The sequence below is a fragment of the Geotalea toluenoxydans JCM 15764 genome, assembly GCF_001311985.1.
Lineage (GTDB): Bacteria > Desulfobacterota > Desulfuromonadia > Geobacterales > Geobacteraceae > Geotalea > Geotalea toluenoxydans.
Genome location: NZ_BBCJ01000003.1, coordinates 1 through 57,671 on the forward strand (window position 1 = coordinate 1; position 57,671 = coordinate 57,671).

At 53.0% G+C, this 57,671-nt stretch carries 49 protein-coding genes, 1 tRNA gene and 10 pseudogenes (1 of these 60 running past the window's edge); 32 read left to right on the forward strand and 28 right to left on the reverse strand.

The features are described from left to right. Positions 1-108: 108 nt before the first annotated feature. Positions 109-1,374 (reverse strand): acetate kinase, encoded by a 1,266-nt coding sequence (locus JCM15764_RS02220; protein WP_054692529.1) that lies wholly within the window; start codon positions 1,372-1,374, stop codon positions 109-111. 257 nt (positions 1,375-1,631) lie between these two features. Between JCM15764_RS02220 and fdxA the strand changes: the two genes are divergently transcribed. Next, a complete protein-coding gene (gene fdxA, locus JCM15764_RS02225; protein ID WP_054692138.1) occupies positions 1,632-1,799 on the forward strand; it encodes a 4Fe-4S ferredoxin in 168 nt (55 codons plus the stop codon). A 156-nt stretch (positions 1,800-1,955) separates the two neighbouring features. On the opposite strand, the gene JCM15764_RS02230 is transcribed toward fdxA, so the two are convergent. The 3 genes and pseudogenes from JCM15764_RS02230 to hpt form a co-directional block, all read right to left on the reverse strand. Continuing rightward, entirely contained in the window at positions 1,956-3,626 is a 1,671-nt protein-coding gene (locus JCM15764_RS02230; RefSeq protein WP_243688183.1) for a DUF3426 domain-containing protein, read from the reverse strand. Positions 3,627-3,800: 174 nt separating this feature from the next. Beyond that, positions 3,801-3,896 (reverse strand): annotated as a pseudogene (locus JCM15764_RS27690) (zinc-ribbon domain-containing protein); the annotation flags it as partial. Between the two features lie 22 nt (positions 3,897-3,918). Then, a complete protein-coding gene (hpt, locus tag JCM15764_RS02235; protein WP_243688184.1) occupies positions 3,919-4,419 on the reverse strand; it encodes a hypoxanthine phosphoribosyltransferase in 501 nt (166 codons plus the stop codon). Positions 4,420-4,579: 160 nt separating this feature from the next. On the opposite strand from hpt, the gene JCM15764_RS02240 reads away from it, so the two are divergent. After that, positions 4,580-5,263 (forward strand): DUF1573 domain-containing protein, encoded by a 684-nt coding sequence (locus tag JCM15764_RS02240; RefSeq protein ID WP_054692144.1) that lies wholly within the window; start codon positions 4,580-4,582, stop codon positions 5,261-5,263. A gap of 9 nt (positions 5,264-5,272) precedes the next feature. On the opposite strand, the gene JCM15764_RS02245 is transcribed toward JCM15764_RS02240, so the two are convergent. Then, positions 5,273-5,923 carry an MBL fold metallo-hydrolase gene (locus JCM15764_RS02245; protein WP_054692146.1) on the reverse strand — a complete coding sequence of 217 codons (651 nt, stop codon included), beginning with the start codon at positions 5,921-5,923 and terminating at the stop codon, positions 5,273-5,275. Positions 5,924-5,947: 24 nt separating this feature from the next. On the opposite strand from JCM15764_RS02245, the gene JCM15764_RS02250 reads away from it, so the two are divergent. Both JCM15764_RS02250 and JCM15764_RS02255 read left to right on the forward strand, forming a co-directional pair. After that, entirely contained in the window at positions 5,948-6,178 is a 231-nt protein-coding gene (locus JCM15764_RS02250) for a hypothetical protein (RefSeq protein WP_243688185.1), read from the forward strand. 99 nt (positions 6,179-6,277) lie between these two features. Beyond that, positions 6,278-6,354 (forward strand) — tRNA-Arg (locus JCM15764_RS02255). Between the two features lie 236 nt (positions 6,355-6,590). Here JCM15764_RS02255 and JCM15764_RS02260 read toward each other — a convergent pair. The 4 genes from JCM15764_RS02260 to JCM15764_RS02275 are packed head-to-tail and all read right to left on the reverse strand — an operon-like array spanning position 6,591 to position 13,768. After that, positions 6,591-10,358 carry a chitobiase/beta-hexosaminidase C-terminal domain-containing protein gene (locus JCM15764_RS02260; RefSeq protein ID WP_243688186.1) on the reverse strand — a complete coding sequence of 1,256 codons (3,768 nt, stop codon included), beginning with the start codon at positions 10,356-10,358 and terminating at the stop codon, positions 6,591-6,593. Then, entirely contained in the window at positions 10,256-11,773 is a 1,518-nt protein-coding gene (locus tag JCM15764_RS02265; protein WP_054692153.1) for a chitobiase/beta-hexosaminidase C-terminal domain-containing protein, read from the reverse strand. The genes JCM15764_RS02260 and JCM15764_RS02265 overlap by 103 nt, the downstream gene beginning before the upstream one ends. Next, complete coding sequence (locus tag JCM15764_RS02270; protein ID WP_243688187.1) at positions 11,766-12,902, reverse strand: kelch repeat-containing protein; 1,137 nt, start codon at positions 12,900-12,902, stop codon at positions 11,766-11,768. Before JCM15764_RS02270 ends, JCM15764_RS02265 begins: the two co-directional genes overlap by 8 nt. Beyond that, positions 12,842-13,768 carry a Kelch repeat-containing protein gene (locus JCM15764_RS02275; RefSeq protein WP_243688188.1) on the reverse strand — a complete coding sequence of 309 codons (927 nt, stop codon included), beginning with the start codon at positions 13,766-13,768 and terminating at the stop codon, positions 12,842-12,844. Before JCM15764_RS02275 ends, JCM15764_RS02270 begins: the two co-directional genes overlap by 61 nt. Before the next feature lie 483 nt (positions 13,769-14,251). On the opposite strand from JCM15764_RS02275, the pseudogene hcp reads away from it, so the two are divergent. Further along, positions 14,252-15,858, forward strand: a pseudogene (hcp, locus tag JCM15764_RS02280) (hydroxylamine reductase). Positions 15,859-15,949: 91 nt separating this feature from the next. Here the strand turns inward: hcp and JCM15764_RS02285 are convergent. Beyond that, positions 15,950-16,138 (reverse strand): tautomerase family protein, encoded by a 189-nt coding sequence (locus JCM15764_RS02285; protein ID WP_012646703.1) that lies wholly within the window; start codon positions 16,136-16,138, stop codon positions 15,950-15,952. Between the two features lie 48 nt (positions 16,139-16,186). Continuing rightward, positions 16,187-16,756, reverse strand: coding sequence for a flavin reductase family protein (locus JCM15764_RS02290; protein ID WP_054692162.1), 570 nt, complete (start codon positions 16,754-16,756; stop codon positions 16,187-16,189). 384 nt (positions 16,757-17,140) lie between these two features. Here JCM15764_RS02290 and JCM15764_RS02295 point away from each other — a divergent pair, with 384 nt between their 5' ends. From JCM15764_RS02295 to JCM15764_RS02305, 3 genes are all read left to right on the forward strand, one after another. Next, positions 17,141-19,321: a GAF domain-containing protein gene (locus JCM15764_RS02295; protein ID WP_054692165.1), complete on the forward strand. Its 2,181-nt coding sequence runs from the start codon at positions 17,141-17,143 to the stop codon at positions 19,319-19,321. A gap of 2 nt (positions 19,322-19,323) precedes the next feature. Further along, the gene (locus tag JCM15764_RS02300; RefSeq protein ID WP_243688189.1) at positions 19,324-20,241 is read left to right on the forward strand and encodes a response regulator; all 918 of its coding nucleotides are present in this window, start codon (positions 19,324-19,326) and stop codon (positions 20,239-20,241) included. A 142-nt stretch (positions 20,242-20,383) separates the two neighbouring features. Next, positions 20,384-20,785, forward strand: coding sequence for a sensor histidine kinase (locus tag JCM15764_RS02305; RefSeq protein WP_243688190.1), 402 nt, complete (start codon positions 20,384-20,386; stop codon positions 20,783-20,785). Between the two features lie 108 nt (positions 20,786-20,893). Here the strand turns inward: JCM15764_RS02305 and JCM15764_RS02310 are convergent, their stop codons facing one another. Then, positions 20,894-22,318, reverse strand: coding sequence for an OmpA family protein (locus tag JCM15764_RS02310; RefSeq protein WP_054692174.1), 1,425 nt, complete (start codon positions 22,316-22,318; stop codon positions 20,894-20,896). A 380-nt stretch (positions 22,319-22,698) separates the two neighbouring features. On the opposite strand from JCM15764_RS02310, the gene JCM15764_RS02315 reads away from it, so the two are divergent. Then, entirely contained in the window at positions 22,699-23,622 is a 924-nt protein-coding gene (locus JCM15764_RS02315) for a sensor histidine kinase (protein WP_054692177.1), read from the forward strand. Here the strand turns inward: JCM15764_RS02315 and JCM15764_RS02320 are convergent. The 5 genes and pseudogenes from JCM15764_RS02320 to JCM15764_RS27695 all read right to left on the reverse strand — a co-directional run bounded on the left by JCM15764_RS02320 (position 23,570) and on the right by JCM15764_RS27695 (position 30,164). Next, a pseudogene (locus JCM15764_RS02320) lies at positions 23,570-24,746 on the reverse strand (aminotransferase). The gene JCM15764_RS02315 and the pseudogene JCM15764_RS02320 overlap by 53 nt on opposite strands. After that, positions 24,727-25,374 (reverse strand): tRNA-uridine aminocarboxypropyltransferase, encoded by a 648-nt coding sequence (locus JCM15764_RS02325; RefSeq protein WP_054692179.1) that lies wholly within the window; start codon positions 25,372-25,374, stop codon positions 24,727-24,729. The pseudogene JCM15764_RS02320 and the gene JCM15764_RS02325 overlap by 20 nt, the downstream one beginning before the upstream one ends. 77 nt (positions 25,375-25,451) lie before the next feature. Continuing rightward, on the reverse strand, positions 25,452-26,459 hold the full coding sequence (locus tag JCM15764_RS25900) for a molybdopterin oxidoreductase family protein (RefSeq protein ID WP_279384220.1): 1,008 nt from the start codon (positions 26,457-26,459) through the stop codon (positions 25,452-25,454). A gap of 110 nt (positions 26,460-26,569) precedes the next feature. Beyond that, positions 26,570-27,979, reverse strand: a pseudogene (locus JCM15764_RS02330) (2Fe-2S iron-sulfur cluster-binding protein); the annotation flags it as partial. A 170-nt stretch (positions 27,980-28,149) separates the two neighbouring features. Next, positions 28,150-30,164 (reverse strand): annotated as a pseudogene (locus JCM15764_RS27695) (FAD-dependent oxidoreductase). A 248-nt stretch (positions 30,165-30,412) separates the two neighbouring features. On the opposite strand from JCM15764_RS27695, the gene JCM15764_RS02340 reads away from it, so the two are divergent. The 3 genes from JCM15764_RS02340 to coaE all read left to right on the forward strand — a co-directional run bounded on the left by JCM15764_RS02340 (position 30,413) and on the right by coaE (position 33,718). Beyond that, complete coding sequence (locus JCM15764_RS02340; RefSeq protein ID WP_054692181.1) at positions 30,413-31,537, forward strand: aminopeptidase; 1,125 nt, start codon at positions 30,413-30,415, stop codon at positions 31,535-31,537. Positions 31,538-31,625: 88 nt separating this feature from the next. After that, positions 31,626-33,062 (forward strand): flagellar assembly protein A, encoded by a 1,437-nt coding sequence (locus JCM15764_RS02345; RefSeq protein ID WP_243688193.1) that lies wholly within the window; start codon positions 31,626-31,628, stop codon positions 33,060-33,062. 50 nt (positions 33,063-33,112) lie between these two features. Next, positions 33,113-33,718 (forward strand): dephospho-CoA kinase, encoded by a 606-nt coding sequence (coaE, locus tag JCM15764_RS02350; RefSeq protein ID WP_054692184.1) that lies wholly within the window; start codon positions 33,113-33,115, stop codon positions 33,716-33,718. A 92-nt stretch (positions 33,719-33,810) separates the two neighbouring features. Here the strand turns inward: coaE and JCM15764_RS02355 are convergent, their stop codons facing one another. Beyond that, on the reverse strand, positions 33,811-34,590 hold the full coding sequence (locus tag JCM15764_RS02355) for an IclR family transcriptional regulator (protein ID WP_054692187.1): 780 nt from the start codon (positions 34,588-34,590) through the stop codon (positions 33,811-33,813). Positions 34,591-34,974: 384 nt separating this feature from the next. Here JCM15764_RS02355 and JCM15764_RS02360 point away from each other — a divergent pair, with 384 nt between their 5' ends. Genes JCM15764_RS02360 through JCM15764_RS21290 form a run of 3 tightly spaced genes read left to right on the forward strand, consistent with a single transcriptional unit; the run spans position 34,975 to position 37,058 of the window. Further along, positions 34,975-35,403 (forward strand): universal stress protein, encoded by a 429-nt coding sequence (locus JCM15764_RS02360; protein WP_243688194.1) that lies wholly within the window; start codon positions 34,975-34,977, stop codon positions 35,401-35,403. A 27-nt stretch (positions 35,404-35,430) separates the two neighbouring features. Further along, a complete protein-coding gene (locus JCM15764_RS21285) occupies positions 35,431-36,201 on the forward strand; it encodes a hypothetical protein (protein WP_243688195.1) in 771 nt (256 codons plus the stop codon). Beyond that, positions 36,198-37,058 (forward strand): sensor histidine kinase, encoded by an 861-nt coding sequence (locus tag JCM15764_RS21290; RefSeq protein ID WP_243688196.1) that lies wholly within the window; start codon positions 36,198-36,200, stop codon positions 37,056-37,058. The genes JCM15764_RS21285 and JCM15764_RS21290 overlap by 4 nt, the downstream gene beginning before the upstream one ends. A 17-nt stretch (positions 37,059-37,075) precedes the next feature. Here the strand turns inward: JCM15764_RS21290 and JCM15764_RS02370 are convergent, their stop codons facing one another. Further along, positions 37,076-38,491: a sigma-54-dependent transcriptional regulator gene (locus JCM15764_RS02370; protein WP_054692192.1), complete on the reverse strand. Its 1,416-nt coding sequence runs from the start codon at positions 38,489-38,491 to the stop codon at positions 37,076-37,078. 448 nt (positions 38,492-38,939) lie between these two features. Between JCM15764_RS02370 and JCM15764_RS02375 the strand changes: the two genes are divergently transcribed. The 17 genes and pseudogenes from JCM15764_RS02375 (at position 38,940) to JCM15764_RS02440 (ending at position 49,018) form a co-directional block, all read left to right on the forward strand. Beyond that, positions 38,940-39,119, forward strand: a complete 180-nt coding sequence (locus JCM15764_RS02375) for a hypothetical protein (RefSeq protein ID WP_369412224.1) — start codon at positions 38,940-38,942, stop codon at positions 39,117-39,119. A 98-nt stretch (positions 39,120-39,217) separates the two neighbouring features. Then, complete coding sequence (locus tag JCM15764_RS02380; protein WP_054692197.1) at positions 39,218-39,619, forward strand: response regulator; 402 nt, start codon at positions 39,218-39,220, stop codon at positions 39,617-39,619. Between the two features lie 105 nt (positions 39,620-39,724). Beyond that, the gene (locus JCM15764_RS02385; RefSeq protein WP_243688197.1) at positions 39,725-39,886 is read left to right on the forward strand and encodes a hypothetical protein; all 162 of its coding nucleotides are present in this window, start codon (positions 39,725-39,727) and stop codon (positions 39,884-39,886) included. Positions 39,887-39,920: 34 nt separating this feature from the next. Beyond that, entirely contained in the window at positions 39,921-40,088 is a 168-nt protein-coding gene (locus tag JCM15764_RS21295) for a hypothetical protein (RefSeq protein ID WP_012646682.1), read from the forward strand. Positions 40,089-40,138: 50 nt separating this feature from the next. Then, positions 40,139-40,453 (forward strand): cytochrome c3 family protein, encoded by a 315-nt coding sequence (locus JCM15764_RS21300; protein WP_243688198.1) that lies wholly within the window; start codon positions 40,139-40,141, stop codon positions 40,451-40,453. A 364-nt stretch (positions 40,454-40,817) separates the two neighbouring features. After that, positions 40,818-41,636 (forward strand): 4Fe-4S dicluster domain-containing protein, encoded by an 819-nt coding sequence (locus JCM15764_RS02395; RefSeq protein WP_243688199.1) that lies wholly within the window; start codon positions 40,818-40,820, stop codon positions 41,634-41,636. After that, the gene (locus JCM15764_RS29165) at positions 41,623-41,976 is read left to right on the forward strand and encodes a hypothetical protein (RefSeq protein ID WP_243688200.1); all 354 of its coding nucleotides are present in this window, start codon (positions 41,623-41,625) and stop codon (positions 41,974-41,976) included. The genes JCM15764_RS02395 and JCM15764_RS29165 overlap by 14 nt, the downstream gene beginning before the upstream one ends. Before the next feature lie 26 nt (positions 41,977-42,002). Next, positions 42,003-42,992 carry a polysulfide reductase NrfD family protein gene (locus JCM15764_RS02400; RefSeq protein ID WP_243688201.1) on the forward strand — a complete coding sequence of 330 codons (990 nt, stop codon included), beginning with the start codon at positions 42,003-42,005 and terminating at the stop codon, positions 42,990-42,992. Positions 42,993-43,038: 46 nt separating this feature from the next. After that, positions 43,039-43,791 carry a c(7)-type cytochrome triheme domain-containing protein gene (locus JCM15764_RS02405; RefSeq protein WP_243688202.1) on the forward strand — a complete coding sequence of 251 codons (753 nt, stop codon included), beginning with the start codon at positions 43,039-43,041 and terminating at the stop codon, positions 43,789-43,791. A gap of 101 nt (positions 43,792-43,892) precedes the next feature. Then, positions 43,893-44,327 carry a hypothetical protein gene (locus JCM15764_RS02410; RefSeq protein WP_054692199.1) on the forward strand — a complete coding sequence of 145 codons (435 nt, stop codon included), beginning with the start codon at positions 43,893-43,895 and terminating at the stop codon, positions 44,325-44,327. Between the two features lie 71 nt (positions 44,328-44,398). Continuing rightward, positions 44,399-44,758, forward strand: coding sequence for a hypothetical protein (locus JCM15764_RS02415; RefSeq protein WP_054692204.1), 360 nt, complete (start codon positions 44,399-44,401; stop codon positions 44,756-44,758). A gap of 41 nt (positions 44,759-44,799) precedes the next feature. Further along, entirely contained in the window at positions 44,800-45,333 is a 534-nt protein-coding gene (locus JCM15764_RS02420) for a Yip1 family protein (protein ID WP_054692207.1), read from the forward strand. A gap of 264 nt (positions 45,334-45,597) precedes the next feature. Continuing rightward, entirely contained in the window at positions 45,598-45,696 is a 99-nt protein-coding gene (thiS, locus tag JCM15764_RS29170; protein ID WP_439645248.1) for a sulfur carrier protein ThiS, read from the forward strand. Positions 45,697-45,877: 181 nt separating this feature from the next. Further along, a complete protein-coding gene (locus JCM15764_RS02425) occupies positions 45,878-46,657 on the forward strand; it encodes a thiazole synthase (protein ID WP_054692210.1) in 780 nt (259 codons plus the stop codon). Continuing rightward, a pseudogene (gene thiE, locus JCM15764_RS02430) lies at positions 46,654-47,312 on the forward strand (thiamine phosphate synthase). Before JCM15764_RS02425 ends, thiE begins: the two are co-directional and overlap by 4 nt. Next, positions 47,309-48,270: pseudogene (mnmL, locus tag JCM15764_RS02435) on the forward strand (tRNA modification radical SAM protein MnmL/YtqA). The pseudogenes thiE and mnmL overlap by 4 nt, the downstream one beginning before the upstream one ends. 93 nt (positions 48,271-48,363) lie before the next feature. Beyond that, positions 48,364-49,018 (forward strand): annotated as a pseudogene (locus JCM15764_RS02440) (fumarylacetoacetate hydrolase family protein). 301 nt (positions 49,019-49,319) lie between these two features. Here the strand turns inward: JCM15764_RS02440 and JCM15764_RS02450 are convergent. From JCM15764_RS02450 to glyS, 9 genes and pseudogenes are all read right to left on the reverse strand, one after another. Continuing rightward, the gene (locus tag JCM15764_RS02450; protein ID WP_054692215.1) at positions 49,320-50,066 is read right to left on the reverse strand and encodes a hypothetical protein; all 747 of its coding nucleotides are present in this window, start codon (positions 50,064-50,066) and stop codon (positions 49,320-49,322) included. Continuing rightward, positions 50,063-51,481 carry a WD40/YVTN/BNR-like repeat-containing protein gene (locus JCM15764_RS02455; protein WP_243688203.1) on the reverse strand — a complete coding sequence of 473 codons (1,419 nt, stop codon included), beginning with the start codon at positions 51,479-51,481 and terminating at the stop codon, positions 50,063-50,065. Before JCM15764_RS02455 ends, JCM15764_RS02450 begins: the two co-directional genes overlap by 4 nt. 140 nt (positions 51,482-51,621) lie before the next feature. Then, positions 51,622-51,996, reverse strand: coding sequence for a WD40/YVTN/BNR-like repeat-containing protein (locus tag JCM15764_RS02460; protein ID WP_054692221.1), 375 nt, complete (start codon positions 51,994-51,996; stop codon positions 51,622-51,624). A gap of 141 nt (positions 51,997-52,137) precedes the next feature. After that, positions 52,138-52,473 carry a YaaR family protein gene (locus JCM15764_RS21315; protein ID WP_369412226.1) on the reverse strand — a complete coding sequence of 112 codons (336 nt, stop codon included), beginning with the start codon at positions 52,471-52,473 and terminating at the stop codon, positions 52,138-52,140. A 140-nt stretch (positions 52,474-52,613) separates the two neighbouring features. Further along, positions 52,614-53,495 carry a radical SAM protein gene (locus tag JCM15764_RS02470; RefSeq protein ID WP_054692226.1) on the reverse strand — a complete coding sequence of 294 codons (882 nt, stop codon included), beginning with the start codon at positions 53,493-53,495 and terminating at the stop codon, positions 52,614-52,616. Positions 53,496-53,507: 12 nt separating this feature from the next. Then, positions 53,508-53,723 carry a tetratricopeptide repeat protein gene (locus JCM15764_RS02475; RefSeq protein ID WP_054692230.1) on the reverse strand — a complete coding sequence of 72 codons (216 nt, stop codon included), beginning with the start codon at positions 53,721-53,723 and terminating at the stop codon, positions 53,508-53,510. A gap of 77 nt (positions 53,724-53,800) precedes the next feature. Then, positions 53,801-54,001 (reverse strand): cold-shock protein, encoded by a 201-nt coding sequence (locus JCM15764_RS02480; protein ID WP_012646666.1) that lies wholly within the window; start codon positions 53,999-54,001, stop codon positions 53,801-53,803. 154 nt (positions 54,002-54,155) lie between these two features. Then, positions 54,156-56,812: pseudogene (gene ppdK, locus JCM15764_RS02485) on the reverse strand (pyruvate, phosphate dikinase). A gap of 184 nt (positions 56,813-56,996) precedes the next feature. Beyond that, a pseudogene (glyS, locus tag JCM15764_RS02490) lies at positions 56,997-57,671 on the reverse strand (glycine--tRNA ligase subunit beta) (it continues 1,400 nt past the right edge of the window).

The window sequence follows — 57,671 nt, forward strand, 5'->3', positions numbered from 1 at the left end:
CTTGCTACCCCCCTGAATCCCCCCTATTCCATAGGGGGGAAGCGAACGACAGTGACAGGGGTATATTTTATTTCCGCCTGCGACTACCGTCCGCCGACAGTTTATAAGTTATTTTCTGACGAAATCCGGCCGAGAGAAAGAGTACTCAAACTGCATATGATCGGTGTAGGTTCCTTCCAGAATGGCCGCCACGTCTTCGGTGAAGACCAGTTCCTCGTCGGTAGGGATGACGTAGACTTTCACCGGTGAATCGTCGGTGGTGATGAGAGTCTCCCGTTTCCTGGTCATGGCCGACTTGTTTCGCTCCTTGTCAAGCTTGATGCCCAGATGCTCCAGCCCTTCAATAGTTTTTTCCCTTATCGGCCAGCCCATCTCGCCGACACCGGCGGTGAAGACAACCGCGTCAAGCTTGCCGATGGCGGCCATGTATGAGCCGATGTACTTTCGCAAGCGGTAGGCCTCAATATCCAATGCCAGTTTGCAGAGCTTGTCCCCATTTCCGGCATGCTCAATGACCTCGCGGCGATCGGTAAAGCGCCCGGTAATGCCCAAGACACCACTCTTTTTATTGAGGATGCTGTCGATCTCCTTTGCCGACAAATTCTCTTTCTGCATCATGAAAGCAGGAATAGCCGGGTCGATATCGCCACAGCGTGTTCCCATTACCGCCCCTTCCAGAGGAGTCAGCCCCATGCTCGTATCAACGGAAACTCCATTGGCTATGGCACAATGGGAAACCCCATTGCCGATGTGCATGGTGATGATATTGGTATCTTTGGGTGCTTTGCCCAAGAGTACAGCAGCCCGCTTGGAGACATAGAGATGGGAGGTGCCGTGGAACCCATAACGCCGGACGCCGTATTTCTCATACCATTCATAGGGCAGTGGGTAGAGATAGGAATGCTCCGGCATAGTCTGATGAAAAGCGGTGTCGAAAATCGCCACCTGGGGAACGTCCGGCAGGATGGCCTGGGCTGCTTCAATGCCGGCAATGTTCGGCGGGTTATGCAGGGGAGCCAGATGCTGCACTTCCTTTACCGCATCAAGCACCTTGTCATCGATCAACACTGAACAGGTGAACTTTTCGCCACCGTGGACCACCCTGTGGCCAATGGCGGAGATGTTTTTTATATCTTTCAGAACGCCGTGCACCGGATCGGTCAGTGTTTTGATGATCAGATCGATGGCGACCTGGTGATCGGGACATTCCGATTCCTCCCGATAGGTTTCCCTCCCCGGCACTTCATGCATTATGAAAGAATCACCTATGATAACCCGTTCAACCATCCCCTTGGCGATCACTTCCTTCTTTGCCCAATCGAATAGTTGATACTTTACCGAGGAGCTACCACAGTTAAGGGCAAGTATATCCATGTTTTTCATATCCCCCTGAACACAGAAAATATAATGAAAGCAACCGATTATTTCGGTGGTGGTAAAAATGGCGGGAAAAAGTTTAACGTAAATAAAACCGCTTTTTATAATACCGCAGACTCCTCGTCAGTTCAAGGATTTTTCTGCATTAGTCACTATTTCCGAAACGACCTTTGTGGTGGACATTTTTCAAAGTGTATGTTACTTTTCAAAAAATCAAACAACTAATCCAAACTACGACGAAGGAGGTGAATACATTGGCTCACAAAATTTCTGACGAGTGCATCAACTGCGGTGCCTGTGACGAATCCTGTCCTGTAAACGCCATCAGCGAAGACGGCAGCAAGAGAACCATCTCTGCTGATACCTGCATTGATTGCGGTGCATGCGTGGATACCTGTCCCGTAAGTGCTATCAGCGCTTAATCCTTCATTGAGAGGATTGATGCGGCCGGTGCTCCATGAGCATCGGCCGTTCCTTTTTCTGGCCCAGACAACATCACCTGTCGTTGCTCCCTGGCCCGATAAAAAAAGGCCGGGGTAACCCGGCCTTTTCCCATCACTTAGTTTGTCGTAGCCCCTTTATTGCCCGGCAACCGTCGAGCCAACCACTTCAACCCCGAATTCCGTAGTATCCTGTGGTACCTTACTGAAAATCACCACAAACGGTATTTCTTTACCCGGTTGAATCCCCAGGTTCGAAAGGGAATCACCGAACTGATTGTTCATTGCCGCTTCCAGTTTTTCCATCGGCATGGACTCAAGCTGTTCCTTAGATAGATTGTTGCCGCAATATGCGACTTTCTGCATAGCTATTGCACCGTTTTTGCCGAAAAGAGACGCCTTGACCTGAATTGATGCACGCGGCTTCCGGTATTCGTTGACGGCTACGCCAGTAATGACAAAAAGCTCCCCGGCCTCCTTGTTGACAACGAACGCCCCCACTGGGTTTCTTACCCCGATATGTCCTTCCTCGGCAGACTTGATGCCCAGTCGCTGGACTATGGACCCCAAACCCACCTTATTAAATGCCTCCGGCCAGTTTTTGAGGAAGAAGATACCTGTTCCGGCCAGCCCCAGCAGAACCAGTAAAAAGATTCCAAGACCGGCAAAGGTAAAGAAAGAATTGTTCTTTCGACGGGAAGAAATTGACAGCGGAGGATATTCATCCGAAAATTCCGGTTGGGATCCCGACAGCGGCGTTTCTTTCTTATCGCCGCCGACAAGATCGTGTAACAACGGCTGATGTTGCGTCTCCTCCGGGGCAGCGGCAGAAGGAGCAACTTGGCCGAAATCGATGGCGGCAAAATCTTGATCTCTTCCTTCTTCGACGATTTCTCCCACCGCTGATGACTTGCCTGCAGCCTGTTCAGCCGGGCTTGTTGCTAAAAAGGGTTGATTCTGAAGGTCGCCAAAGCTGAACTCGGGGATATCCGGCACCTCGGCATTATCTGCAGCAGAAGCGGCAGCCGGCGATGCTGCAGGCGGCAAGTTTTCATCACCGCTCCCATCGCCGAAATCAAAGGCAAATTCTCCATTGCCATCGCTGTCAGGCAGTGCCGGTGGCTGAGCTTGGTGAAGCTGTTCGTCCGGACCTTTTTCTGTCAGGTCGAGTTCCATCTCACTGATGAACGGTTCACTGGTTGCAGCCTCGAAATCAGTCGCAGCGGCGAGACCTGCCGGTGCTTCAGGGGAGTCTTCGGCCGCCTCGAAATCAAATGAATCAAAATCAACTCCGGCTCCTGGCCCCGGTGCAGTGTTACCTGTATCAGCAACAGGGGCATGTTCGGCTTGCTTATCTTCTGCATCGAATGTGAAATCATTGAAATCGAATTCGCCACTCTGCTTCGAATCGCTTGCTGCCTCAGTATCGGACGATAGTGATTCTTCAGTGAAGGAAAAGTCTTTGTAACCGAAGGCATCTTCCGGAGGCTGACTATCGATCTTGGCAGCAGGCTCAGGTTCAGTCCCACCTTCAAAATCGAATTCAAAACGGTTTTCCTCCTGCGGGGCGGCTTCGCTAGAAGCGATTTCAGGGTTGTCAGCAATACTTGTGTCAGTAAAGGTAGTTTCAGAGGTGTCATCTTCATCCGGGTTGAAGCCACTCAAATCATAGCTTTTTACTACTTCTTCCCGCTCAGCCTGTGGCGCCGGCTTCTGCTCCTCATTGAAATTAAAATCACTGAAATCAAACCCCTCTTCGTCCATGGATTCTTCTTGTTTTTTTTCATCACTGTCTGGCTCTGCAAGCATCTGTTTCAGCTGCGAAAAACTGTTCTGCGGGCCAGCGGCACCTGCGTTTTCAGCCTCTACCCGATCACCTGCCTGAGCAGGTGCTGCCGGGGGAGGAGGTGTTGCGTCCAGTCCGCCAAGGATGGCATCGAAATCTGTCTCTTCCTGCGGTTCTTTGGTAACGAGAAAGACGTGCCTGCACTTGGAACAGCGAACCTTGACCCCGCCTTCCTTTATTTTTGCATCATCCAGTTTGAACTTGGTGTTACATTGATCGCACTGTAGTATCATTCATGCCTCCGCCGGAAGATTCCTATTCATTCAATTCATAAATAGCCGGCAACTCTCTTAATTTTTCGTTCAGATCCAAACCGTATCCTACGAGGAAGCCCCCCGGACACTCAAGACCAGTAAAATCGGTTTTAACCTCGATCTTTCGACGCTCCTTCTTATCAATCAGGGCACATATCTTCAGACTTTTCGGCCCCCTTGCCAACAACCGCTCCCTGAGGAATGCAAGGGATAAGCCAGTGTCTACAATATCTTCCACAATAAGCACATTCCTGCCGGTTAGCGATGTCTCCACATCCTTTGTCATTGTCACGTCTCCGGTAGAGTTCATGTCCCTATAGCTGGAGAGCTTGACGAATTCCAGGATGAGTGGCAATTGTATCTGGCGGGCAAGGTCTGCTGCAAAGAAAAAAGCTCCTTTCAACACCACCACCAGAATCAACTCTTCCCCTGCATAGGCAATGGTGATTTCCCGTGCCAGTCTCCGGATTTCCCCGGCGATCTGTTTTCTTGAATATAACAAGTCTCCATTAGAGGGCCCGTTCATCATAACCCCGCTTCACCCTTACATTTTTTACGCTCCTCTATAGCAGAATAGAGAGAACAGGTCAAATCATTATGGACCCTTATCCTTTTTTGTGATATAAAATGGAGCCTGGAAACCACATCAAATGGGGAATAACATGAAAAAGCTTTCTCTTCTCACAATCTGCCTCGTGCTATTATTTTTCACAACAGCCCATACCTCATCACAACTTGTTGTTCCTGAATCAAATTTCAATTTCGGCACCCTTGTCCAGGGAGAAAAGCTGCATCATACGTTTTCCATCAAAAACAACGGCGACTCGCCTTTGTCAATTCTGCGAGTGGTTCCTTCATGCGGTTGCACAGCTGCAAATGTCTCATCACCGGTCATCCAACCGGGCAAAAGCGGCGAGATCAAGATTGTGTTCGATTCGACAAACTTCACGGGCAAAGTGACAAAAAACATTGCCATTGAAACAAACGATCCGAAAGCTTCTACCTATACATTGAGCCTCAACGGAACCATCACTGAGGAAGTCCAGATCACCCCCAGGCAGTTGAATCTGGGGCAGATAAAAGCAGGGAATTCCACCAGATCGAATGTAACCCTGATCAACAGAGGAAGCAGATCTCTAAAAATAATATCGGTAAAAGCCCAGATACCTCAAATAACAGCCGAAATAAAAAAACAGCAGCTCAAACCGGGTGAGTCCGCTACCATTGAAATTACCGTCACGCCTAAAGCTACCGATAGGATCCTGAGCGGATATCTGACCATCACCACCGACAGCCCGAAAAAGGGCGAGATTGTCATTCCTGTTTACGGTTCGCCGACACGATAAGCAGCAGAGCTACTGTTCCTTCAACTGCCTGTAGGCACGCTCAAGGTTCTGGTTGAAAAATTCCCTGTAACCGGGTAGAGATTCATACTTTGGCAGACGGAAATTCTTCTTCGTCTGCTCCAGAGTCTTCTTCTTTTCCAGATAGCGCAACACTTCCGTGGTAAAGTCCGTAAAAAAAACCCAAAATTTTCCGATTGACTCGGTGTCCGTCACCTTTCCCAGTCCGGGGACCACATGCCTGGCATCCAGCCCCTCCAGCATCTCCAGGTTGAGCACCCATTCCCGCAGATAACCATCCCCCATGTAGCCGATCACGTCATTGAAAAAGAGGTCTGATGTGAACAGCACCTTTTCCTCCGGCAGATAGACAATCACATCTCCGTCCCCATGGCCGCGCCCCAGATTGCTGGCAACGATGACGCTTTTGCCGTGCCGCAGGGTAAGGCTCTTGTCAAAAAACATGATCGAATTCTTCAGCTCCCGATAACCCTCCTTCAGGGTCTGCCATGTCTGCCATGAAGTGATGATCTCGATGTCGGGAGGGAAATCATAGTCAACATAATTGTAACCCTGATGGTGGTGGGTAAGGATAACAGTGGTCAGTGGTGCAGAGGTTATTTTGCCGACCTCTTCCATCAGTTCAGTGATGCCATCCGGCACGAAATGGGACCCGATGAGGACAACATGTGTGCCGGTAACAACAATAACGGCGTTACTTGCGGCCTTTCCCCTGGGTTGAGCAATGGCAGCAAAAACATTTTCAGCCAGCTTTTCGATAGCATAGCTTCTGGAGTACCCGGCAGGCTGCCGTCTATGGCAGCGGACGACGGCGTGGCACTGAAACAGACGGTTACCGTCAAAAGAAGAAAAAGAGCTATTTTGCTGATCACGGCAGCCTCCTTTTTACCCGATTGATACTAGCAAATTCTGAACAAAAAGGACAGGCCGCAGGCTTGACATCCGGACAATAAACCTTGAGTTATGGATAAAAATAGTGTAAATGTAAAAATTCACGGGCGGTTAGCTCAGTTGGATAGAGTACAGGCCTCCGAAGCCTGGGGTCGTGGGTTCGAATCCCATGCCGCCCGCCATTTAAAACCTACTATTGTCACTTGAACCATAAATAGGGCGAAAAGTGACAGCTTATCCTGCCAAGTGCGGTCTAACCCTTATTCTCCCAAAATTTGGCAAAGAAATTGAACCAACAAATAAGGCCATCCTCTAAATGGATGGCCTTATCTTTTTGTATTTTATGTTCAAAAGAAGAATTCATAAAGCTTGCGATTTACGTTTCCCCTCCTCGCTCGCAAAGCCCGCCGGTTGACCCTCAAATTATGCTTAACGGCTCAGCGATGATAACTGTCCCATTCTGAATCGTGATACTCCCTTGGATTGTTGTTACACCAGAATACGTTCCCCCAATCGGATCATATCCCCCCAGAATAATCAGCTCATGATTTTTGTCGAACACAAGGATTTCGGTCAGCGTGGTTATCGGCAACCGGATTGAAGTGCCGATGCCGCTTGTTATGCCGTTGTAGGCAGCTGAGAATGTGGTGAAAAATGAGTCGATTCCATTGTCAATCAGCTTGATGCCCTGCTCCACAGGAAGCACGGTAAAAGATTGGGTAACCGCATTCGCCGCATTGTAGTTGCTGTCCCCCCACTGACTGGCAATGATGGTGACGGTGCCGGGACCAGCGATTGTCACTGTGTTGCCGCTTACCTGGGCAACTGCCGGGTCGCTGCTGATGAAGCTGACCGGCAGTGCGCTGGTTGCTGTTGCGTTGAGGGTGAACTCCGGGCCACCGGCAATTTTGTTTGCTATGGCCGCAAAGCTGATGGTCTGGTTAGCTTTGTTGACGATCTGAGTCACTCCGGTGGAAACCGGACTCTGGAGATGATTGTTGTCACCCGTGTACTGGGCAGTTATGGTATTGACTCCCGCCGGCATCATCGTGGCGGATAGTGATGCACTGCCGCTGGCAGGATTGACATTGACCTCCTCTGCCCATCCGATACCGTTGCTGAACCGCACCTTGCCGCTCGCCCCCACCGGGGAAACCGTTGCCGATATGGTAACCGGCTGGCCATAGGTGGAAGGGTTGGGACTTGATTGACTAATGCTGATGCTTGTTGCCGCCGGGGCAATAATCATGGTCCCGGTGGCACTCCCTTGATAGTTGGCGCTGCTGATGGTGCCGACGACGGCATAGGTGCCGGCTGCAACGGGAACGGTACCGGCACCGTTATAGGTAAAGGTCACTGACAGCCCGGAGGGGCTTGTTGTCGCCGAAACTGTTTTTGCAGCGCCGTCATAGGTGGCGCTGAGATTGCCGAGGGCTACAGTTGCCGGTGACTTGTGGACAGTCAAGGTTTGTATTACAGGCGAAGCGGAGTTGTAATAGTAATCCCCCCACTGTGTTGCCGTGATGTTTACGGTACCGGCACCGACAATAGTTATGGTATTGCCACTGACCGTGGCCACGGCCAGATTGTCGCTGGTGTAGCTGATAGCCAGCCCGCTGCTGGCCGTGGCGCCAAGGGTGAATGGCGCATCGCCGTAAGTCCTGGCATCGATTACGGGAAAGCTGATGTACTGGTCTTGCTTGATGGTGAAGTATTCGCTCTTTACCGGCTCCTGGTTTCCGGCTGCATCCCTGGCAAAATATTGCAGGGTCATCGAGCTTCCAACGTAAATCGGCCCGCCATAGACCGCTGAGGCGGGGGTCGGTAACGTGCCGTCAACTGTGTAATAAATGGTTGCCGGTTCGTTGGCGCTCAGGGTAACCCATTGGGGTGCCTGGTATGTGCCACCGGGCGGCGTGGCTGTGGTGTCCGGGGGGTTGGTGTCGCTTGTTCCGCCTGATATTGCGCGCACACGGCTGGATGAGTCGGCAAAAAAGATGGTGCCGTTTGAGTCAATGGAAAGACCTCGCGGATTGACAATCATGGCAGCAGTGGCAGGCCCTCCGTCTCCCGAATAACCGGCTGTCCCTGTTCCGGCCAGGGTTGATATAAGTCCCGTTGCACTGTTCACCTTTCGGATACGATGGTTGAATGTATCGCTTATATAGATATTTCCACTGCCATCCAGGACGATGCGGTGGGGAGCATAAAGGCTCGCCTGGGTAGCTGGGCCTCCATCACCCGAATAACCGCCCATACCATTACCCGCCACGATGCTTTTTGCCGATGTTGCCTTGTCTATTCTGACAATTACGTGGCCCCACGTTTCCGCATAATACAGGTTACCGGTCCTGTCCAGGGTGACACCTTCCGGATGATAGCCGGTAGCTATGGTGGTAATGATGCCGGTTGTCTTCTCTACTTTCCTGATGCCGTTGCTGCCGCTGTCGGCAATGTAGATACTCCCTGCCGCGTCAACGGCCAGACCGCGTATATCCCCCAGGGATGCAGCAGTAGCGAGCCCCCCGTCGCCGGTAGCACCGCTGGTCCCGTTACCGGCAACCGTGGTTATGATGAAGGAAGCCATGTCTATTTTCCTGACCCGGTAATTCTGGTTGTCGCTTATGTAGATGTTTCCGCTGGTGTCCAATGCTACGGCAAATGGCCGGTTAAGTCCGGCCATGTAAGCGGGTCCTCCGTCGCCGCTGAATTCTGCAAGGCCGTTTCCTGCTATGGTGGCGATGCTCCCGCTGGCCTTATCCACTCTTCTGATGCGATTATTTGCAGAGTCCGCGATATAGATATTGCCATCGAGATCGACAGCAGCATCTTCCGGGTAGTTCAGGGATGATCCGACAGCGGTGCCCCCGTCTCCAGTAAATCCCGCCACGCCGTTCCCCGCCACCGTGTTGATGATACCCTGCTCTGCCACAGTAATTGAATAAACTTGCGTCTGGACCGGTTCGCTATTCACAGCGTCGCGGGCGAAAAATTTGAGCGTGGTGGATGCGGCAATGTACAGAGGCCCGGAGTAAACGGGTGAATAAGAGGTCGGCTCAGTACCGTCGGTGGTGTAATAGATGGTCCCTGGTTTGTCGGTGGTCAGGGTGACTGTCAGCGGCCCCGCATAGGTGCCGCCGGCAGGAGTCGCTGTCACTGACGGGGGATTGGTGTCATAGGTTATCGGTCTTCCCTGGGAACCGATCATGTTGGCGGGACCGATCGGAAGCCCGGTAATCTGGTCGCAATCGGAAAGAGCAGCCCTGACATGGCCCGACCCGCTCCAGCTTGGCACATCCGATTCGGTGACATAGTAATAGAGGGACCCTATTTTGATGTTGGTTCCGACGGTAACCGTTCCATACTGTGAGGCTGGCCAGTCGATCATGTCGGACCGGTAAGGATTGACACTGTTGACTGTCCAGCCGCTGTTCAAGGTCCATGCCTCGTTGGCCTTGGAGCCGGTTGCGTCGTCTCCCCCCATGACATAGAGTAGGCCATTCAGCGCCTCCACCATGGGGACGTTGCGGAGTGTCGGGACATTGGTGGCTATGCTCCAGGTGTTGGCGCCGATGTTGTATTCATAAATATAATTGATGTTGTCGTAGCCCCAGCTCTCCACCAGGTAGAGCCGGTCATTGTTGACGATGAGATTTCGCGCTTCGGCGGTTGAAGGGAGGGAGGCAAGGGCGGTGAAGCTCCCGGTTGCCGGATCGAAGGACCAGGTCTTGGTATTGCCCGTCCCCCCTCCGGCAATGATGATCCTGTCCCCGTATGCCGCCACCCCGGCAAGAAGGGTCGGCTCCGGCAGGGTTCCCGCCACCCTGCTGGAATTGCCGGCCAGGTCATATTCCTCGATGGTGGTTTCCGCATTGCTGCCGCCTACCACGTAGATCTTGTTGTTGAACAGCACGGCATTCATCCGGGCCCGCGAGTAGATGAGCGAACCCACCGGGGTGCTTGTTCCATTAATGGTGTCGTAGGCGATGACGCTGTTCAGGTAGTTGAACTGCTCATCCAAGCCGCCCATGAGGTATATGGTCGTTCCCCATGCTACCGCTGCGCCGCCGAAAACGGGGGTGGTCAACGAAGGCCGTGTGCTCCAGCTATTTGCAGCAGGGTCGAAACTGATGATCGATGCGGTGGCCGGCGTCCCCCCGAGAATAAAGATCTTGCCGTCTGCCACCGCGGAAAAGGCGCGTGACAGCCATAGGGGAGTGACGCTCTGACCGACCAGCCGGAGCTTTGACCGGAAATCTGATAGGTCTGGGATTGGGTTGTTTCCCGATTTACCGCTCCATCGATGGCGAAATATTTGAGGGTGGCTGAACTGGAGATGGTGATCGGTCCGGAGTAGACGGTAGACCCGGTGGTCGGCTCGGAACCGTCGATGGTATAGTAGATGGTTGCCGGTTCATTGCTGGTCAGTGCTACCAGTTGGGTCGAGGAATAGCTCCCCCCGGCAGGATTGGCGGTGGTGACGGGGGGGGTACTGTCAAGGGTGAAGGTTGCAGTAATGCTCTTTGCCTCGCTCATGGTAAGGTTACAGGCGCCGGAACCGGTGCAGTCTCCACCCCAGCCGCCAAACACCGAGCCGATCGCCGGGGCTGCATTCAGACTTACGGTAGTTCCGGACACCATGGACTGGCTGGTGCCGGTGGTGAAATAGAGTGTGGGCGGACTTGTTGAAGTCGTGCCGCTGACCGTGCCTGAACCGCTCCCTGCCAGGCTAAACGTCAGTGGGTATTGGGGCAGAATTCCGGTACCAGTGAGGCTGACCGTTATGGGGGTGGGATTGTTCGATGTGATGCCGAGAACTGCTGTCTTGCTGCCACTGGCTGTCGGGGTAAAGGATATTTCCATGGTGCAACTTGCCCCAATGGCCAATGTTGCGCCGCAGGTCCCCCCTGCCCCCCTGGCGAACATGCCGGCATCGGCGCCGGTTATGACGGTAGAGGCTATCTGTAGTTCACGTGTCCCGGTGTTGGACAGGGTAATGGTATTTACCGCCGTTTCCCCCACGTAGACATTACCCATGATGACCCCGGCCGGGGTGACCGATGTGTTCGGGTCGAGACTGAGGGACAAGAAGGACGCGACGCTGGGGACACCGTTGACATAGACAATCGCCAGATAGGTGCCGTTCACCAGGTGGGAAATTGCCCCCCTGTTGATGGCAACTGAGGTTGCCGACCAGTTGGTGGCAGGATCTACGAGCACAAAGGCCTGCTGCCCCTCCTGGACCCGCTGCAGCTGCACCAGCGGATAATCGCTTGGCGAGCTGCCGGTGGAGCCGCCAGAGCCTTCAGAGTCGCCACGAAAGCCGGTGCCGGTAAGGAAGAGATTGCCGGAATTGTTGCTGATGCCGGAGATGACTGGACGGCGGCTATCGGTGAAACCCAGGCCCCGGTTAAAAATCTCGGCACTTGCAAGAACGCCGTTGCCCATGCCGACGAAACCGACCCCCCCGGTAATCAGCACCGAACCATTCGGCAGCAGTGTCGCCGAGTTGCCTGCACGGCCTGACGCCAGGGGACCAGCAGCCTTCCAGCTGTTGCTGGCCGGATCGAAAGACTCGGTACTGGCCAGGTATTCACCCACGCCGCTGCCGTACCCTCACGGCAAGAATGGTGCCGTCAGGGAGCAGCGTCGCGGTGTGATCTATGCGCGTAACCGACAGGGAACCTGCGGCACTCCAGGTATCGGTGGCCGGGTCGTAGAGTTCGGAACTTATCTGATCGTAGAAATACCCTCCCTGGTAATGGGTACCCCCGGCAACGAGGACCTTGCCGGTTGGCAAAAGCGTTGCGGAATGACGAGCACGTGATGTTGCCAAGGTGCCGGCAGTGCTCCACTGATTGATGACCGGATCGTAGATCTCGACACTGGACAGAGAGGCATACTCGCTTGTGGGAACGTATTCCCAGTTCCCCGCTGCTATCATTACCTTGCCGGATGGAAGCAGCGTGGCGGTATGGTTGTAGCGGCCCATCGCCAGCGAACCTGCCGGGTTCCAGCTGTTGGTAGCCGGGTCATACAATTCTGCCGCCGTTGGCGGTTCATCGGCATCATTGCCTCCCCCGGCAACCAGCACCTTACCGTTGGCAAGAAGGGTCACCGTGGACAACGAACGGGCAACCGCCATGCTGCCTGCTCCGCTCCAGCTGTTGGTGGCAGGATCATAGAGCTCGGCACTGGATAGATAACCGCTGTTTGGGTTGCTACGTCCTCCGACAACCAGAACCTTGCCGTTGGGAAGGAGAATTGCACGATGACCGGAGCGGGGACTTGCCATGGAAGCGGCAGCTGTCCAGCTGTTGTTCCCCGGATTATACAGCTCGACTGTCGCAAATACGCTGCCAGACTGCTCTCCACCCGCCACCAGTACCTTGCCGTTTGTCATGGATGTTGCGGAATGGCCGAGTCGTCCTGTCGCCAACGAATTGGCGGGCGTCCAGCCGGCGACAGATGAATCGTATGATTCTGCGCTGGCGATTTCTCCGCTGGTCGACGTTCCTCCCACCGTGATCACCTTGCCACTGGCAAGCAAAGTTGCCGTATGCTGATAGCGTGGCGTTACCAGGGAGCCGGCTGCACTCCAGCTGTTGCTGGCAGGGTCATAAAGCTCGGCATTGCTGATATGGAAATTGGTATAATTATGTCCTCCGGTCACCAGCAGTCTTCCGTTGGGAAGCAGGGTAGCGGTATGATAGGCTCTTCCGGTTGCCAATGTTCCGCCGGCACTCCAACTGTTGGTGCCCGGATCATAGATCTCGCTGCTGTTGAGGAACTGGTCGCCGAGACTGGCATAGCCACCCGCACCAGTACCTTGCCGTTGGGGAGGAGCATCGCGGTGTGATCGGCGCGTGCAGTCGTCAGTGAACCAGCAGAACTCCAGCTGTTCGTAGCAGGGTCATAAAGCTCTGCATTGTAAAACTGGGTGCTGTTATTGCCACCACCCGCCACCAGCACCTTGCCGCTGGGGAGCAGCGTTGCGGTGTGAACGCGGCGCGCAGTGGCGAGTGATCCGGCGGCACTCCAGCTATTGGTTACAGGATCGTAGATTTCGGCACTGGACAGATCTCCATTGCCATGACCGCCAACAACCAGAATTTTGCCATCGGCAAGCAGAGTGGCTGTATGCATCTGACGTATGGAAGACATGGAGGCCGCAGCGCTCCAGCTATTCGTGGCAGGGTCGTACAACTCGGCGGTGGAGTGGGTGTTTGTGTTATCATTTCCGCCGACGACGAGGACCTTTCCGTTCGGCAGGAGCGTGGCAGTGTGATTGCGACGTTCTATGGACATGGCGCCTGCCGGGCACCAGCTGCTGGAGGTGGGATCATACAGTTCAGCGCCGGCAACAGCATACGGCCAGGTAGATCTATATCCCCCGGCCACCAGGATCTTGCCATTGGGAAGCAGAGTTGCCGTGTGCTGATAACGTGAAGTTGCCAGTGAAGCCGCCGGACTCCAGATCCCTTCACCGCCAATAGCTCCGCCCGGCATTACTGCCAAAAGTGTCAACAGAGCAAGCAGTGCCCCCCGCAACCAGATAAAGCGATGACTGGATTCCACTTTACTAGACCGTGGCATATGGTCCTCCCAACTGAAAATGATTTTATTTGCGAAGGCATGAATCCTAAAATTAGATGCCTATTGGATGGAAGCTTCCAGTGAAGCCGTGCAACGAGTCTGACTAGGACGGTATAATTATTGCTTTAGAATTAAATAAAAATCACACAGAGCACAACTATCACCTAATCTGTTATTTGTCAATTTAAATGCTCTAATCTTACCCCTCATCCACTAATTCTGATTTTGATAATTGTGGAAGGTGATTTCCATGCCCAGGGGGTTAGTACAATGGGAAAGCACCAGTGCAAAGCAGCAGTTATCCTTGGTGCTTGCATCTTCACTTTATTGACTTTTGTCAAAGCTTTGCTTGGCCGAAAAGGATAATGTTGCTCCATCGAAGGCTAATTAAAGAGAAAAAGAGTGAACCGATGAAAAGGAATTCTGCAGGTTTTCGGCTTGTGTAGAACAAAAACAACATTAAGGAGGAGAAAAATGTCAGAAATGTTTTGTTACCAGTGTGAACAGGCCGCCAACGGCGGCTGCAGCAGGGTAGGCGTTTGTGGAAAGCAGCCGGATGTGGCTGCACTTCAGGACCAGCTCGTTTATGCCATGAAAGGGATCGCCTTCTGGGCCGACAAGGCTCGCCAGAAGGGGATCAAAGATCAGGAGATCGACCGCTTCATGCTGGACGGCCTGTTTACCACCGTCACCAACGTGGACTTCAGCGCCGAAGAGATTGCCAAGCTGGTCCGCACCGCTGCCAAAATGCGCGACAAGGCGCAAAATATCTTTGAAAAGGCCAACGGCGGTGCATATGGCGGCGCTGTTCCGGCTGCAGCCCAGGCGTTCAATCCCGGCACGACTGCCGAACTTGTCACTCTTGGGACGCAGCACGGAGTCAAGGATGAGAGCATCGATCCCGATGTGAAATCGGTTCAGGACATCATCATCTACGGCATGAAAGGCTATGCCGCCTATGCCCACCACGCCCTGGTCATCGGTCTGGAAAACGACGAGATTTACGCCTATACCCACAAGGCCCTTGCCGCCACCCTGGACAAGAGCCTCGGCCTCATGGATTTCGTCGGGCTGGCCATGGAATGCGGACGAATCAACCTTGTAACCATGGAGCTGCTCAACAAGGCCAACACCGACAGCTTCGGTCATCCGGTTCCGACCCCGGTGCAGCTTGGGACCAAAGCAGGCAAGGCAATACTCGTCTCCGGCCATGACCTGCGCATGCTTGAGGAGCTTTTGAAGCAGACCGTGGGGACAGGCGTCAACGTCTATACCCACGGCGAAATGCTCCCCGCCCACGGCTACCCAGGGCTGAAAAAGTACGCTCATCTGGCGGGCAATTTCGGCGGTGCATGGCAGGATCAGGCCAAGGAGTTTGTCAACTTCCCCGGCGCCATCATCTTCAATACCAACTGCATCCAGCGTCCCGCAGACAGCTATAAGGATCGGCTCTTCACCTGGGGACTGGTACAATGGCCCGATGTGAAACATCTGGATGGCTATGATTTTTCTGCGGTAATCAGGAAGGCCCAGGAACTGCCGGGCTTTGAAGAGAACCCAGGCAAGGAGATCCTCACCGGCTTCGGACACAATGCAGTATTGGGCGTGGCAGACAAGGTCATCGATGCGGTCAAGGCCGGCCAGATCCGCCACTTCTTCCTCATTGGCGGCTGCGACGGCGCCAAATCCGGACGTAACTACTATACCGAATTTGCCGAAAAGGTGCCCAAGGACTGCGTCATCCTCACTTTGGCCTGCGGCAAGTACCGCTTCAACAAGCTTGATTTCGGCGACATCGGCGGTATTCCACGCCTTCTCGACATCGGCCAGTGCAACGACGCTACTCGGCGATCCAGATTGCCGTGGCTTTAGCCGGTGCCTTCAATTGCGGGGTGAACGACCTGCCACTGTCCATGATCCTCTCCTGGTACGAGCAGAAAGCGGTAGCCATTCTCCTCACCCTGCTCCACCTGGGCATCAGGAACATCAAGCTGGGACCAAGCTTCCGGCCTTCATCACGCCGAACGTGCTCAACTTCCTGGTTGAGAACTTCAACATCGCCCCTATCGGTACAGCCGAAGGGGACCTGAAGCAGATTCTCGGCTAAAGAATTCGGCCGGGCAATAAAAAAGGGGCAGCCGACGCTGCCCCTTTTTATTGCCATTTTAATACAACAGCCATTTAAGCCCGGTCCGTCAGAAGCTTGCCCCCCACGGCGATATCTTCATGCTCAAGCTCATTGATTATCACATAGGTAACGTGGGCTGGAGCCTGAGTCACCGAACCGACAGCTTCGGTGATTTTTTCGGCCAATAGAGCCTTCTGCTCCTTGGACAATTTTGAGGCTATATCTATTCTGATAAACGGCATGGTGTTTTCTCCTTTTAGTTTAATTTAACGGTGATTCCCGTCCCCGCCTTATTCCACCAGCTCCTTGCCAATGGAAAATGCCTGGCCGAGCAACGATCCGATGCCGTAGTAGCCCCGATGACCCGTATCGTAGACCAGGGGTTTCAGCTTTAATATGTCCGGCAAACCATCCGCACCCAGCACATCGGCATCGGCCTTTACATCCATGATTTCTCCCACGAACTGGGTATGCAAGCCGATCTCAAGGGTATGCAGCAGGCGGCACTCCAGAACAAAGGGAAACTCTGCCGCATAGGGGGCGTCAACCAGGTCGCTTTTCACAGCGGTCAGGCCGGCGACCGCAAATTTGTCCACATCCCGCCCAGAGGCAACGCCATATAATCCGCTTGTTTCACCTGCTTTTCCGACACTATGCCGACAGTAAAGCTTTCGTTCCACGATGGCGGCATAGGTATGCGTCGCCTTGCGCAGGGAAACAGCAATGCAGGGAGGCTGGGAACAGCAGATCCCTCCCCAGGCTGCATTCATGATATTGGGCTTGCCTTCGTGGTCATAGGTTCCGACCATCAGTACCGGCGTAGGAAATAGCAGGGTCTTGGCCCCCAAAGATTGCTTCATGATTTACCTCCTGTAAATTTCAACTGTGTGGGTTGGCTATTTGGCTTTACTGCATGGATTCCGTGAAATAATGGCAGGCACTTACGGGCAGGCTGGAACCGGGCAGCTATGCATTGATGCCCTTTTGCAAATTATTCCATTGAAGTTATCCGTCTCTTCATGGTGGAAAAACATTAGACCGGCTGTTCTTTCATGTCAAGCAGTATTAGCCTCGTTGCCCTCCCCCCCACCTGTTCCCCAGCCTCAGCAAATTTTCAATTTTTTATAGCCAGATACACCAAATTCATGTTAGTTAATTTATTCACTATAATTATACCCAGCCGGGCACCGCGCTCTCACATCCACCCGGTTGTTACTTTCATCTTTGCGTCTGGAGAAAATTTTATGGCCGATACCAGGGTGCAAATTGAGCATAAGCGGGTGGAAGAAGAACTGCATGAAAAAACAGTCATCCTGCACAGCATCTATGGCAATTCCCCCTTCCTGATAGGAGTAATAGAAGTCGCGAAGCAGGTGGTCCTTGCCATAGATGTCAACAACGCAGCGGTCCGATGCTTTGCGCTCGAATGCTGTAATCAGCGTGAGCCACTCCTTGGCATGGCAACTGATGCCAATGCCTTCTGGTCTGCCCAGTGCAACCATTGTCTAAAGGAGGGTTTGCCAGTCAGTTTTGAGTACGAGCATGCAGTGGCGGGAAGCAAGCGCCTGCTTTCGGTCGTCATCGCCTCGATTGGTTCGGCCGATCGTGACCACCCAAGGTTCACCTTTATCGCTGAAGACATCGCCAAACGTAATCGGTGGAAAGATGAGATCCTCCGCTCCCAGGCCAGACTTTCAGACATTCTGGCAAATATCAGCGACGGCTTTCTGTCCGTCAATTATCAATGGCAGATCACCTATGCCAACCAGCGCGCCGCACTAAACAGCCCTTATGAACAGGATGAGCTTCTGGGTCGCAATCTATGGGAGGTTTTTCCCGAACTGATCAACACCAGGCTGGAAACGGATTATCGCAAGGCCATGACCCAGCGCGTATTCAGGCATACCGAGGTATCATGGGGCCCACCGACCACCTGGTTCGACGTGAGAGTTTTCCCGAATCCGGAAGGCATTTCCATCTACTGGGCCGACATTTCCGAGCGCAAGATGGCAGAGGAAAACCTGCTCAGGATCAATGAACAGCTGGAATGTCGCATAGCTGAGCGTACCGGAGAGCTTGCCCGGATGGTGAGTTCCCTGCTGGAAGCAGTTGATGAACGGAAAAAGACCGAGCAGCAGCTGTTGCATTTGAACCGCCTTTATGCAGTAATGAGCGAAACTACCCAGACCATTGTCCACACCACCCATCGTGACTCGCTGTTTCAGGAGATTTGCCGGGTCGCAATTGAACATGGCGGTTTCAAGCTTGCCTGGATCGGGCTTCTGGATGAAAACGGCATCATTGGACCACAGGCATGGAGCGGATTTGACCAAGGTTTCCTGGACCTGATTCCTGTTTTTTCACAGGAACAACCGATTGAAATGCCTGCGACCTGTTCGGCCATAAAAAATGAGGTATTATGGATTTGTGACGATATTGCCAAAGAAGCTTTGCAGCCATGGTGCAATGAATCGGCAAAAAGGGGATTTGGTTCTGCAGCCGCCATTCCTCTTAAACTGAATGGCAAGGTCATCGGCGCTTTCACCCTCTATGCGGAGGAGCCGGGCTATTTCAACAGACAGCTGATCCACTTGCTGCAACAGATGGCAGTCAATATTTCCTTTGCCCTGGAAAATGTGGATCTGGCCTGCCGCCGCCTGGAGACAGAACGCAAACTTGCCCAGGAAAGCGATGAACGGCTGAAAACCATGGAAAAGCTTCACCAGAGGGAACGTATGCTCATGGAACAGAACCGGCATGCTGCCATGGGCGAAATGATCGGCAATATTGCCCATCAATGGCGCCAACCTCTCAACTCGCTGGCGCTCCTGCTCCAAAGGCTGCCGTTATTTCACAAGGCGGGCAAACTGGATGCCATATTCCTGGAAGATAATGTAAATACGGGTATGAGCATTGTCAATCATATGTCCCAGACCATCGACGACTTCAGAAATTTCTTCAAACCGGAAAAGTGCAGAACCACATTCAAACTGGCCGAAGTAGTGGCAAAAACCCAGTCGCTGGTTGAAGCCAGTTTCAACGACCTGGGAATAACCGTGGACATAAGAGCAGAGAATGATCCACTGGTAAGCGGATATCCTAACGAATACTCCCAGATCCTCCTCAACATACTGATCAATGCCAGGGATGCTTTTCTCCAACGCAACGATATCGCACAGCCTCGCATAATCATCAGGCTTGGCATGAACGGCAGCAGAACGGTCGTGACAGTTACCGATAACGCAGGAGGAATACCGGACGACTTCCTGCCGAAAATATTCGATCCTTATTTCACCACTAAAGGCCCGGACAAGGGTACGGGCATCGGACTCCATATGGCTAAAACAATTATCGAAAACAATATGAAAGGAATGCTGACAGCCCGCAACACCGGTGAAGGCGCAGAATTCAGAATTGAGGTATGAAGATGGGGCAATCGGCCAATTACGGCAAGGGAATAAAAATTCTTTATGTTGAGGATGACCCGCTCTCAAGAGACCTGTTGTCGACAATGCTCGCCATCAGGTTCCCCGAAAGCGAGCTTTTGACAGCGGAAAATGGTGAGGAAGGCTTTAAATTGTGCACGGAACAAAATCCGAATTTGGTTCTCACCGACATCCACATGCCCCGGTTGGACGGCATCGGTATGGCGGAGAAGATCAAGGTGCTGCATCCCGGCGCCGTCATCATAATAATATCTGCTCACAGCGATACCCGCCATCTCATCAGGGCGATCGAGCTGGGAATAAACCGGTACATCCTGAAACCGGTCGATAAAATGAAGCTTTTTGCCACCATGGAAAATGCCATTGCGGGAATTACCATGGAAAGAGAGCTCAAAGAACATCAGAAGCAGCTCCGGGAGAGCAGAGAACTTCTTAACTCCATAATAGAAAGCAACTGCGATGGGGTTTACATAAAGGATCTCGAAGGGCGTTACCTGATGGTTAACACAGCAGCCGCACTATTGACAGGCAAATACGCAGAGGAGATCATCGGCCTCGATGATTTTGCTATTTTCCCTCCTGAGACGGCTGAGATTTCTCGCAGAAACGATCTTCTGGCCATTAAGAGCGGCAATCCCATAAATTTCGTGGAAACTCTCATCGACAGGAATGGAGAAACTGCCTTTTTCCTCACCACCAAAGGTCCGTTGCACGATGATCAGGGAAATATAATTTCAACCTTCGGCGTCTCCCGCAATGTGACTGATCAGAAAAGGTACGAAAAGCAAATTGAAAAGCACAATGCGGAACTGGAACAACGGGTAAAAGAAAGAACATGGAACCTTGAACAGTCCAACAGGGAAATGGAGGCTTTCTGCCATGCCATTTCCATGAATTGAGAGCTCCAATCGCCCGACTGGAAGGATTCCATCAAGCTGTTTCCGAATGCATCGAGATCCGGGATTACCTGGACATTCCGTATTACATGGAGAGCTTGGGTATTCCACCCAGCAATTGAAGACTGCAGTCGATGCCTTATTGATGATGTACAGACTGACCAAAACTGAGATCTCCCTGGAAGCAGTGAATCTGGCCTATCTCTCCCAACAGGTGATGATCGACCTGATGGAGGAGTACGGCAGCCGCACCATACACTTCGACAACAGGCCGGAAACCATCGTCCAGGGTGATAGGAAGCTGCTCACCCTCTGCATGCATAACCTTCTCGGCAATGCGCTTAAATATTCGTCGAAAAAACCGGAGTCGGTGATCAGTGTCGGACAGGAAAAAAGAGGGGGGGAGAATATTTACTTTGTCAGAGACAATGGGGCCGGGTTCGACATGGCCTATGCAAGCAACCTGTTCAAACCTTTTTCCCGTCTGCATCATCACCGAATTCGAGGGAACCGGAATCGGCCTTGCCACCGTTCAGAGAATCATTGAAAAACACCAGGGAAAGATCTGGCAGAGTCCCGGCTCAATGAAGGCACCACCATTTTCTTTACCCTGGGCGTCTGAATCCCCCCTCGGAAAGGGAGGGGGTAACGGCGGTCACTTTTTTACCACGCAGTCGAAGATCGCATTTATCCTTCGGTTTTTCTTTCGTCCTTCGGCAGTGGTGTTATAGGCAAGGCGCCGCGAAGCGCCATATCCCTTGGCGGAGAGGCGAGACCGCTCTATGCCTAATTTTTCCACCAGATAGTTCACCACGTTTTCCGCCCTTTCCTGGGAAAGTTTCTGATTGAAATCCGCCGTACCGGTATTGTCGGTGTGCCCCTCGATGAGTGCAGTTGTGGTCGGGTACCGCTTCATGTACTCAGCGACCTTGGCAATCTCGTCATGGTACTGTGATTGTATTTCTGCCCTGCCGGTTTCGAATTCCATCAGCAGCGACATGCACAGGCGCTCCGGTGGCGAAATCTTTGTCACATCGAAGGCACAGTCGATAATGGCATCAATACGACGGTTCTTCTGCTTGCCAGCTTCGGTGCCATTGTCGGCAACAGGATGTTTGAATCCGTAGCCGGTTGACGACAAGCGGGAGCGATCTATGCCGAATTTGTCCACCAGATAGTTGGTCACACTCTCAGCCCTTCTCCGTGAGAGGTCCAGATTATGTTCATCCGTGCCCACGTTATCGGTGTGCCCTTCTATCACGGCGGTCGTATCCGGGTACCTTTGCATGAACTCCCCCACCCGTGCAATTTCCCGGTGGTCTTCTGCCCGAATCAACGCCTTGTCTATGTCGAATTGGAGATTCAATGAAATACAATATTTGTAACGGCCGGGGGTTGGTTCGGCTGCCGGAACCGGAGCAGGCGGAGCTTCCTCCTCAACAGGGGGAGTGGGAACGACCTGCAGTAATGGAGGTTCCGGCGCGGCCATCACCGCAGGCTCGGGTCCTTTGCCGCCAAACTGCCAGGCAAGACCTATCGTGTACTCATAATTAAAGCCGGTGCCTTCGTCGTGGTATTCCCCCGGACGCTGGACATTGGCCCCTTCGCGAAATACCATATTCCGGAAATCGGCGCGCAGGGCAAGATCATCGGTAAGAAAATATTTGGCGCCGATGCCGTAGTCAAAGGCTCCCTTACTGACTGTGTGCTGGCCTTCCGGATCCCTGGTCAGCCCCACATAGCCTGCCGCCAGGTACGGTACCAGCTTATTGTCCGGGAATACATGCAAGAGCACCTCTCCCCCATAACGGTAGAAGTTGATATCCTGATCGGCCCCGGTCGATTCTGTCCTGGCATAGTCGAACAATCCCTCGACCCCCCAGTGTTTGGTGAAGTTGTAGCCGCCACGCACCCCATAGACGGGCCTGGTTTCAATATGCTGCCTGCCGTCGAATGTGTATCCACCGATAATCCCGGAAAGGGTGAAGGATCCGGGACGAATTCCTTCGGCCATCGCCGGAGAAGGCAGAGAAAGGATGACCAGGGAAATCAGGCAAACTACCAAATTGATTTTCTTCACATCGCGCCCCCTTGTGACGGATTAAAATATTAGCAATAATTTATTAACAACTCTAGAATACAGTTTCCTTTTGTCAACGCAGCCCCTGGAAAAATACTTATCTCTTGAAACTGCTGTATCAGGCTCAGTTAAAAGTTTTTTAGCTATTTCAAATTTTCGGTTGCCATAAGTATTTTTCATGCTAGAATTATCGCGAATTAATTATTTGCGGCTTATTTAAACTTTATTATGCCCCCAATTGCAGCACTAATGATGCTCAGTCAACCATCTTTCCCGGAGAAGTTGCCGGCCCATGCCAATTTGGCCCGAAAGCCAGGTACAGCTCTGCTGCAAAAATGGAAACAGACACCGCCAATGAAAATGGCAGGGGGAGGTGCCCAGTGCAGGGAAATGTTCGGGATATGAGAAGACAGAAGGTGATCGACCGTCGGGAGCAGTTGGAGAATCTGGTCTCGATAAAAAGCACTGAACTATGTCAGTTAAATCAGCGAATCAACAAAGAGATTCATGATCGGCAGGAAGCGGAAAAAGAGGTTCAGAACCTGCGGGTGGAACTGGAAAGGCGAGTGAGGGAACGCACCAGACGGTTGGAAACGGCAAACCAGGAACTGGAATCTTTCAGCTTTGCCGTTTCTCATGACCTGCGTTCACCACTGACCAGTATCATCGGCTTCAGCAACGCCTTGCTGGAAGATTGCGGCGATAGTCTCAGTGATCAGGCCTGTCAGTATATGGAGAGAATCATCGCCGCCTCTGACAGGATGAAAGGAAAGATCGAGGCCCTGCTTAATTTTTCGAGAATGAATCTGACCGAATTGTCAGTATCCCAGGTGGACCTGAGCCAGATAGCCCAGGACATTATGCGGGATTTGAGTGAAACATCGCCACGGGACAATCTTCAAGTGGAGATAACTGCCGGATTAACAGCAATGGCGGACAAGGTACTGCTACGTGCCGTCCTGGAAAACCTGCTTGGGAATGCCTGGAAGTACACTGCCAGGAAGGACCGGACTGTCATCCGGTTCGGAGCAAAGGATTTTGCCGGGGGAAAGGTTTATTTTGTTTCCGACAACGGAGCAGGATTCGACATGGAGCATGCAGACAAGCTGTTCGAGCCGTTCCAGAGGTTGCATCGTATAGATGAATTTGAAGGGAACGGCATCGGCCTCACAACGGTCAAGCGCATTATTCGTCATCATGGAGGCAGGGTCTGGGCTGAGGCTGCCGTTGACCAAGGCGCCACCTTCTACTTCACCATTGGGCGGGTTGAAAATCACGGAATCTCTGCACCGCTTCGCCAATAAAATCCTTTCGAATGTTGCCGAAGGCAGCCGCAGATAATCGGTCAGACCCGGACCAAAGACTTCCCCGGGCAGAGTCAGTAGTCCTGCCTCTTCCACCAGTTTTTTTGCCACTTCCCTGCCGGTCCTGCCGGCAAAGGGATGCCGCACCCAGCCGAAAAAAGTACCGCTGGCGACCAGCTCAAAGGCATTGCCAGGCTTGGTAAATTCACGGCAGAAGCAGTCATGCCGCTCTTCCATCATCACCCTGTTCTGCCTTACCCATCCATCCAGATTCTCCGCACCGAAGCCAACCGCATGCTGGGTGATCCTTGGCTGACAGACCGCCATGGTATCCTGTGCCTTCAATGCATGGTGGATGAATTGTGCAGAGGCTGCCAGCATGCCGGCCCGGTAACCGGTAAGGGCATATGTTTTGCCGAAGGAGGCAATATGGACGAAGTTGTCCCCCCAGCCACTCATGGTAAAAAGGTCGTGGGGCCGGGCTCCGCCGGCAATGAAATCGCAATAGGTTTCATCAAGGACCAGAGCAATGCCATGCCTGGCAGCTAATGCATAAAGTTGGTGGATGGTTTCCGGCGGGGTCACGACACCAGTGGGATTACTGGGCGTCACAAGGAGAATGGCCCTGGTGCGTGATGTAATCAGGGACTCTATGCAGGAAACTGAAGGCAGCCCCCCTGCAGCCCCATCAAAGGAACATAGACAGGGCGGATACCAAGAATCTCCAGGGCCATGGGGTGATCGAAGTAAGCGGGAAGAGGAAGGATCACCTCGTCCCCCTCCCGGCACAGGGTAACCATGGCAAGCCAGAAGGCCTGACTGGCGCCGATGGTCAGGCACAGCTGCGCCGGATCAAGTTTGGCCCCATAGGTACGGCCATAGCGGGCGCAAATCGCCTCCCGCACTTCAGGGAGTCCCTCGTCCGGAGAATACCTGGCAATGAGAGGATCGCCGATCAAGCCAGCCAGGTGTTCGGTAAGAGCAGTGGCCGGCGGATAATCGGGAACAGCCTGGCAAAGGTCGATGAGCGGCAGGTCAGGCCGAGCTGCCGCCAACCACCCCTTTACCTCCGAAATCGGGGGGAAATGCACCCTGCCGATCTGATCACTGATGGTAAGCTTCATGGATTCCCCTCCCCTCGCCCGGCAGGTCAATACCCGGTGCAGACCCCTTGGCAACCAACGTGCGATGCACCATCTGGCGGAAAAGTTCCTCCATTCCCTTCTGCACGACCGGACCTTCGATTATACATGCCCTGGCGATCGCTTCAAAGGTGGCCAGCCCCTCCTCGTGATGTTCACGGCGGATTCCCCACTCGCTTGGTGGCCCCGCAGGAAGCCGGACCATCTCGACATTTTCCAGCCCCGGCAGCCTGCGACCCATGCGAGAGGCCTGCCGCCAGTTGCCGTCCGGCACCACCAGTGTTACAGAACGAGGATCCTTCTCCAGCAGTTTTTGGTCAAGAACCGGGACTTCTTCCCCCGGATAGAGGAGCAGGGTTCGCCGCTCAGGAAGGATCAGATCACTGCAGTCAAGGGGCTGGTCCAGGTGGCCATGAATGCGCAGTTCACTGTTCTTTAGCACCCTAAGCGCAAGGGGACCGGTTGCCGTTGTTTTGGTAAATTCCCGGTGATGCATGACGAGGACAAGTCGGGTTGCCAGGTCGTAGATCGGAATAAGGTCGCAAATGCACAGATGCAGATGCATTCTACAGTTTTGGCAACGTTCAGCTTTTTTCGATCTGCTACCCATAAAAAGCCTTTATCAGTATAGAAAAAGCCCCTGGCAAAAATGCACAGGGGCTTTGAGTTTGTTTTCAAGTTGCTCTCTTAAGCCTTTTCCACCGTTACGCCGACGATATTTACACTGCCCTGGAGAAGAGAGTTGGCATTGAGGTCGCGGAAGTGGGACGGAGCAAAAAGCAACCCGGCCTGCAGTTTGTCGCTTACCTTGGCCTTGCCTGTAATGGTACCGGCAGGGGAGCTTATTTTAAGGGCTGCCCCGTCAGCTACGCCAACCTTGGCTGCGTCGCCGGCAAATATTTCGATGTATCCTTCAGCCGAAACACTGAGGTTATTCTCCGACCGGGTGGTGGTGGTGCCGTTATGGTAGCCGATGGGACCGACCAGCAGATTGAACTGGGACTGAGCGGCAGATTTAGACGAAACAGCCCCGGAAAATGCCAGATTCTGCTTCAGTTCGAATGCCTTGGTGTTGATGGCGATGCCGCGACCTTCAATGGCTGGTACTTCCTTGGCATAAAGGGGCGCAAGGCTTTTGAATTCCTCCAGCAGTTCAGCCGGGAGGTGTGCGTGACCTGCATTGGTGAGACGGTTGTAAAGCTCACCAATGATATCCCAATCTTCCCGGGCATCGCCAGTTGCATCGACAGCCTTGCCAAGGAGCTGCAGCCTGTTATCGGTCGTGGTAAAGGAACCGCTTTTCTCGGCAGCAGCTGAAGCAGGGAAGACCACATGGGCCATCGCTGAGGTTTCGCTGGCAAGAACATCCTGTACTATGAGAAGCTCCAGCTTGGCCAGTGCTTTTTTGATGCGGTTATTGTCGGGATATGAGGTCAGGTCGCTGCCTATCACGTAAAGGGCTTTAATAATGCCCTGTTCGATACCTTCCAGAATCTGCCAGAAATCTTTGCCTTTGGCAGTGGCTGACTGATAGCCGGGCAAATGGGTCGGAGCTGCTCCCACATCCAGCATTCCCTGCGTATTATTCTTGGCATCGACAGGGAATAAACCTCCGGTCTCCTTGCCGATACAACCGACGAGCAGCGCCAGGTCGGCAAGGGCTGCGACCTTTTCTGCAGCACCTTTGCTGCGCATGAGGTCTGCACCGAAAAGGATGGCAACACTTTTCTTGCCGCAGATGAGGCAGCGGCTTCACGCAGTTCACCCTCGCCCACACCGGCTGCCGTTGCCAGCTCGGACAAAGACAGGGAGGCAAGAGAAGATTTCAGTGCCTCAAAATTGCCAACTTTTCCCTGGACGAAACTTTTATCTTCAAGGCCGCCATCGATGATCGCCTTCATCAGGCCGTTGATCAGCGCCAGTTCACTGTCAGGCCGATACTGCAGCATGCTGTTCGCAAATTTCCTGAGCTTCACCCGGCGCATGTTGGCGACCACCAATTTGGCGTCGTTTTTAAAAGCAGCCTTGATGACCCGGTATTCGGCACCGGTTGCCTCAGCATTGAGATCGCTCCCGAAGACCAGGACTGCGCCGGCATTATCGATCTTGTCGATGGTTGCGCTGGCGCCCGTCAGCCCCAGTTTTTCCCTGAGCACGCTCTGAGCCGCAGCATAGCCGAACCTCGCCTCGGAATCGATATTGCTGGTACCGACTGCAGTGCGCATGAATTTCTGGAAAAGGAAGTTTTCTTCATTTGTGACACGGGGCGAAGCGATGCCTGCAACCGCATCGGCGCCCGAAGTCTTGATTATCGCCTGCAGCTTTTCGGCAGCGACAGCCATGGCTCGATTCCAGTCGGCAGCGACCTGTCTTCCTCCCTCTGCCACCAGTGGGACGGTCAAACGATCGGCGGAATTGAGGTAGCTGTAACCGAAACGGCCGTTGATGCAGAGATTTCCATTGTTAAAGGTGCTGTCGTCGCTGGTAACGCGGGCAACGCGACCGTTCCTGGAGTGGTATTCGATCTGGCAGCCATTGCTGCAGAAGGCACAGACGCTCTTGGTCACGTTGAATGACCAGGGGCGGCCTCTGAATTTGAATGGCTTGCTGATAAGGGCGCCGGTAGGACAGGCGGCAACGCAGTTACCGCAGAATTCACAGTTGAGCGGCTTGCCGTCCACGGTATCGATAATGGTCGCTTCACCGCGATTGACAACGGCAATGGCATCACAGCCGACAATCTCATGATCGACCTTGACGCATTTTTCGCAGAGGATGCAACGATTGGGGTCGCTCTCGATCAACGGCCAGTCGTAACGGATCTTGCGTCTTTCCAGTAGGGCGGAATATTCCTGCTTCGCCACATCCAGTCCATAGCAGGCATCCTGAAGGTCACATTCCCCTCCGGCATCGCAGACGGGGCAATCCAGCGGATGATTAACCAGCATCAGCTCCATGACCTTACGGCGGATGGCAGAAAGCCTCTCGGACTGGGTGGTGACGTTTATGCCTTCCTTGACGGGCGTGTTGCAGGCCGTCATGGTCCGCTCGACCCCTTCGACCTCAACCGCACAGACGCGGCAGGCGCCGGTAGGAGAAACCTTCTGCAGCCAGCAGAGGGTCGGTATCTTGATGCCCACTGTCGCCGCAGCTTCAAGGATCGTTGCCCCCTTGGCCACCGTTACATTCTTGCCGTCGATTATCAGGTTAACCATGTTATCTTTACCTCAGATTTTTTTCAGGTCTTTGTTTATAGCAATCTTTTTATCGCCCCATCAAAAATGCCCAGGTGCAAGGCGCCGAGGAGCGAGCAGCGGAGCATACATCAGTATGTGAGCAGCGCAGTGACGAAGCAACGCCGCAGATGGGTGTTTTTCATGGGCGATTACACGGCGACCATGGCGACGCGGTAGCACCGCAGACACCTCTGCGCCTCCTTCACCGCCTGACTGTCTGTGAAGCCGAGCTCCACCTCACAATAGTTCTTGTAGCTGGCGCGCTCCTTGCCGTGAACCTCACCCTGGTGAGCCCTGGCCGCAGAATCAAGACAGGAAACATTTTCATTTTTGTCGTAGACGCCCATGTAGTTGAGAATGTCTTCCATGTACTCGTCATCGGTCAGGTACGCCTTTCCTTCCTCCAGCCAGCGCTGCATAACCTTGGCCGCACGATGGCCGCTGCCGATACAGGCGACGACAGTAAGCGGTCCAATTTCGGCATCACCACCGGCAAAGATGCCGTTACAGTCGGTGATCAGGGTCCTTGACTGGTAGTTGCCCATGCCGTCTTTCAGATCCTTGCCGGCCGCATCTTTGTAAGGGACATACTTGGTAACGATGGTGTTCCACTTGGTAATGTCGATCCCCATGTCTGCCGGGATGAAGCTGAGATCGGGATCCTGGCCGATGGCCGGAATGACCGTGTCGCATTCGACGACAAACTCACTGCCTGCCATGGGTTCCGGACGGCGGCGCCCGGAGGCGTCCGGCTCGCCAAGGGCCATACGTACACATTCGACACCGGTTATCTGGTCATTACCGTCAACGATAATCCTGGTGGGAAGAACCTGGAATTCGAATTTGACCCCTTCTTCGTCGGCGCCGTCCACCTCCCAAACGTCGGCAGGCATTTCTTTACGGGAACGACGATAAAGGAGCGTCGATACTTCGGCACCTTCGCGGAGGGCGACACGGACGCAGTCGATGGCAGTGTTACCGCCGCCGACAACAACCACCTTTTTCCCCATACCGGTAGGCTTACCCATGTATGCCTCGCGGAGAAAATCGATTCCGCCTTTAAGGAAGCCCTTGTATCCTTTGTCTTCGCCTTCCACTCCCATCGGCTTGGAGCGATGCGCCGGGAGCCAGGAAGACGGCATCGTATTTCTTCTTCAGGTCCTCAAGAGAAATATCCTTACCGATGCGGGTATTGTATATCATCTCAACTCCCATGGAGGAGATGATGTCGATGTCCCGCTGCAACAGATGGCGCGGCTGCCGATACGGAGGGATGCCGACGGCAACCATCCCGCCGCCGAAACCTTCGGGAAGCGCTTCATAAATGGTTACGGGATAACCTTCCAAGGCCAGGTAATATGCGGCGGCCAGACCGGCAGGGCCTGCGCCGACGACGGCGATGGTTTTCCCCTTGCGCGGTTTTGGCTGCATGGGGGGCTCGAACTTGTGTTTCCACTCGTAATCCGAGGCCGTTCTCTTCAGCACCATGATGCTGATCGGTTCATCACGTTCTTACGCCGGCATGCTGTCTCGCAGGGGTGGGGGCAGACACGGCCACAGACCGAGGGGAGCGGCATGCTGTCACGGATAGCGCCAAGGGAATGATCGAAATAATATTCCTTGATCGCCTCAATATAGGCGGGAATGTCGATATGGGCAGGACACTTATCCTGACAGGGTGCCGTGTATTTCTCAATATAACGGAACTCGCCGGAAGTTTTCCTGCCGCCATTGATATAGGCAAGGAAATCATTGCGGAAGTTTTTTACCGCGTCGAGGACCGGCACTGTGGAGCTCTGGCAAAGTGTACACTTGCAGTTTTCCAGGAGCTTCGTCAGATCTTCTATGGTGTCCAGGTCCGCCTCGGTTGCATTTCCGCCGAGAATGGCAGCCAGGGTATCCATAAGCACCTTGGTACCCTTTTTGCCGGGGGTGCACTTACCGCAACAGTAAAGAGTCTGTACGCGCCGCATATATTCAGCTGCCATGCTGGTACATCCACATTCCTATCGAAAACCATGAGACCATCCCAGCCCATGAATGCAGCCAGCGGACGCTCCCCGTCATAGGTGACCGGCAACCGGAACTGGGCATCCTTAGCCTCGCCTCCGCTGCGATTATCAATAATATTTCTACCCCAGCTGGAAAAAACCACCTGTGCCACATCAGCCTCCACAAAAACCCGTTAAATTATACCTGGTAAAGCATTTATCTATCTGTATTTACTAAATAAATATACAACCAATCATTGTATACAGTATGCAGATAATTAGCACAACAAGGCTGGGTAATCAAGGGAAAAATCACAGCTTTAGGCAGGTTCTGCAAATGGTTGCCAGCCGAAAGAGGCTCTGTTATATAGTTAGCAGCAGCACTTTTTTGCACAAATGAAGCTGGAAGGGAGAACCGGTCATGTATACTGCAGCCTTCGCATCGCTTTTCACCATAAATATGGGCATCAAAGCAGGTGAAAGGATCCTTGTCTTCAGCGACATGATCAGGCCCGAAGAACAGCCATCCGCAGACGATGCAAACCGCCGCAAGCGTCTTCTCGAAACGGCTGCCGCAGCTGCCGCCTTCGCAAATAAAACCTACGGCAACACAACCTTCGTCTCCTTTCCGGCAACTGTTGCCTCTGGTGCCGAGCCCCCACAAGAAGTCTGGCGAGCTGCACTGGGGGACAACACCGTCGACAGGTTAGCCGTAGCAGGCATACTGCAGAGACTTTTATCCAAGACAGCCTCAGTTGAAGATCTGGACCTGGCAAAACAGACCGTTATCGCCGGGAAAGATGCCGTCACAGAAATAATCATCGCCCTGGCCAACAATTCAACCAGTCACACCCGTTTCCGCTCGTTAGCCACTGCTGCCGGCGCCAGATTTGCCAGCCTCCCCCACTTCGATCCCGAGATGTTCCTTACATCAATGCAGGTTGACTGGCCTGCACTCGCCGAGAGGACCAGGCGACTTGCCACAGCAGTCAATCTCGCTTCGACCCTTGAGGTTACGACACCGAACGGCACCAGAATGCTGATGGGAAAAGAAGGACGGACGGCTGAGGGAGACGACGGACTTTTGACGACTCCGGGAAGTTTCGGCAACCTGCCGGCCGGGGAGGTTTATCTGGCACCGGTGGAAGGCATGTCGGAGGGGCAGATGGTTCTTGAATATGCGCCGACGCGTAAACTTGACACCCCCCTTGTCCTGACAGTAAAGGGGGGGAAGGTGGTGGATATTGAGGGCGAAGATGCGCACCGGAAACAACTGGAGAAGAAATTCGCCGAAAGCGTCAATAATCGCAACATTGCCGAACTGGGAATCGGCACCAATGACAGGGCCAAACGACCGGATAACATTTTGGAAGCGGAGAAAATACTGGGCACCATTCACATCGCCCTTGGTGACAATTCCGGTTTCGGCGGCACCGTAAGTACCCCTTTTCATGAGGATTATGTCTTTTATCAACCAACTCTGACTGCAATTCTGCCAGATGGGACACGTAAAGTGCTCTTAGCCGAGGGGAAATCTGTGCTCTGATTGACTGCAAAGATTTAAGAAAATGCCACTCCGTGCCGATATTTCTCATATACATAAAGAAAAACCGACTGGAACAGGGGCAGCTGCGATGACGGATGAAAAAGAAACAGCAGGATCGCTTGGAAAAGCCCGGGGCAGTGCAATCACAGTGTTTGTTGACCCGGATATGATGTCGGCTTATGTCACCATTACACCGGGCGAAGGGGGCACGTCGGTCACTTCGGATGAGGTCGTCCAGGCCCTCACTGGAGCGGGAGTGATCACCGGCATCCTCCATGACGAGATAGAAAAAGCCGTCCATGAGGGTGAAGTTATCAAGAGAATGGTTGCGGCAGGCCGTCCACCACAACCGGGAGAGGATTCACAGTTTATCAGCCTCATTCCTGAGATGAGGGAGCGGTGTCCATTGGCGGACGAAGAGGGCAATGTGGATTACCGCAATATGGGCGGCATCATAAGTGTCAAACCTGGAGATCCGTTGCTGCGGCGGACTTCACCGACAAAAGGAGTTCCCGGTGAAAATCTTCAGGGGGCACTACTGCCCGCTAGCGACGGCGTCGACATAGCCTTTGCGCCAAACCTCAGCGGCACGGCGCCTGCCCCCGATGACAGCGATCTCCTCCTGGCTGCCATTTCAGGGCTGCCGGTCCTGATAGATCGTGGTATCATCGTCGAACCTGTGCTCAAGGTCAAAACAGTAGACCTGTCCTCGGGCAACCTGCATTTTACCGGTGCCATCGATATTTCCGGCGACGTAAAAGCCGGCATGGAAGTGACCGCCACAGGGGATATCATCATCGGTGGCGTGGTGGAGTCGGCAAAGGTCGAGGCTGGAGGAAACATCGAGATAAAAGGGGGCATAATAGGCCAGAAAGAGGTAAGAAATGACAGGGGGGAACTGAATACGGATATCGCTCACATCCGTGCTCAGGGCTCGATTTCAGCTCAATTTGCGGAACATGCCTTGATCCATGCCGGCCTGGACGTTATGATCCGCGAGGTTGCCATGAAAAGCGACATCACCGCCGGAAATTCAATAACTGTTGGTGAAAAAGGAATGCGGAAGGGACATATCATAGGAGGCGTCTGCCGGGCAGCCACCCTTGTCCATGCCATCATCGCCGGGTCCCCCGCCAACGTTCCCACCAGGATTGAAGTGGGTGTGGACCCAGCCATCAACGAAAAGCTTTCAGCAGTAAAACAGCAACTGGCGGACAAGGAAAAGCGCCAGGAAGAGATTGATAAGACACTGACATATATTCGTGAGAATGCGACTAAAGTAGATCCGGGCATGGCAGCGCTCAAGGAGAAGGTACACAGCTTGCTGCAGTCCGAGATTGCCGAGTTGAACAGACAGAAAAAAAGGCTGCAGAAACGACTGGAGCTGGTCAATAACGCCAAAGTTGAGGTAGATAGCAGTGTCTACTTCGGCGTGCAGATCATGGTCGGCGATAAAATGCTGACGATTGAGGACGATCTGCAATCAAAAACTTTCAGCAGAGGTGAAGACGGCATTGTCTACTGAATTCAGCCGTCAGGGAAAACTGCAATTATGGGGTATATCGGGAGAAGTCAGTGCGTATAATCGGGCTCACGGGGGGAATAGCCTCGGGAAAGAGCACAGTAGCCGAGCTACTCAAAGATATGGGAATCCCGGTCATTGATGCGGACCAACTATCGCGCCAGGTTATGATCCCTGGCGAATCCGCCTATAATGCCATTGTATCCGAGTTCGGCACAAGCATCCTCAACAACGACCTTACCATCAACCGCACTGCCCTGGGCAAAGTTATCTTTGCTGATCCTGCCGCCAGGCTTAGACTGGAAGCCATTACCCATCCCGCCATACGCAGGCGGGCAGAAGAAGAATTACTGCAATTGAAGCAAACAGGCGCCAGGGTTGTCATTTATATGGCACCCCTGCTCATAGAAGCGGGAGCCACCTCAAGAGTCGACGAAATATGGGTAGTTTACGTGGACAGGGAAACGCAGCTGAAACGGGTGATGGCACGGGACCAAGTGACCATGGAGGAGGCTCAGCAGAAAATAGCCGCCCAGATGCCAATGGAGGTTAAGAAGCTTCATGGATCAGTGGTGATCGACAACCGGGGAAGCAAGGAGGAACTGGCAACCCTGGTGAGGGAGCTGTGGGAAAGGGAAGTTCTGCAAAAACAGCAATAGTAAAGAATTAAAAATCAAAAAGCCCACATCTGCGCCGATTATAGGTCATCTGCAGATGTGGGCCTTTTTATTATGTAAAAAGGTTCTTTTATTTACTTATGGTAGCCAAGCTTTGAAGATATCTCTTCGGAGGCTTGTATGACCATGGGAATAAGCTCTTTTTCCAGCCGCTCATCGGTAAAGCGCATTGATGGCCCTGAAATGCTTACTGCACCTATAATGCGGCGAGTATAATCACGAATAGGCGCTCCAACGCACTTTACCCCCACATCCAGCTCTTCGTTATCGATGGCATATCCTTGCGTGGCCACCAGCGCCAGGTGCTTTTTCAATTCTTCCCTGTCGATTATGGTATTGGGAGTGAAGCGTTTCATTTCCTTGGGCAGGAAGTTGGCAAGCTCCTCGTCGGTCATGTAGGCAATCTGTACTTTGCCGGCGGCAGTGCAGTAGGCAGGCAGTCTTGCACCGACACGAGGCACAACCCTTACCGTAAGATCGGTTTCCACGACGTCCAGATAAATGATGTGGAATTCCTTCAGGATTGCCACGTAGGTGGTTTCATTGCAGTCGTGTACCAAGGACTCGAGAACCGGTCGCGACTGACGTAGAAGCCCCATCTGCTTGATAAATGTCTGCCCCAGTTCCAGAGTCTTCAACCCAAGTCGGTAGTTCTCGGTAACTTTGTTCTGCTCGATGTAATTTCTGGATTCAAGAGTGGCAAGAAGCCGAAAAACATTGTTTTTATGCAGCTTAAGTCGTTTGCTCAGCTCAGTTACACCCAATTCATCCACGTCGTCATGGAACTGCTCAAGAAGATCGAGTGCGTGGGAAACTGCCTGTATGATGTATTCCGATTTCTCTTTTTTCGCCATTGGTAACACCTGTTCCTGTTAGATTCAACAGGATTTCATATGCTTTTTTATTAAAGATGTCAATGGTAATTTATACGTCTGTGCCGACTCAGGTCCGGCAAGCCCCAACTACAACATCAGCATGAATATTTACATTCCAGGAAAAATATTCAATTGTTTTGAAAATTTACATTCGCTACGATTATTATTTTTGAGAATATAGAATAGTGTTTTATACTTGTCAAGGAAGAAAAATTATAATTTTCACAAAGATTTGTTGTTTTCTAGTTGGCATTAATGCTAAATCAATTAAATCTCATGCAACCGGAATCGTTTTATCTTTTCTTCTGTTATAATTTGCGGAGGTGTTAGCCAGATGCTCAATCTCAGAAAAAAAAAATTCTTGTGGCCATAGATGGCTCACCACTTTCCGACAAGGCTGCCGAAGAAGCAGTGCGCATGGCAGCCGGAAACCCCAGCCAGTTCAAAAGCAAAATCTACGCCATGTTGGTTCTGCCCAATGCCCCCCGGAATACATTTACCGACTTTGTCCCGGCGGCTCCCATTACCGAGTCCGATGAGTGGGTGCAGTTAAGGGAACGTGTGCTCTATGTGATTGAAAAAGACGCCAGGGAAGCCGGCATTCCGCTGGAAATAAAGGTTGTTTACGGCGATCCCGCCGAGGAGTTGCTGAAATTCGCGGAAACTGAAGAGATAGATGTCATAGTTATCGGCAGCTCGGGAAAGGGTTTTATCAAGAGGAAACTGCTGGGGAGCGTTTCCCATAAGGTGGCAAAATTTGCCAAGTGTTCCGTCTACATCATTCGAGGCTGATAACTTTCAGCTCCGTGGAGCCAAGCTTTGAGTCTGCGCCTGCTGCCAAAACTTGCCATCTGGATAAACCTTGTCCTGCTGATTTTCATGGCGCTCTTTGCCTATATAAACCTTGAGAGCCTGAAAAAACTGCTTTTGGAAGAAGCTGTAACTTATGCAGACAAGCTTGGAGACACGGTAATCAGGGCCACCCAGCACCAGATGCTCTACGATGACCGGGGTCGCACCCAAGAGATCATTGAAGAGATCGGCAAGGAAAAGGGTATCGGCAACATCAGGCTGATGGATAAGACGGGAACTATCATTTGCTCTACCCAGCCTCAAGAAATCGGCACCCTGCTGGACAAAAAGGACGAGGCATGCAACATGTGCCATGTAACCGGCAACCCCGCCATTCATGCATCTTCCATGAACAGGAGCAGACAGTTTACCAGACACGACGGCAAGCAGCTTCTCGGCCTGGCCAAGGCCATCTACAATGACGAAAAGTGCCATACTGCTTCCTGCCATTTTCATCCAGCCGATATAAAGGTGCTCGGTGTGCTGGATGTGACCATTCCACTGGACCACATGAATGAGCAGCTTGCCACTTACCGCGGCACCACTATCGCCATAACGCTCCTTCTCATGGGGCTCATTTCCCTGTTTCTGACCATTTTCATCCAACAGCTGGTCAATCAGCCGGTACAACAACTGGTGAGACACACTGAAAAGCTGGCAAGGGGGGAAATGGACGGGACCGTATCCCTTGCTCCGGCGATGAGCTGGGTGATCTGGCTGACAGCTTCAACAGGATGACCCTGAAACTGAAGCAAGCCAGGGATGAGCTGGAAGACTGGGCCAAGAACCTTGAGACAAAGGTTGAAGAACGTACCAAAGAGATCACAGCAATCCAGGCCCAGTTGATCCGGTCGGAAAAGCTCGCTTCCATCGGCGAATTGGTTGCCGGGATCGCCCATGAAATAAACAATCCCCTTACCGGCATTCTGGTCTTTTCTTCCCTTGTCAATGATAATCCAAAGCTGGATCCGGCGCTCAAAGATGACCTGAAAACCATCGTCCAGGAAACGGAACGGTGCAGCAAAATAGTTAAGGGGCTTCTCGACTTTGCACGGGAATCTCTGCCCCAGAAAAAGCTGTCATCCATCAATGACATATTGGACCTGGCCCTCTCACTGGTGGAACACCAGATACTTTTTCAGAATATAGCCCTAATAAAGGACTATACCTTCGGTATGCCGGACATCATGCTGGACCCCAATCAGTTCGAGCAGGTTTTCATCAACATGCTGCTCAATGCGGGACAGTCAATGGCTAGTGGAGGGAGCCTTAATATAAGGACCGGCATTACCGAAGATGGCCTGAGTGAATTTATAGCCATATCCGATACCGGCTGCGGCATTCCTGAAGAAAACCTGCCGAAAATCTTCGATCCATTTTTCAGTACGAAAGAAAACAGGGGGACGGGGCTCGGCCTCTCGGTATCCTACGGCATCATTCACAATCATCGCGGCAACATTTGCGTGCAGAGTGTGGTGGGGATAGGAACGACCTTTACCATCGAACTGCCCATAAATGGGGAAGATAAAACAGAGGTCGGCTGTGGCGGGGAGATGTATGGCAAAACGGACAGCATCTTTCAAGTTACGACCTGACGCAGATGCCAAAAGGTTCAGTTGTCCCACTGCCCCCTGATGGAAATTCCCAGCTTCTTCATCAGTGCCTGAAAATTTGGCCGAAGCATGCCAGTCTGTTCAGCGGCCTTCGTCACATTCCAGTTATTATTTTTCAAGGCATTTAACGCAAAAGCCTTCTCTATGGGCTCAACGGCAAGCTCACGCAGATGTCGTTTTCGTTCCTTCAATTCATCGACGCTCTGAGGGATGAAACAGCACACACCAGTAATCTCAGGTTCCTCCGGCAGGGTCAGCTCAAGGTTTTCCTTCTTGATCAGACCACCCTCCACCAGCACCACAGCCCGCTCGATTATATTTTCCAGCTCGCGCACATTGCCGGAAAAGGGATACCCTTCCAGCAAAGCGAGAGCATCGGGGGCAAGCCCTCTGACTTCTTTGCCCATTTCATCGGCGAATTTCTTCAGAAAATGGGCTATCAGAAGGGGCAAATCTCCATTCCGCTCACGCAAGGGGGGAAGATCGACGGGAATAATATTCAGCCGGAAGAACAGGTCCTCCCTGAAACTGCCTTCAGCCACCATCGTTTTCAAATTCCTGTTGGTGGCGGTGATGAGACGGATATTGATGGGTACCGGCTGCGTGCCGCCGATGGGCGTAACTTCCCGCTCCTGGAGGACACGCAACAGCTTTGCCTGGGTAGTGAGGCTGATGTTTGCCACTTCGTCAAGGAAAAGGGTGCCACCATCGGCAACCTTGAAAAGCCCTGTCTTTGTCTGGACAGCACCGGTAAAAGAACCCCTCACATGGCCGAACAGCTCGGACTCCAGAAGGTTTTCCGCCAGAGAGGTACAGTCAACCGCGACAAAAGCCTGATCTCTTCTCTGGCTGTTTTTATGGATGGCAGAGGCCACCAGCTCTTTCCCGGTTCCGCTCTCCCCTGTTATTAGCACACTGCTGTCAGTGGGGGCTACCTGCATGATGCGGCGGTAGACCTTCTGCATCTCCGCGCTGGCACCGATAAAACGGTCAAAGCCATGATTGTCGCGGAGTTCCTTGCGCAGATAGATGTCATCCACCAGGACCGCTTTTTTTTCCAGGGCATTGTTCACCTTGGCAATGATCTCGTCGGGGGTGAACGGCTTGGATACATAGTCCACAGCGCCGCTTTTCAAGGCTTCAACAGCGGTATCCACCGAAGAATAACCGGTTATGATGATGACCGGCATTTCCGGCTGCAGCACTCTGATACTTTTCAGCACCTCCATCCCCCCCATCCCCGGCATTTTAAGGTCGGTTATGAGCAGATCGAAGGAAGATTCCTGCAACTTTTCCAGGGCAAGGTAACCGTTGGCATACGTTTCAACGAAAAAGTCGCTGCCACTGAGAATACGGTTCATCCCTTCCCTGATGATAGCCTCATCATCAACAACCATTATGCGTCTTCCTGCCATGCCACGTCCCTTCAATTCATCATCTGAACCCTTGCCCTACTGCATCCCGTGGGCCGGGACACCAGCCTGCCCTAACTATAATGATGAAAAACCATAAGTCAAGCAGGCGCCGGCAGAATATTTAATTTTAAAAATTAAAAATTTCATAACCAAAAGATACACCTGTATTTTTTTTTCATACAGACACGGTTCTGGTCTCTCAAACCCTTATATAGCGTGAATGACGGACGAATCACCAGCCGTGGTCACAGTTTCAAGACAGTTCGTGCGTATAAATTTACTATACACCTGGTATGCCTGACAAAGTCTTACACCTGCCACCAACCGCACAAAAACTCTGTAATTTCAAAGCGTTATAAGATAAAACTTGAAATTTATTAATCAGGCACAACCAATGCAGTATGCATGTGCAAGGAAGCTTACTGCGGAGGCAATAAAGGAGGATGTCATGAAAAGCACGATTAAAAACGCATTACTGGCGTTCATGGGCAGCATTTCAACAGCATTTGCTGCTAACGGAGCGGAAAAAACAGAACCAAGCCTGCTGTTGTACCTGTTTCTTGGCTTCGGGGCGTTGATCATCGTCTTTCAGGCGATCCCCGGCATCATGCTGTTTTTTCCATGCTGAAAGGAATTTTCGTCGCACCTAAAGAACGAGTTTTGGCGAAGAAATCGGACAAAACATCCTGAAGCTAGCTGCGAAACCAAAAGGGGAGAGGTTGAGATATGCAAGGACTTCTCATAGCAGACGAAGATCTGGATAGCCGGAAATCCATGGCAGATCTCTTCATCGAAGCAGGATACAACGTCATGGTCACCAATTCCGCAGCCAATGTGCTTTACGGCATCCTGAAGAAGACGGCCCAGGTGGTACTGCTCAGCAGCGAATTCGACGAACTGACGGCAACGGACCTGGTGCCTATTCTGAAGAAATGCGATCAGAACCTGACGATAATTCTGGTCTCCAATGAAGTCTCTCTGCCACTCATGCGCAAACTGCGCAAGGAAGGCATTTTTTACCACGCACTGAAGCCGGTAAAACCCGAAGATCGGGAAGAGATACGCCAGGCAGTGGAATGTGCCTTCGAGAACCTGCAGGGGAGCAAGAACCATAAGCCCCAGAGCTAATACAAAGCATAAAGGAGACAGTCATGAGAACACTACAAACAATGATCATAACCATTACCCTCTGGATGCTCGCAGTGCCCCAGGCTTTTGCAGCCACCACCACACGTGTTTACAGCAGCGGCCTTCTGGTTCTGGCCTTTCTCGCTTCTGCGCCTGGTGGTGGTCATCCAGATGATTCCAGCCATCCTTACCCTATGGGGAATAGTCAAGGAACTGGTGGCCGGCAAGGGGAAAGAGAAAGAAGCGAAGGTTGAAATCAGACATTGACCATTAAACTAAATGGCGAAAAGGAGGAAATTCCATGCTCGATCAAGCCTTGTCATCAATGGGAGAAATCAAGGAAGTGTTTACCCTGGTGGATTTCTACCAGTACATAAAGGGGGTCGAATACCTGATCTGCATTGCATTCTTTGTCGGGTTCCCCATTTTCTATCGCTACATCCACAAAGACGGGGATAGGCACGGGTAAAGCTCGGGTCACGGAAAGAATTGCAATCTCAATCCAAAGGAGAACCCCACATGTACACAGGACTAAAGAGTATAAAAACATTCATTTTCATGGTTGCGCTGGGGGCGATCCCTTACATATGCCAGGGAGCCGATTTACCCGACAGGATATCCCTCAACTCGCTGGTGAAAAATTATGACGGTGTTGAATTCAATCATGCCGAGCATATCCGGCTGCTTAAGGACTGCGCTGGATGCCATCACCACACCACCGGCAATCTGGTGGAAGACGCCAACTGTGTCAGATGCCACCAGAACAGCAGCGGAACCAAGGTGGTAGCCTGTCGGGGCTGCCATTCCGCACAGCCCTTCTCGCAGAAGCCCTGAAGGAGAAACGGGCAAACCTTAAACTGTATCACCAGGACAAGCCCGGACTGAAAGGGGCCTATCACCTGAACTGCATGGGATGCCATGAAAAAATGGGCGGACCGACAGGTTGCCGGGACTGCCACCGGATGAACAGGACCGGGGAAGCTCTCTATAACTCCGGGAGCTTCGCACCCAAGAAGACTGGAAAAGTTGCCAAGGAGCATTAAAGCTTTGCCTAAAATAAATCTTCGTATTTCAAGGAGACAATTATGAAGAGGAGAGATTTCCTGAAAGGTTGCATGCTGTGCGGAGCAGCATCCTCCTTGGCCTGCCTGCAAAGAAAGCTTGGGGGAGTGGTTCTTTTGAAGGTTATTCAGAAGGAATGGGGGTCCTGGTTGACCTGACGCGCTGCATCGGCTGCCGCAGTTGTGAAGCGGCCTGCAACAAGGAACAGAAACTGCCCGAACCGAAGATCCCCTTTGACGATCAGTCGGTATTCGAAGAAAAAAGACGGCCGACAGAGGAAGCATACACCGTTGTCAATCGTTATGAAAACCAGGGCGGCCCGGTATACCGCAAGATCCAGTGCAATCATTGCAACGAGCCTGCCTGCCTTACCTCGTGTTTCGTCAATGCCTATACGAAAACCAGGGAAGGGGCTGTTATCTACAACCCGAAGGTCTGCGTGGGCTGCCGTAACTGCATGATCGCCTGCCCGTTCAATGTTCCCGGTTACAGCTATTCCAGCGCCACCAACCCCGTGGTCAAAAAATGCATTTTCTGCTACGACACGCGGGTCAAATACGGAAAACCACCAGCCTGTGTCGAAGTGTGCCCACAGGAGGTCCTGACCTTCGGCTACAGGAAAGATCTGATCAAAATGGGCCATGAGCGCATTCGAGAGACTCCGGATAAATATGTTGATCACATCTATGGCGAAAAGGAGCTGGGAGGAACCGGCTGGCTCTATCTCTCCGGTGTTCCCTTCGACAAGGTAGGATTTGATACGACGCTGGGCAATGAACCGATTATTTCCAACGTCAAGGAATTCCTCGGCACGGTACCCATGGTACTGGCAATCTGGCCGGCGCTTTTCACCGGCTTCCACCTGCTGTCCACCCGCAAAAAGGAGCATGAAGAAGAGCACGGGCACGATCATCCAAAATCAGCGCAGGAGGATTCCGACAATGAAAAGATATAAAAAGGAAGGAATAGATATAGTCGATTCCCATTACCGGCAGGACGAGAAAAAATGGACGCTGATGGAAAAACTGCTTCTCGGCCTCACCCCACAGCAATATGTGGCCCAGGCCCTGCGCAACCCATTCAACTGGATTTTGGCGGCCATATTCGCCGTGGGCATTCCCATCATTCTCGGCCGTTTCATTTTCGGTCTCAGCTGGGTCACCCACAGCTCCAATGATTATCCATGGGGCTTATTTCTCGGATTTGGTCTCTTCGCCATGGTCCCCCTATCATCCTCCGGTTTTCAACTGGGCACCACCGTCGAGATCTTCGGCCGGCACGATTTTGAGCCATAGAGCGCCTTGGCCTCCTGAATGGCCTCTTGGGTTACTTTTTTGCCGTCGTCTATCTGCTGGTGGACCTGGGGCAACCCTGGCGCCTGCCGTACCCGATGGTCGTATCCTTTGGGCCTGCTGCAGTACTGTTCCTGGTCGCCTGGCATGTGGCTACCTATCTTTCCGTGCAGGTCGCGGAGGTCTCGGCATCATTTTTCGAGTGGATCGGCTTTCCGGTCGGCAAACGGGGAGTGCGAAAAATAACCCTCGGCCTGACAGTGGCCGGAATCATCCTCTCTACCTTGCACCAGGGCGCCTTGGGGCACTCTTCACCTATGCGCCGGGCAAGGTACACCCTCTCTGGTATTCGGCATCGTTTCAATGGTTGCACTTTTTCGTTTCATCTGCCGGGTGGACTTTGCATGGTTATCGCCGTCAGCACCATTGTCAGCAAGACCATGGCCTGGCGTTGTGACGACCGTTTCAAGGAAAACCTGGACAAACTGACCATCGCTCTGGCCAAAGGGGCCAGCATGGGGCTTGCAACCTATTTGACCATCAAGTTGATCGGCATTGCCCACGATAATGAGTGGGAATACCTGGCAACCGGATGGGGCCAATGGTTCATGTTGGAGATCTTTATCGGCGTCATCGCCCCGCTTGTGCTGTTTGCATACGCCATCAAGAACCGCCTCGTCGGTGTCGTCCGTTTCAGTGCCGTCCTGACCGTCTTCGGCGTCGTTCTGAACAGGATCAACACCGCCATGATCGCCTTCAACTGGAAACTTGCCGAGCGGGAAATTCCCCATTGGCGTGAAGCGATAATCTCGGTAACCATATTCGCCATATATATCGTCGTATACCGTTTCATTCTCTATCGCTGCCCATCCTCTATGCATGGAAAACCGCTGACGCGCTGGAACCGGCAACGGAAAAGGTCAGAGTCGCCAAAGCTTACGCGAGTGAGGAAAGACTTGCTGTGGGCGCCAGCTATAAGACGAAGGAAGAGGCTTCATTCCAGTAATTGGAACAGTTGAGGCACATATTTAAATCCAGGTAACAGGAGACAGTCATGAGAGTCCGATGGACAACATACATTCTGGCGATGCTCTTTGGCAGCTTCACCCTGGCCTACTCCATGGAACTCAAAGACAAAACCTTCAACACGGAAAAGGCAGGCAAGGTTGTCTTCAGCCACTCATCGCACCTGAAAAAGAAAAATGCAAGAACTGCCAACGTGGGTTGCAAATCGTGCCACAACAGCAATCTGAAAGAGAATGTCCGCTATACCATGCAGACATGGACAAAGGCAAATCATGCGGCATGTGCCACAACGGAGCCAAGGCCTTTGCCCTTTCCGGATGCACGTCATGCCATAAGGTGCGCCAGATAACCTATAACGTGAAGGAAACCGGGCCAACCACCTTCAGCCATTCGGCCCATTTGAAGACAATGCAGTGCAGTTCCTGCCACAACACGATCTTCAAACCGGGGCCGAACAAAAGAGTGAATATGGCCGAAATGGAAAAAGGAAAGTCGTGCGGAGCTTGTCATGACGGGAAAAAGAGCTTTGCCCTGAGCAAGTGTACCCGCTGCCATCCCGTAAAAGACCGAAGCTATAAAATAGCCGGGGCGGGCAATGTGGAATTCAGCCACGCATTCCACCTGGAGGCCTATGGATGCAAGGACTGCCATGCCCATCTCTACAGCCACCGCGGCCACAAAAAAGCGGTTACCATGGCTGAAATGGAAAAAGGGAAATCCTGCGGTGCATGTCATGACAGTAAAACCGCATTTACGGTAAAGGAAAACTGCGATCGCTGCCATAAGGTTTAACAGGGATAAGGTGATGCCGAAGGGGCCTCTTGTCCCCCAAAAGAAGCCCCTTAAACACCTGAAAGTCACGGGACAAATCGAAGGACCGGGGAGGTGCAATCATGTTGAAGAGCCTGACAGCCAGAGCCATCGTGCCGGTAGCAGTGGCCATAACGGGATTCGTCGTTGTCTGTTGCATCCTTCTCTTCTCTGCGCTTAAAGAAGACATGATCAGCGACGCCGTCTCCTATGAAACCAAGCTTGCCGACACCATCACCAGATCGACCCATTATGCCATGTTGAAAGGGGACCGGGAGACCCTGAGAAACATCATCGACAACGTCAGCAGTCAGGATGAAGTGGAGCATGTGCGCATCTTCAACAAGAAGGGGCTGGTCATGTTCTCCGGCAACCACGGTGAGGTTTTCACCTATGTGGACAAAAAGGCTGCGGGTTGCATCGGCTGCCATGCCGGGCCGGTAGCGAAGTCAACCCTCAAGCAGATGGAGCGGGCAAGGCGCTATCAAAACCCGCAGGGAAGGACATCATCGCCATAACATCACCCCTTTACAATGACCCTGCCTGCTACACGGCTTCGTGCCACTTCCACAGCGCAGACCAGAAGATTTTGGGAATCCTCGATATCGGCCTTTCGGCGGAGCACCTGAACAGCACCTTGACAGTCCTGCAGAGCCGCATGATCGTCTTCAGCTTCATGATCCTCCTGTTATCGGTCGGGGGAGTCGCGGCCCTCCTGAGACGACAGGTCTTCATGCCTCTTCGGCAAATCAGGACATTTACATCAAATGTGAACAGTGGTAGTCTTTCTCATGATCTTTCAGGCATTTCCGGCGAACTGACCGATCTGGCCGGTGATGTCAGATCGATTGCTTCCCAACTGAAACTGGCTGAAGAGGAACTGAGAAAACTGAAGGGCAGTCGCAAAACCGATCACAAGCCGGCCATGGAAGCTGAAGAAGTGATCTAACTGCTTTCACTGCCGCAGAGGCCCGGGAGATACCATCGGCCATGAGCAAGCAAGCTCCCCATTCGAACATGCAGGCAAATGATGAGCCGTTGCCTGAGCCGCCAGGTTTCCGGGAAAGCAGGGAAAAGATCCGGCAACTGAAAGCCAGGTCCAGCCGTGGGCTTTACGCCTTGGCGCTGTTCACTGCCGTCAGCATAGGGGCGATCAGGGATTTCGACTTTCTCCCCTCTCTTCCACCCGGGATGCGCACCGTTCTCGGTACACCACCATCGGCCAACATGATCAGTACCGCACTTCTGCTCTATGCCTTTTCCGCCATCATCCTCATTCTGTCACGGATGATGGGGGGCTCTCAAAGTTACAGCGGCATGGCTCATGTGGGATATCTTTCCGCCTTTTATATTTTTTATAACCTGGGGGGGGTACTGCCTGACAATGTCTGGGCAGTCTTTGCCGCAGGGGTCACTGTTTTAGGGCTGGAAAGCTACCACATCTGGACCTTCTGCAATGAGGAGATCAGGAAGGAGCTTGAAGCCCTGGACGAGTCCGGCAGAAAACAGCGGCTGCAACAGTAGCCTCATCGTCGCAAACCCCTTTAAAAACAATACTCTACCCCAAGAAAAGAGTTGACAGCAACTGGGTAACATTGTAATTTACCGCAGGCGTCATCGCAACCACAAGCCGCATCAGCGGCTTTTATTGTTTTCTTCTCAGCTGGTTTAATCGGATGGAGTCATCATGGAAATAATCGTAAATGGAGAAAAAACAGCCATCGACGCGATGTCCGTCCTCTCCTTTCTGCAAAAGATAGAAATCGACCGAAACGGGTCGCCGTTGAACTGAACCTCGATATCCTGCCAAAAGCCGACTATGGAACAACCATGCTGAAGGACGGCGACCAGATGGAGATTGTTCATTTCGTCGGCGGAGGCTGTTAACAGCAATCATTCCCTAACAGGTTGTTGAAAAACGTCGAGAGTAGGCCGAAATGCAAGGCTTAAGCGAGCGAAAAGCCGAAGCGTACCCACTGTACGTTAAGGTTTTGAGCGAGCGATAACACAGCAGATCGGCCACGCAACAGTTTTTCAACAACCTGCTAATCACCCAGGAGACAAACCAATGTCCAGTTCCGATAAACTGATAATAGCCGGCCGGGAGTTCAATTCCCGCCTGATGGTAGGTACCGGCAAATACGCAGATTTCCAGCAGATGATCAAGGCCATCGAGGTATCGGGCGCAGAGATCATCACCGTCGCCGTGCGCCGGGTGAATATCTCCGACAGGAGCAAGGAATCGCTCCTGGACCACATCGATACCGGCAAATATACCCTGTTGCCCAATACCGCCGGCTGCTATACCGCCGAAGATGCCATCCGCACCTGCAGGCTGGCACGGGAAGCCGGCCTCTCGGATTTCGTCAAGCTTGAGGTGCTGGGGGATGAGAAGACCCTCTTTCCTGACAACGAAGAGTTGCTCAAGGCAGCAAAAGTCCTGATCAAGGAGGGATTCACCGTCCTCCCCTACACAACCGACGATCCCATCTTCTGCAAAAAGCTGGAAGACATCGGCTGTGCAGCGGTCATGCCTCTGGGGGCGCCGATAGGCAGCGGCCTCGGCATCAGGAACCCGTATAATATCCGCATCATCATGGAGACAGTCAAAGTGCCGGTCATTGTCGATGCAGGTGTAGGCACCGCTTCCGATGCCGCCATTGCCATGGAGTTGGGCTGTGATGGCGTTCTGATGAACACCGGCATTGCCGGAGCCAAAGACCCCATCGCCATGGCTGAAGCCATGAACCTTGCCGTTCGCGCCGGACGCCTCGCGTACAGGGCCGGCAGGATCCCGAAAAAACTCTATGCGACCGCCTCCAGCCCCATTGAAGGAATAATTGAGTGAGATCCTCTTCTCCCTGGATAGATTTCGATCTCTATCTGATCACAGACCGCAAGCAGACCGGTGGCCGAAACTTGGAATTCGTGGTTGAAGATGCACTCCGGGGAGGCGTCCGTGCCATCCAGCTGCGGGAAAAGGATCTGTCCAGCAAGGAACTGTATGAGCTTGCTTATGAGATGCGCAAGCTGACGACTCGCCACAACGCAAGCTCATCATCAATGACCGTATCGACATTGCCCTGGCAGTGGATGCGGACGGAGTTCATCTGGGATACAACAGCATGCCCATCTACCGGGCCAGGATGGTCCTCGGGGAAAAGAAACTGATTGGCGTCTCCTGCCACAATCAGGTACAGGCCATCATCGCCCAGGAAAAAGGCGCCGATTTCATCACCTTCGGCCCCATTTACAACACCCCTTCAAAAGCCCTTTACGGTGACCCCGTGGGTCTAAAAAGGCTGCAGGAAGCCACCAATATCATACAGATACCGATTTTCGCCCTTGGCGGTATCAAGGCTGACAATGTTGCGGAAGTGATGGCCGCAGCCCCCCACGGTATCGGTGTTGTTTCCGCCATCATGTCGGCAGAGGAACCACGCCTGGCCGCCAGAACCCTCCTATCTCTCCTTCCTGCTCCGGAATCCGACCTAGAAACATGATCAGCACCTCCATACATCCCGATCTGCATATAAATTCCTATGGCTCATACCTGCGACGGCGTTTCGGTTGTCGTATCAGCAAGGTCAACGTGATGGCGGTTTCACCTGCCCCAACCGGGATGGGGTGCGTGGCACGGGCGGCTGCATATACTGCGACAACAGCTCCTTTTCACCCGGGGGGACCGTGGCGGCAATCCCTGTTGAAATCCAGATGGCAGAGGGAATGGCCTACCATAGAAAGAGACTGGGCAGCGAAAAATTCATCATCTACTTCCAGAAATTCACCAATACCTATGGTCCTGTGGAAAAACTGCATGACCTGTACAGCCGCGCCCTGGCCCATCCCGATGTGGTAGGCATTTCCATCGGTACCAGGCCCGATGCCCTCAGTGATCCGGCTATCGATCTATTGACCGACCTGGCCCGAACCAGCTATGTCTGCCTGGAACTGGGCCTGCAGTCAATGGATGACAGCATACTGACGCAGATCAATCGCGGACATACCCTTGCCGACTACTTGCAGGCCGTGGAAAGAGTTTCCGGCAGGGGCATGGACATCTGCACCCACCTCATCCACGGCTTCCCCGGCGAGTCCCCCGCCGACTTTATCAGGACAGCACAGCTGATCTCGTCGCTGCCGGTCAACTCCCTGAAGATCCACCAGTTGCATGCCGTGAAAGATACCCGGCTGGCGGAGTGGTATTATGACGGCCGTTTTGTTCCACTGACACACCAGCAGTATGTGGCAGATCTCTGTGATTTCCTGGAACTCACTCCCCCGTCCGTTACCATCCAGCGGCTCTACGGCTCCGCCCCACTGGCCATTCGCGTTGCCCCCACCTGGGACCTGAAAAACAACCAGATGTGGTACTCGGTGGTTAACGAACTCAAGAGGCGCGGCACTTGGCAGGGATGCAGGCTGGCAGAAGGCGGACGGAACGTCAGCAACCTCTGTTAGGAGGTGGGCTTTCCATGACGACCAATCACTGCCCAGCGCGATAAAGAGTGCTCTGGGTCAGCCGTCGGAACTTTTATTCTTGTGAGGTAGACAATGAAGACTATCACCATAAGCGGCACGGACAAAGAATTCCAGATCGGCAAGATCCTGTGTATCGCCCGCAATTACGTGGATCATATCAAAGAATTGAGCAATGAGACGCCACAGGCACCTGTCATCTTCACGAAGCCTGCCACTTCCGTCATTTTTCAGGGTGAGCCGATCATTATCCCTAACCATTCCAGCGATTGCCACCATGAGGCGGAGTTGGCCATACTTATCGGGAAACCGGGCAAAGACATTCCTGCAGCAAAGGCACTGGAGCACATTGCCGGATATGGAGTCGCCATCGACCTGACTGCGGGATGTGCAGGCAGAACTGAAAAAGAAAGGCCTGCCGTGGGATATTGCCAAGGGCTTCGACACGGCCTGTCCCCTTTCCGGCTTCGTGGCGGCTGCAACTGTGGCCGATCCCCAGAATCTGCAGGTCAGGCTCTCCGTCAACGGCCAGCTCAGGCAGGACGGCAATACTTCCCTGATGATCCATTCCGTGGCAGCCATGATCAGCTACATGTCCGGCATTTTCACCCTTGAGGCCGGTGACGTCATTCTCACCGGGACCCCGGCCGGAGTCGGACCAATCAAGTCGGGAGACAGTATCGAAGCAGAGATTCCCGGGGTCGGGCAACTGCAATTAAAAGTCGCATAATCATATTATTATAATTCTTGCATTCTTGACATTTCAGGCAGCAAAACGTTACCTTCTCATTAAGATAAAAATGTGGAGGTGACCATGGAGTCGAAAAAGATCTGTCCGGAATGCCAGGCTGAGATGATCCTGCTTCCCGGCTGAGGTGCCTCTTCTGGCGGTGCCAGAAGTGCGGCAGAAAACAGTCGGTCGGCGGCAGCGATGCCGGTGGTGGTAGCTGCGGTTGCAATTGAAGCTTCAAAAATGACAGGGCCTGCTTCCTTCGGGAAAGCAGGCCTTTTTTGTTGCTGTGCCACTAGAGCTAGATGATCTGGAAATTTTCCAGAATCAATGTTCCATTGGCGATGGTCAACGAACCCTGGAGGTTAGTGAATCCGGTTTGGCTTAGAAATGAATAGTCAGCCCACCCGCCACTCAAAGTAAGGCTTTTTCCCACCTGGTTCATGACCACATTTTCCACATATGTTGTGATGGGAAGCTTGATGATGTCATCGCCAAGGGCAGCATCAATTATGGCCTGCAGTGACGTCAAACGGACAAAATTTGCCGTGGCGTTAACCGCATTGTTCATTGTTATAAAGCAGGAATCGCCCATGGTCATGGGGCAGCCGCTCCAGCCGGAAAAGTAGGAAGTGCTGTCGGCAGATGGAGTTAAAATGATTGAGCTGCCTCTTTCAAAAGCACCACAGTATATGGAAGCGGGGCTGCAAACCAAGCCTGCATCAACTGGAGGTTCTGCTGACACAGATACTCCTCCGCTACCGGTACCGCCGAGAAAGACGGAGAGTGGAAAAACTCCTATACCATTGAGGCTGACATTTACAACGGGCGTATTCCCGGAATTGGATGCCAATTCCAGATTTGCTGCGTAAGGTCCACCGGAAGGAGGCGCAAAAACCAGATTTAGAGTGCAACTGCCGCCGGGGAGGATGGTCGGGGTGAGGCTGGAGCAGGTACCGGGAGTGACGCTGAATGCCGCGGCGCCAGCGCCTGTGATGGCAAGGGACCCAATAACAAGGTCAGATGCTCCGCCGTTACTGATAGTCACTGTTTGTGAAGCCGAGTTTCCCGATGCCACGCGGTAGCCAGATCCAGGGTGGGGGGAGAAACGGAGATGTCCTGGGTGCTGGTCAGGGAAAAGACACCGCCACCCCAGGTCCCCGCATATATGGTGGCCGGAGATGTCCCGGCAACGGCAACGGCATAGATGTCCCCATTGGTCAGCCCTGTGTTCAAGGTGTTCCATGTTGCAGCGGCGTCTCTGCTTACAAAGACGCCGCTGTCTGTACCTGCGTAAATTATGACGGGAGCAGTACCGGTAAATGTCAGGTTGTAGACGTTAATCTCGCCAATGCCGCTACTGGCCCAAGTCCAGTTGACACCGCCATCGGTGCTTTTATATACACCGCCACAGGTGGCCGCATAAAGGGTGCTGTCAGCAGTCGGATCGGCAGCCAGCCCGTAGACTACACCACAGGGGGCTAGCCCCGTATTGCTCTGAGTCCACTCAATCCCTCCATTGCTGCTCCGGTAAAAGCCTGTCCCTGTCCCGGCATAGACAACAGAGTTGGCTGCAGTCAGCACGGACCAGACCTCGGTGTCTGCAGGAATTCCATTGCTGCACAGGTTCCAGGCGCTCCCGCCGCTGCTGATGAAGATCCCACTGTTGGTGCCTGCGTAGACAACCTGCGGATTAGCCGCATCCATGGCCACCGCATGAACCAGAGCAGAAGACATCCCGGTATTGGCAGCCATCCAGCTTGCACCGCCGTCGACGCTTTTGTATACGCCGCCGCCCCAGGTGCCGGCATAAAGCTGGGTGGGAGACATGGGATTCACCAACAACGCCTCCACATCCCCATTACCCAGCCCACTTGAACTTGATAACCAGGTTGCGCCGCCATCGGTGCTTATGTGAATTCCGTCGATGGAACCTGCATAAACTGTTGCAGGTGCGCTGGGATCGGTGACAACCGCTTGGACAAAGGTATTGCCCAAGCCCTGATTGGCACTCTGCCAGTCGTTACCCGAATTACTGGTTTTAAAGACCCCGCCACCCCAGGTGCCGGCAAAGAGCGAGCTATTGGTTGTGTCACTGGGGTCGAATATTATCGTCTGGACATTGGCATTGGTAAGGCCATTGGCAACGAGGGTCCAGTTGGCACCTGAATCGGCACTGCCGAATATTCCGGCGGTGGTCCCGGCGAAAACCTTTGCCGGATCGGCAGGATTTATGGCCAAGGCATAAACGGAAATGCCGGAGAGGCCGGCGGAGGTCCAGGTGGCGCCGTCGTTGCTCCTGAAGATTCCGGCACCTGTTGCCGCATAAAGCGTGGCTGGTGTCACGGAGGAAATGGCAATATCGCGTGTCCAGCCCGTATCGGCAACCAGGCTCCAGTTGGCTCCCCCATCGGGGCTCCTGAAAATCCCGTTTGCTGTGGCTGCATACACTGTTGTGGTCAAGCGGGGATCGACGACGAGAGCGTTGACCTGAGCCGTGGGAATACCTGCATTTGCTGCATTCCAGGTGGCGCCGCCATCGGTGCTTTTGTAAACCCCGCCGCCGTCGGTGCCGGCATAGAGAGTACTGCTATCTGCAGGATCTACGCAAGGGAATAAACAGAGGCAGGGGAGGCAGCAAGTCGGCTCCAGCTGCTGCCCGCGTCAAGACTCTTGTAAATGCCGTTTCCATAGGTTGCTGCATAAAGATTGGCCGGGGCTGCAGGATCTACCGCCAGGGCGAAGACGGTGGGATTGCCAAGGCCATTGTTGACGGCGACCCAATGGGCGCCACCGTCGCTGCTTTTAAAGACACCGCCGTTCTGGGTTCCGGCATAGAGGATGGAAGGAGAAACTGCCAGCAGGCATTCCACATCCCCACCCCAGGGGCCGAGGCCGGTCCACTGGCCGATGGCGGCAAATGCCGTACTTGGGAAATGCCATATGCTGCAGAAACAAAAGAAAGCCAGAAAACCCAAGATGAAAACTTTTCCCTCAACAGTTTCATGAAGCCCCTCCCGCCAGCTCTATTTTTAAAACATCTTAACAATGAATGACAATAATACTGCATGCAACTTTTTTCAAGCAGTAAGACGGCAATTAAGGATCGTTGCCGGGTTTCACAGGTGAAAATCCACCACCATTCCTTTTATCTTCATGATCTGGGCCGTTATCTTGATGTGGTTCCTCTGCTCCTGCATGATCAGGTGGTAGAGAGCGTCCGCCTCCCGATCGATAATGGTGATAATCTCATGACAGCGCTGGCCGGGGCTGCCTTCAATCTCCAGTCGGTAGGCCTCTGCGGTCACTTTTTTGGCAAAGGCGGAAATAAGGCTGCGAAAGATCTTGAAGTTGACGATGGTGGGTTCTTTTTCCAGACTATCTCCGGCCTGGTCAATCTCTTCCTTAAGTTCCTGAAGCTGCCCGGCATAGTCGGCTGCATCCCTGGAAATCAGCCCAAGTTTTTGGCAAAAAGGGAACTTCCGGACTCAAGAACCTTTCTGGAGGCAACACCCTTGCTTTTTTTGTCGACCTGCCGCGATCCCGGTTTGTCGTTGATACGCATCGTCGTCTCCTGCACATTTGCTTTTGCATTTCAATAGTATTCTTCCGCATACTCCGGCGGCGTATCCAGGTATCCCGGTATGGTAGCGGCCATGGCAATGGCGGAATCAACCTCTGCCATGAGCCGCAAGCGGTCCTTTGGGTAGTTGCCGGCCAGGTTGAGGAAATTGGAGACATGGTTGGAGCGGAGAATGGTTTTTTCGGGATTCAGGGAGGTGACAAGTTCCCGCGCCTCCAGAAGGAGTTCGCCCCTGGTACACTGGCGAAGGTTCCTGATAAAGTCGTCGTTGTGGCGATGGAACAGGGTGAGGAGGGAAAAATATTCGGGATTGACCCGGTTTACCCAGGCAGCGGTGGATCTTGCATGGCTCAGGCTACGGTCTTTGCCGGCTAACCCCAGAATGGCGGTGACGGAAAGTTTCATCCCTGCAGCTCTCGCCTTTAAAGCCAGTTCCACCATCTGATCGGCATTGAAGCCCTTGTTGATCGCGGCCAGAGTCCCATCATCACCCGATTCAAGACCGAAATAGACGATCCTCAGTTTCTTCTGCCGCAATACCTCCAATTGGGCGGCATTTTTGCCGGCTAGGCTTGCCGGCGAGGCGTAAGAGCCGACCCTGGTCAGATTGGTAAATGTTTGCGACAGGTGATCGAGTATCTGCACCAGCCTGTCAAAAGGGTAGACCAGTGCATCGCCGTCGGCAAGAAAGACCCGGCTGACACGAAGACGGTAGGCAGCGGGAATGGCGTCGATCTCTGACAGGACTTCGTCCAAAGGCTTCAGTCTGAAAGGTTTTCCCTTGTACATCCCGCAAAAGGTGCACTGATTCTGGGAGCAACCAAGGGTGATCTGGAAAATGAGGCTCCCCGCTTCACTGGGAGGCCTGAATAAGGGTTCGATGTAGCTGGGCATCCGGCAGCCCCTCTATTTGAGAGTTTTCAGGCGCTCTTCGGCTTGCCTGCCACTCTCAGTGCCCGGATACTTCCTGACTATCTCCCCGTAGAGCTGTTTGGCATGTTCCAGGTTGTGCTGTTTTTCCTCGAACTGTGCGGTTTCCAGCAGCTGCTTGCCATTATCGCCTGAGCAGCCCGCAAAGCTGAGCGGACAGATCAGCAACAGAACCAGCAAGAGATGACGCATTGATGTACCTCCCATAAGATTGTACCAAATAAAAAAGCCCCGAATCGCTTCGGGGCCTTGTGGTTATAAGCTAAGTCCTAATCTTTATTGACGTTGGCCGCCTGCGGCCCTTTCGCTCCCTGGATAACATCGAAGGTCACCGCCTGCCCTTCGGCCAGTGACTTGAATCCGTCACCCTGTATGGAGGAGAAATGAACGAAAACATCCTCGCCATTTTCCTGCTCAATAAACCCGAACCCCTTCGCATCATTGAACCATTTCACCACACCTTTTGCCATTCTCTGTTCTCCTGTAACAACCGCTTGTTCTATAAATAGGGCTTACTCCGGGGCCCGTGGAATCTCTTGCGTATTTACACCGTTTTGCAGAAAACTGTCAAGATGATTATTCATGTGGAGACGCAAACCGCTACGTCTCCACACATATGGATGATTATTCATTCAATGCCGCGTGGGCAGCCGCGAGTCGGGCAATGGGCACCCGGAAGGGGGAACAGGAAACATAATCGAGACCGATTTTATGGCAGAAAATAACGGATTCCGGATCGCCGCCATGCTCGCCGCAGATGCCGAGCTTGATGCCCTGCCTGGTGGCCCGTCCTTTTTCGCAGGCGATCTTAACCAGTTGGCCGACGCCGGTCTGATCAAGGGAAACGAAAGGGTCATTCTCCAGGAGACCGCTCTCCACGTAGAAAGGCAGGAATTTCCCGGCGTCATCCCTGGACAGCCCAAAGGTGGTCTGGGTCAGATCGTTGGTACCGAAGGAGAAGAACTCAGCTTCCCTGGCGATCTCGTCGCAGTCAGGGCCGCCCGGGGCAGCTCGATCATGGTGCCGATGAGGTATTCGATCTTCACTCCATAGCGGCCAATCACGTCTTCACAGACGGCAATGGCATTCTCGCGAAGGGTCTTCAGCTCCTTGTCCACCGCTACCAGCGGGATCATGATCTCGGGGACGATCTGGAAGCCTTCATTTTTCACCAGCTCACAGGCTGCTTCCATAATCGCCTGCACCTGCATGTCATAGATCTCCGGGAAGGTGAGGCCCAGACGGCAGCCACGGTGGCCGAGCATGGGGTTGAATTCGTGGAGGAATTCCACCTTGTTCTTCAGCACCTTCGGCGTGACCTTCATGGTCTTTGCCAGATCGTCTATATCCTTGTCTTCCTGGGGAAGGAACTCGTGGAGAGGCGGATCGAGCAGGCGGATGGTGACGGGCAGCCCTTTCATTTCCCTGAAGATGCCGATGAAGTCACCCTTTTGCATGGGGAGTATCTTGGCCAGCGCCTTGAGTCTTCCCTCCACGTCTTCGGAAAGTATCATCTCGCGCACCGCAGCAATACGGTCAGCCTCGAAGAACATGTGCTCGGTGCGGCAGAGGCCGATACCTTCGGCACCGAATTCCCGGGCAGTCTTGGAATCCTTCGGCGTGTCTGCATTGGTCCGCACCTTGAGCCGGCGGAACTTGTCCACCCACCCCATGAGCGTGGCAAAGTCGCCGGTCATCTGCGGAGAAACGGTCGGAACAGCTCCCAGCATAACTTCGCCGGTGGAACCGTCCAGGGTGATCACATCCCCTTTTTTAACAATGACCCCGCCATTGGCCACAAACTGCTCTGTAGCATAATCCACCTTGATGTCGCCGCAGCCGGCTACGCAGCATTTGCCCATGCCGCGGGCAACGACTGCCGCATGGGAGGTCATGCCGCCACGGGCAGTAAGAATGCCCTGTGCCGCATGCATGCCGTGAATGTCTTCCGGGCTGGTCTCCACCCGCACCAGAATCACCTTGTGCCCCAGTTTTGCAGCAGATTCGGCCTCATCGGCAGTGAACACGACTTCGCCTGAGGCAGCGCCCGGGGATGCGGGCAGCCCTTTGGCAATCAGCTTTTTCGGCGCTTTGGGGTCAAGGGAAGGGTGAAGCAGCTGATCAAGCTGATTCGGTGCAACGCGCAACACTGCAGTTTTTTCGTCGATCAGTCCTTCCGTGACCATATCCACGGCAACCTTGATGGCGGCAGAAGCGGTACGTTTGCCATTACGGGTTTGCAGCATGTAGAGTTTGCCTTTCTCAATGGTGAACTCTATATCCTGCATGTCCTTGTAATGCTTTTCCAGGATGGAACGGATTTCCACCAGCTGCTTGTAGCATTCGGGCAAGGTTTCCTCCATGGAGGGAAGGGTGCTGTCGCCGTTAACCTTGTTGATGGGCTGAGGCGTGCGGATGCCGGCAACCACGTCTTCACCCTGGGCATTGATCAGGTACTCACCGTAGAAGTAGTTCTTGCCTGTGGATGGGTCTCGGGTGAAGGCGACACCGGTGGCGCAGTCGTTGCCCATGTTGCCGAAGACCATGGACTGGACATTAACTGCGGTCCCCCAGTCGGCGGGAATGCCATTGAGTTTGCGGTAGGTAATGGCGCGCTGGTTCATCCAGGAACCGAAAACGGCGCCGATTGCCCCCCAAAGCTGGGCCTGGGGATCTTCAGGAAATTCCTGGCCCAGAGACTCCTTGATCTTCGCCTTGAATTTTCCCACCAGTTCCTTCCAATCGGCAGCGGTTAGGTCCGTATCCAGATGGACCCCCTTTTCTTCCTTCTTTTTCTCCAGGATATGCTCCAGTTCGTCCTTATCCATACCCATGACCACGTCTGAGTACATCTGCACGAAACGGCGATAGGCATCATAGGCAAAGCGCTCATCCCCGCTCTGCTCGATGATCCCTTGAACTGTGGTATCGTTCAGGCCAAGGTTAAGGATGGTATCCATCATGCCGGGCATTGAGGCACGAGCACCGGAGCGGACCGAAACCAGGAGAGGATTCTTTGCATCACCGAAGCGCTTGCCCATCAACTCCTCGACCTGACGAAGATTTTCATCAACCTCTGCTTTCAGTGAGGCCGGATAGTTGCGGTCATTCTTGTAGAATTCGGTGCAGACTTCGGTAGTTATGGTAAAGCCTGCCGGTACCGGCAAGCCGATGCTGGTCATCTCGGCCAGGTTGGCCCCCTTGCCACCCAGCAGGTTTTTCATCTCCGCGCGACCTTCCGCCTTGCCATTACCAAAGAAATACACATACTTCGCTGCCATTTGCATCCTCCTCTTTATTTGCCCCACCACAGAAAACCTTATAAAGAATATTGCCGATGTCCGGTTTTTCAAGGGCTGTTTTTATTAAAAGTCAACGGGTCTTTATTATCATTAAAAACAATTTAGGCTCATTCAAAGCAAGTTTAGCCAGATTAAAACCATAAAAAAACCGCTTGCCTTTCGGCTAAGCGGTTAGTTTCCCAAAATCTGCTATGTCCCTGAACAGGCTCTTTATCTCCTGGAGGAGTGCCAACCGGTTGTTTCTCACCCGTTCGTCTTCGGCCATGACCATGACCTTGTCGAAGAAGTCATCGACCGCACTCTTCAGGGAGGCAATCTGCGTCAGGGCCGCCAAGTATTCCCGCTGGACGACTTTCTCCTCGACCATGCTGCTGGCGCTTTTGAATGACTGGAACAGTGTCCCCTCGGCTGCGTCCTGGAACAGTTTGTCATCTACCGGGACCGTCACCTGTTCCTTGACAATGTTGCAGACCCGCTTGAACGCCACGGCCAGTGGCTCAAAATCATCACGCTTCTTGAACTGGGCCAGAGCTCGATCTTGGCCGTTGCTTCCACAAGATTATCGAAGGAAACAGCCACAACTGCCTCCACCACGTCGGCAGGGAAGCGATCGGTGAGCAGATTGATGAAGCGCCCTTTGAAAAAGTCCAGCACATCTTTGCAAACTTCGCTTCTGTCACGCGTTAGTTTACTTCCCAAACGGTCAAGTGCAAGCTGGACAAGCCATTTCAGTGAATAGTCATAGCCTTTGTTAAGAATGATATTGATAATACCGAGTGCTGAACGGCGCAAGGCGTAGGGATCGGCAGAGCTGTCGGGATCAAGCCAACACCAAAGC

Excerpts from the sequence above, each read along its gene's own strand:
- JCM15764_RS02230 (WP_243688183.1), bottom strand. The coding sequence starts at position 3,626 with ATGCTTGCAGAGCCAGACAGTGATGAAAAAAAACAAGAAGAATCCATG.
- JCM15764_RS02425 (WP_054692210.1), top strand. The coding sequence starts at position 45,878 with ATGTCCAGTTCCGATAAACTGATAATAGCCGGCCGGGAGTTCAATTCC.
- JCM15764_RS02250 (WP_243688185.1), top strand. The coding sequence starts at position 5,948 with ATGTGTGCCGGTAACAACAATAACGGCGTTACTTGCGGCCTTTCCCCT.
- JCM15764_RS21300 (WP_243688198.1), top strand. The coding sequence starts at position 40,139 with ATGTACACAGGACTAAAGAGTATAAAAACATTCATTTTCATGGTTGCG.
- JCM15764_RS02275 (WP_243688188.1), bottom strand. The coding sequence starts at position 13,768 with ATGCCACGGTCTAGTAAAGTGGAATCCAGTCATCGCTTTATCTGGTTG.
- JCM15764_RS02305 (WP_243688190.1), top strand. The coding sequence starts at position 20,384 with ATGATGTACAGACTGACCAAAACTGAGATCTCCCTGGAAGCAGTGAAT.
- JCM15764_RS02355 (WP_054692187.1), bottom strand. The coding sequence starts at position 34,590 with ATGGCGAAAAAAGAGAAATCGGAATACATCATACAGGCAGTTTCCCAC.
- JCM15764_RS02375 (WP_369412224.1), top strand. The coding sequence starts at position 38,940 with ATGAAAAGCACGATTAAAAACGCATTACTGGCGTTCATGGGCAGCATT.
- JCM15764_RS02340 (WP_054692181.1), top strand. The coding sequence starts at position 30,413 with ATGTATACTGCAGCCTTCGCATCGCTTTTCACCATAAATATGGGCATC.
- JCM15764_RS21295 (WP_012646682.1), top strand. The coding sequence starts at position 39,921 with ATGCTCGATCAAGCCTTGTCATCAATGGGAGAAATCAAGGAAGTGTTT.
- JCM15764_RS21290 (WP_243688196.1), top strand. The coding sequence starts at position 36,198 with ATGACCCTGAAACTGAAGCAAGCCAGGGATGAGCTGGAAGACTGGGCC.
- JCM15764_RS02285 (WP_012646703.1), bottom strand. The coding sequence starts at position 16,138 with ATGCCGTTTATCAGAATAGATATAGCCTCAAAATTGTCCAAGGAGCAG.
- JCM15764_RS02300 (WP_243688189.1), top strand. The coding sequence starts at position 19,324 with ATGGGGCAATCGGCCAATTACGGCAAGGGAATAAAAATTCTTTATGTT.
- JCM15764_RS02295 (WP_054692165.1), top strand. The coding sequence starts at position 17,141 with ATGGCCGATACCAGGGTGCAAATTGAGCATAAGCGGGTGGAAGAAGAA.
- JCM15764_RS02420 (WP_054692207.1), top strand. The coding sequence starts at position 44,800 with ATGAGCAAGCAAGCTCCCCATTCGAACATGCAGGCAAATGATGAGCCG.
- JCM15764_RS02240 (WP_054692144.1), top strand. The coding sequence starts at position 4,580 with ATGAAAAAGCTTTCTCTTCTCACAATCTGCCTCGTGCTATTATTTTTC.
- JCM15764_RS02405 (WP_243688202.1), top strand. The coding sequence starts at position 43,039 with ATGGACAACATACATTCTGGCGATGCTCTTTGGCAGCTTCACCCTGGC.
- JCM15764_RS02475 (WP_054692230.1), bottom strand. The coding sequence starts at position 53,723 with ATGCGTCATCTCTTGCTGGTTCTGTTGCTGATCTGTCCGCTCAGCTTT.
- JCM15764_RS02395 (WP_243688199.1), top strand. The coding sequence starts at position 40,818 with ATGGGGGTCCTGGTTGACCTGACGCGCTGCATCGGCTGCCGCAGTTGT.
- JCM15764_RS25900 (WP_279384220.1), bottom strand. The coding sequence starts at position 26,459 with ATGCGCAGCAAAGGTGCTGCAGAAAAGGTCGCAGCCCTTGCCGACCTG.
- JCM15764_RS02410 (WP_054692199.1), top strand. The coding sequence starts at position 43,893 with ATGTTGAAGAGCCTGACAGCCAGAGCCATCGTGCCGGTAGCAGTGGCC.
- JCM15764_RS02470 (WP_054692226.1), bottom strand. The coding sequence starts at position 53,495 with ATGCCCAGCTACATCGAACCCTTATTCAGGCCTCCCAGTGAAGCGGGG.
- JCM15764_RS02380 (WP_054692197.1), top strand. The coding sequence starts at position 39,218 with ATGCAAGGACTTCTCATAGCAGACGAAGATCTGGATAGCCGGAAATCC.
- JCM15764_RS02220 (WP_054692529.1), bottom strand. The coding sequence starts at position 1,374 with ATGGATATACTTGCCCTTAACTGTGGTAGCTCCTCGGTAAAGTATCAA.
- JCM15764_RS29165 (WP_243688200.1), top strand. The coding sequence starts at position 41,623 with ATGAAAAGATATAAAAAGGAAGGAATAGATATAGTCGATTCCCATTAC.
- JCM15764_RS02345 (WP_243688193.1), top strand. The coding sequence starts at position 31,626 with ATGACGGATGAAAAAGAAACAGCAGGATCGCTTGGAAAAGCCCGGGGC.
- JCM15764_RS02290 (WP_054692162.1), bottom strand. The coding sequence starts at position 16,756 with ATGAAGCAATCTTTGGGGGCCAAGACCCTGCTATTTCCTACGCCGGTA.
- JCM15764_RS02370 (WP_054692192.1), bottom strand. The coding sequence starts at position 38,491 with ATGGCAGGAAGACGCATAATGGTTGTTGATGATGAGGCTATCATCAGG.
- JCM15764_RS02325 (WP_054692179.1), bottom strand. The coding sequence starts at position 25,374 with ATGGGTAGCAGATCGAAAAAAGCTGAACGTTGCCAAAACTGTAGAATG.
- JCM15764_RS02480 (WP_012646666.1), bottom strand. The coding sequence starts at position 54,001 with ATGGCAAAAGGTGTGGTGAAATGGTTCAATGATGCGAAGGGGTTCGGG.